Here is a 57,074-nt window from a genome sequence, read left to right on the forward strand (position 1 = left end):
GCACCCTCATCCGCGTCACCGCGTTCGCGAGCCTCAACCGGCTGCCCGTGACGATGGACCTCGCGCAGACGGTGCTGAAAGACCTCTTCTCCTTCGACGAGGAGGCGGTGGTGTCCCCGAGCGACATCATCAGCCACACCGCCGCGTACTTCCGGCTCAGCGTCGACGACCTGCACGGCTCCTCCCGCTCGCAGACCATCGCGCTCGCGCGCCAGATCGCCATGTACCTGTGCCGCGAGATGACGAGCATGTCGCTGCCGAAGATCGGGCAGCTGTTCGGCAACCGCGACCACACCACCGTGATGTACGCGAACAAGAAGATCGAGAAGCTCATGCAGGAGCGCCGCTCGGTCTACACGCAGGTGACGGAGCTCACCTCGCGGATCCGGCAACGGGCTGGCGCGTAGGGGGCTCTTCGGGGTCTGGGGCTCAACTCTGGGCTCATGAGACTGCTGCCTGTTGCAGCAGTGAGGTCTCGTGACGCGGGCGGCTTCGCCGCGCGCTCCTCGACCTTGCGGCCTCCGCGCGCAAGGCCCTCGGCCTTGTGCGCTGCGGCCGCAACCCTCAACGTGCACTTCATGTGATGCGGGTGTGGACGCGCTCGGCGCGCCTGTGGACAGATCGGCCCGGTCCTGTGGACGGCGCCCCTGGGCGCATCCGTCGTCGTCCACCGATCGCACATCGGCGCCCACAGCGGCTCAACATCTTGCACGGTTGTAGTTCCCGCCCATCGAGCCGCGAGGACGTGAAGGATCCACAGGTTGCACAGCGGTTATGAATGACAGGGTTCATGAGAAGAGGATCCGGCGAGTCGCCAACCATGAGCGGCCGGTGCCTGCAGACGACAGGAACCGCGATCTCGAGCCTGTGCCAGAATCGACAGCGCCGTGCGCTCCCTGCAGCTCGGACCGTCTCGCAGCGCCGCCGGCGCCCAAGGAGGACTCCCAGTGAAGTTCGTCATCAATCGCGATGTCTTCAGCGATGCCGTGTCGTTCGCCGTGAAGCTGCTCCCGCAGCGGCCCACGATGCCGATCCTCAGCGGCGTGCGCATCGAGTCCACCTCCGAGGGCGTCGTCTTCTCGTCGTTCGACTTCGAGTCCTCCGCTCGCACCACGGTGTCGGCGGATGTCGAGGGCGAGGGCGTCGTGCTCGTCTCCGGCCGGCTGCTGAGCGACATCGCCGCGAAGCTGCCGCAGCGCGAGGTGCGCGTCGAGGACGACGGCACCAAGGTGACGGTGCGCTGCGGCAACGCGCAGTTCTCGCTCGCCAAGATGCCGCTCGAGGAGTACCCGACCGTGCCGACGGTCGAGGGCCGCACGGGTGTCGTCGAGGGCAAGGCCTTCGCCGAGGCGATCTCGCAGGTCGCCATCTCGGCATCTCGCGAGGACGTCACGCCCGTCATCACGGGTGTGCAGCTCGAGGCGACCGACCACACGCTCACGCTCATCGCGACCGACCGCTACCGCGTCTCGGTGCGCTCGATCCAGTGGGACGCCGGCGACGCGACCGAGGCGATCACGTCGCTCGTCCCCGCCCGCACCCTCGTCGAGGTCGGCCGCACGTTCGGCGGCGCCGAGCGCATCGAGATCACCATGAGCGAGGCGGGGGAGCGGCAGCAGATCGCCTTCTCGACCGCCGACCGCACCGTGACGAGCCTGCTCATCAAGGGCAACTACCCGCCGGTGCGCCGCCTGTTCCCCGAGCAGACCGACCACCACGCCGTGGTCAGCACCTCCGAGCTCGTCGACGCCACGCGCCGCGTGCAGCTCGTGCTCGACGCCGAGGCGGCGATCCGCTACACGTTCAGCGAGGGCCAGGTGCAGCTCGAGGCGATCGGCTCCGAGCAGGCGCAGGCGACCGAGACGATCGACGCGGTGCTCGAGGGCGACGACATCGTGCTCTCGATCAAGCCGCAGCTGCTGATCGACGGCATCCAGGCGACGCACTCCGAGTTCGTGCGCGTCTCGTTCACGCACTCCGAGAACACCAACAAGCCCGGCCCCATGCTCATCCGCGGCCAGACGTCGCGCGACGACGCCGAGGCGACCGACTTCAAGTACCTGCTGCAGCCCAACCTGCTGCTGCGCTGACCGGCACCGCCGGACGAGGGAGCGTCATCATGCACATCGGCCTGATCGGACTCGGCAAGATGGGCGGCAACATGCGCACCCGCCTGCGCGCCGCCGGCATCGAGGTGACCGGCTACGACCGCAACCCCGAGGTCACCGACGTCACGACCGTCGACGAGCTGATCGCGGCGCTCCCGACCCCGCGCATCGTGTGGGCCATGGTGCCCGCGGGCGAGATCACGGATGCGGTGGTCACCGAGCTGGGCGAGAAGCTGTCGGCGGGCGACCTCGTCATCGACGGCGGCAACTCCCGCTTCACCGAGGACGAGCGGCATGCCGCGCAGCTCGCCGAGCGCGGCGTGCGCTTCGTCGACGTCGGCGTCTCGGGCGGCATCTGGGGGCTCGAGAACGGCTACGGCCTCATGGTCGGCGGCGAGCGGGCCGACGTCGAGGAGCTCATGCCGGTCTTCGACGCGCTGCGGCCCGAGGGCCCGCGCGAGGAGGGCTTCGTGCACGCCGGACCCACGGGCGCGGGCCACTACGTGAAGATGGTGCACAACGGCATCGAGTACGGCCTCATGCAGGCCTACGCCGAGGGCTTCGAGCTGCTCGAGCGCAAAGAGCTCGTGCACGACGTCGCCGGCAGCTTCAAGGCGTGGCAGCGCGGCACGGTCGTGCGGTCGTGGCTCCTCGACCTCATGGTGCGCGCGCTCGATGAGGACGACGACCTCTCCGAGATCGAGGGCTACGTCGACGACTCTGGCGAGGGCCGCTGGACGGTGGAGGAGGCGATCGCGAACGCGGTGCCGATGCCCGCCATCGCCGCGTCGCTCTTCGCGCGCTTCGAGTCCCGCCAGGACGACAGCCCCGCCATGAAGGCGGTCGCCGCGCTCCGCAACCAGTTCGGCGGCCACTCGGTCAAGAAGGCCTAGGTGCGCGTCAGCCGACTCGCGCTGACCGACTTCCGCAACTACGAGGCGGCGGATGTCGCCTTCGAGCCCGGCGCCAACCTGCTGGTCGGCCGCAACGGCCAGGGCAAGACCAACATGGTGGAGTCGCTGGTCTGGATCGCGACCGGCTCCAGCCACCGCGTCCCGACCGACGTGGCCCTCATCCGGGCCGGCGAGCAGCGCGCGATCGTGCGCTGCACGGTGACGAACGACGAGCGCAGCTTCCAGCTCGACGTCGAGCTCAACGCCCGAGGTGCCAACCGCGCGCAGGCCAACGGGCAGTCGGTGCGCATCCGCGACCTGCCCCGCTACCTGCAGGCGGTGCTCTTCAGCCCCGAGGATCTGCAGCTCGTGCGCGCCGATCCCGCCGGGCGCCGGCGCTTCCTCGACGAGCTCTCGGTCATGCGCGCGCCGCGCCTCGCCGGCGTGCACAGCGACCTCGACCGGGTGCTCAAGCAGCGCAACTCGCTGCTGAAGAGCGCTCGCGCCGCGCGGCTGCGGCCCGACGACCTCTCGACGCTCGAGGTGTGGGACGGCCGGCTCGTCGAGCTCGGCCTCGAGGTGCTGCGCACCCGGCAGGCGCTCGTCGCCGACCTCGCCCCGCACGTCGACGCCGCCTACCGGCTCGTCGCTGGGGACGAGCACGAGGCGCGCATCGCGCTCGTCACCAACGTGCCCGACTCGGCCGACGCGTTCCACGCGCTGCTCGCCGAGCGGCGCCGCGACGAGCTCGACCGCGGCGTGAGCCTCGTGGGGCCGCACCGCGACGACCTCGAGCTGCAGCTCAACGACCTGCTTGCCCGCCACTACGCGAGCCACGGCGAGTCGTGGTCGTTCGCCCTCGCGCTGCGCCTCGCGTCGGCCGAGCTGCTGCGCGACGGCTCGGGCGGCGACCCGGTGATGATCCTCGACGACGTCTTCGCCGAGCTCGACGCGGGCCGGCGGCAGCGCCTCGCCGAGGCGGCCGGCGGCTTCGAGCAGGTGCTCATCACCGCCGCCGTCGAGGACGACGTGCCCGAGGCGCTCCGCCACCACCGCATCCGCATCGACCGGGGCACGGTGGTCGAGGATGCGTGAGCTCGCGCAGAGCGAGCCGGAGCGCGTGTGGCTGCGGCTCAAGGCCAAGTTCGGCGACCCCGAGCTCGTCTCGCGCGACGGCCGCCGCCGCTCGCGCCGGGACCCGGATGCGTCGGTGCCGTTCGGCAAGGGCCGCGACCCGCACGCGCTCGGCGACGTGCTGGGCGGCTTCGCCGCCGACCGCGGCTGGACGGCGACGCTCGCGCGCGCCGACGTGATGGCCCACTGGCCGGAGCTCGTGGGGGAGGAGAACGCCGGCCGCACCGAGCCGGTCTCCTTCGACGACGGCGTGCTGACGGTGCGGTGCGCGTCGACCGCCTGGACCATGCAGATGCGGATCCTGCGCGCGGAGACGACCACCCGCATCCTCGCCCGCTTCCCCGAGTGCGGCCTCGAGTCGGTGCGCTTCATCGGGCCCGACCTGCCGAGCTTCTCGCGCGGCCGCCGGTCGGTGCCGGGGCGCGGCCCGCGCGACACCTGGGGGTAGCGGGCTCGCGGGATCCCCGGGGCCGTCGGGATACGCTGTCTGACACCTGATCCGGGGAAGGACTCGCATGCCACGGCCATCGCGCACCCACGACGCCGTCGACCAGCTGCTCGACGCGATCATCGCCGGCCGGCTCACCGCGGGCGAGCGGCTCCCGCCGGAGGGCCAGCTGGCGACCGAGTTCGGCGTCTCGCGGCTCACGATGCGCGAGGCCGTGCGGCTGCTGCAGGCGCAGGGCGTCATCGTGCAGGTGCCGGGCAGCCGGCACCGCATCGCGCCGGTGTCGGAGTGGACCGGCATGGATGCGGTGGTGCGGCACGCGCGCAGCGCAGGCCAGCGCCGCACGTCGTCGCTCGAGCTGCTCGAGGTGCGCATGATGATCGAGAGCGGCGCCGCGCAGCTCGCCGCCGAGCGCCGCACCGGTGCGCACCTGGCCGAGCTCGAGGACGCCCTCGCGCGCATGGAGCAGCACCACGAGGCGGGCGAGCTCGACGCCTTCGTCGCCGCCGACCTCGAGTTCCACGACGTCGTGCTGCACGCGGCCGACAACCGCATCCTCGTCGCGGCGCTCCTGCCGCTCACCTCGATGCTCACCGAGACGCGCGCCGAGACGAGCCAGGTGCCCGAGATCCGGCAGCACGCGATCGACGAGCACCGCAAGGTGCTCGAAGCCATCCGCGCCGGCGTGCCGTCGGCGGCGCGCGAGGCGATGGCGAGCCACATGGTGCAGACGCGCGACGACCTGCTCTCGCTCGTCCTCGACTGACCGACGGGCGGCCTCCGACACTCCGGGCCGGAGTTGACACGGCGCGCCGTCGTCCTCAAACATGTCTGATATCTGATCTGCGCACGCCGTCGCGCCGATCCCGCGGACGAGGGAGTTCACGTGCACATCGACGACCTGCTGGCCGAGCTGCCGGCCCCGCTCTCGATCCCGGCCGCCGACGTCGCGGCCGCCCGCAGCGATGACCTCGTGCTCGTCGTCCTCGACGACGACCCCACCGGCACCCAGTCGGTCGCCGGGCTGCCGGTGCTCACGCGCTGGGAGGCCGACGACCTCGACTGGGCGCTCGCGCAGGGCGCCCCGGCGGTCTACGTGCTGACGAACACGCGCTCGCTCAGCGAGCACGACGCCGCGCGCCGCAACCGCGAGGTCGTCGCCGTCGCGATCGCCGCCGCCGAGCGCGCGGGCCTGCGGGTCTCGTTCGTGAGCCGCAGCGACTCGACCCTGCGCGGCCACTTCCCGCTCGAGACCGATGTGCTGCGCGCCGCGGCCGCCGAGCACGGGGGAGCGGCGCCGCACCTGACCGTGCTCGTGCCGGCCTTCCCCGACTCCGGCCGCATCACGGTCGACGCCGTGCACTACTGGGTCGTCGACGGCGAGGCCACGCCGGTGGGCGAGACGCCGTTCGCGGCCGACGCCACCTTCGGCTACCGCTCCTCCGACCTGCGCGACTGGGTGGAGGAGAAGACCGACGGCCGCATCCGCCGCGACGACGTCGCCGCGCTCACGCTCGGCATCATCCGCGCCGGCACCGACGCGGTCGTGTCGTTCCTCCGCGCCCTGCCCGTCGGCGCGGTCGTCGTCGTCGACGCGGTCGACGAGCACGACATGCGCCAGGTCGCGCTCGCGCTCCACGCGCTCGACCGCGAGGGCGTCACGGCGCTGCTGCGCATCGGGCCGCCGTACCTCCGCGCGCACATCGGCCAGGAGATCGCCGAGCCCGTCACCGCCGACCGCATCGACTTCGCCCACGAGCGCGGCGGGCTCGTGGTCGTGGGCAGCCACGTGCCGCTCACCACCGCGCAGCTCGACGCGCTGCTCGCCGACCGCCCCGGCACCGCCACGGTCGAGCTCGACGTGCGCGCGCTCATCGACGACCGGCGCGAGCAGCACCTCGAGGAGCAGGCGGATGCGGTGGCCCGCGCCGTCGCGTCGGGCTCGGTCATCGTGCACACGAGCCGCGAGCTCGTCACCGGCCGCGACGGCGAGGAGAGCCTCGAGATCGCCCGCCGCGTCTCCTCCGGCCTCGTCGAGCTCGTCGCCCGCGTGCTCGAGCTCGCGCCGCCGCGCTTCGTCATCGCGAAGGGCGGCATCACCTCGAGCGACGTCGCATCCGAGGCGCTGCAGATCCGCCGGGCCCAGGTCGTCGGCCCGATGCTGCCCGGCATCGTCTCGCTCTGGCAGCCGCAGGTCGGCCCCGCCGTCGGCATCCCCTACGTCGTCTTCGCCGGCAACGTCGGCGAGACCGCATCGCTCGCGCGCGTGGTCCGCACGCTCGCCGACTGACCGACGCCCGGCCGCACTCCTCCTCCCGCACGCATCGCAGAACGGAACAGCAATGACCAGCACCAGCACCGTCGCCGTCATCGGCCTCGGCGCCATGGGCCTGCCCATGGCCGCGCGGCTCGCGCAGCGCTTCGACGTCCGAGGGTTCGACATCGCCGAGCAGCGCGTCGAGCTCGCCGCCGAGCAGGGCGTCGCGCCCGCATCGTCCGCCGCGGAGGCGGTCGCCGGCGCCCAGGTCGTGCTCGTCGCGGTGCGCACGGGCGAGCAGCTGCGCGAGCTGCTCTTCGGCGACTCGGGCCTCGCCGACCACCTCGCCGAGGGGGCGGCCGTCGTGCTCACGAGCACAGTGGGCACCGACGGCATCGCCGAGATCGCCGACCGGCTCGCGTCCTCCGGTGCGCACCTCGTGGACGCGCCGCTCTCCGGCGGACCCGTGCGGGCCGGCGACGGCGACCTGCTCATCGTCGTCGGCGCCGAGCCGGCAGCACTCGAGACCGCGCGCCCGGTGCTCGAGCAGCTGTCGTCGACGCTGTCGATCGTGGGAGACCGGCCCGGCGACGGCCAGGCGCTCAAGACCGTCAACCAGCTGCTGTGCGGCGTGCACATCGCGGCCGCCGCCGAGGCGCTCGCGCTCGCCGACGCGCTCGGCCTCGACCGCGAGCGCACCCTCGAGGCGCTCACCGCCGGCGCGGCAGGCTCGTTCATGCTCGGCAACCGCGGCCCGCGGGCGCTGCGGGCCTACGACGAGGGCGGCGCCGAGGTGCTGAGCCGCCTCGACATCTTCGTGAAGGACATGGGGATCGTGGGCGCGGCGGCCCGCGCGCACCACCTGGCGGCGCCCGTCGCCGCCGCCGCCGAGCAGCTGTTCCTGCTCGGCGAGGCGCAGGGCCTCGGCGAGCTCGACGACTCCGCGGTCATCCGCGTGGTGGCGCCCACGAGGCGCGGCGACGCGGCCTGACGGATGCGTCGCTCGGGTCCGGTGCCGGAGGGCGCCGGGCCCGTCGTCGTTCCGGCGGGGTATCCACCTCCGTGCCGAACCGGCCCGCGCAGGCCCGCGGACGCATCCTGGGCCTCAGAACGCGAGAACGCCGGTGTGTTCTGTCCTCAGACTGACGGATCGGCGCTCAGAGGCGCGTTCGGCACCGGCTCCACCGCCTCGCGGGGTAGAATCGGAGGGTTGCGCGGCCCCCGTGGCTGCGCGGAAGGCGGACGCGGAGAACGATGGCGAACGAGCACGGTGGACCGGCGCAGGACCTGACGTCCAAGGGGCGTGAGCAGGGCGACTACGGCGCCGACCAGATCCAGATCCTCGAGGGCCTCGAGGCGGTGCGGAAGCGCCCCGGCATGTACATCGGCTCGACCGGGCCGCGCGGCCTCCACCACCTGGTCTACGAGATCGTCGACAACGCGGTCGACGAGGCGCTCGCCGGCCACTGCGACAGCATCGACGTGACGATCCTCCCCGACGGCGGCGTGCGCGTCGCCGACAACGGCCGCGGCATCCCCGTCGACCCGCACTCCTCCGACCCGTCGAAGTCGACGGTCGAGGTCGTGCTCACCGTGCTGCACGCCGGCGGCAAGTTCGGCGGCGGCGGCTACGCGGTCTCCGGCGGCCTGCACGGCGTCGGCTCCTCGGTCGTGAACGCGCTCTCGTCGCGGCTCGAGGTCGAGATCAAGCGGCAGGGGCACGTGCACCGGCAGTCGTTCGCGGTCGGCGAGCCCGAGGGCCCGCTGCAGACCGGCGAGGCGACCGACGCGACGGGCACGACCGTCACCTTCTGGCCGAGCGCCGACATCTTCGAGACCGTCGAGTTCGACTACGAGACGCTCGCGAAGCGCTTCCAGCAGATGGCGTTCCTCAACAAGGGCCTGCGCATCGCGCTCGAGGACCTGCGCCCCGAGGCGCTCGAGCAGCCGGGCGGCGACGACAGCGCCGAGCCCGTGCAGCGCTCGGACGAGTACCTCTACGAGCAGGGCCTCAAGGACTACGTCGCCTACCTCAACGAGTCGAAGAAGTCGGAGCCGGTGCACCCGGAGATCATCGACTTCGAGGCCGAGGACACCGAGCGGCGCATCTCGGTCGAGATCGCCATGCAGTGGACGGGCTCCTACCAGGAGGCGGTCTACACCTACGCGAACACGATCAACACGCACGAGGGCGGCACCCACGAGGAGGGCTTCCGCGCGGCGCTCACCACGCTCGTCAACCGCTACGCGCGGCAGACGAACCAGCTCAAGGAGAAGGACGAGAACCTCTCGGGCGAGGATGTGCGCGAGGGCCTGACCGCGATCGTCTCGGTGAAGCTCGGCGAGCCGCAGTTCGAGGGCCAGACGAAGACCAAGCTCGGCAACACCGAGGCGAAGTCGTTCGTGCAGCGCGTCACCGGCGAGGAGCTCGGCCACTGGTTCGAGTCGAACCCGGCGTCGGCGAAGGAGATCGTGCGGAAGGCGATCCAGGCCTCGACCGCGCGCATCGCCGCGCGCAAGGCGCGCGAGCAGACCCGCCGCAAGGGCCTGCTCGAGTCGGGCGGCATGCCCGGCAAGCTGAAGGACTGCCAGTCGAAGGACCCGATCATCTCGGAGATCTTCCTCGTCGAGGGCAACTCGGCCGGCGGCTCGGCCGTGCAGGGTCGCGACCCCTACACGCAGGCGATCCTGCCGCTGCGCGGCAAGGTGCTCAACGTCGAGAAGGCGCGCCTCGACCGCGCGCTCGGCAACGCCGAGATCCAGTCGATGATCACCGCCTTCGGCGCGGGCCTCGGCGAGGACTTCGACCCCGGCAAGGCGAGGTACCACAAGATCGTGCTGATGGCCGATGCCGACGTCGACGGCCAGCACATCACCACGCTGCTGCTGACGCTGCTGTTCCGCTACATGCGGCCGCTCATCGACATGGGCTACGTGTACCTCGCCGCCCCGCCGCTCTACAAGCTGAAGTGGACGAACGCCGAGCACGAGTACGCCTACACCGACCGGGAGCGCGACGAGCTGCTCGCCGCCGGCTCGGCCTCTGGCAAGCGCATCCCCAAGGACAACGGCGTGCAGCGCTACAAGGGCCTCGGCGAGATGAACTACTCGGAGCTGTGGGAGACCACGATGGATCCGGCCACCCGCACGCTCAAGCAGGTGACGCTCGACGACGCCGCCGTGGCCGACGCGATCTTCTCGACCCTGATGGGCGAGGACGTCGAGGCCCGCCGCACCTTCATCCAGAAGAACGCGCGCGACGTGCGCTTCCTCGACATCTGAGCCTCGGAGACCGACGATGACTGACGAGACCCCCACCGCCGAGCCCTTCGACCGCGACGCCCCCAACCACGGCGCGATCGAGCAGGTCGACCTGCAGCTCGAGATGCAGCGGTCGTACCTCGACTACGCGATGAGCGTCATCGTCGGGCGCGCGCTGCCGGAGGTGCGCGACGGACTGAAGCCGGTGCACCGCCGCGTGCTCTACGCGATGTACGACGGCGGCTACCGCCCCGACAAGGCGTTCTCGAAGTGCTCGCGCGTCGTCGGCGACGTCATGGGGCAGTTCCACCCGCACGGCGACTCGGCCATCTACGACGCGCTCGTGCGCCTCGTGCAGCCCTGGAGCCTCCGCTACCCGCTCGCGCTCGGCCAGGGCAACTTCGGCTCCGCCGGCGACGACGAGGCGGCCGCCCCCCGGTACACCGAGACGAAGATGTCGCAGCTCGCCATGGAGATGGTGCGCGACATCGACGAGGACACCGTCGACTTCCAGGACAACTACGACGGCCGCACGCAGGAGCCGTCCGTCCTGCCCGCCCGGTTCCCCAACCTGCTCGTCAACGGCTCGGTCGGCATCGCCGTCGGCATGGCCACGAACATCCCGCCCCACAACCTCCGCGAGGTCGCCGACGGCGCGATCTGGCACCTCGAGCACCCGGATGCGTCGAGGGAGGAGCTGCAGGCGGCGCTCGTCGCGCGCATCCACGGCCCCGACTTCCCGACGGGCGCGCAGATCCTCGGCACCCGCGGCATCCAGGAGGCGTACCGCACCGGTCGCGGCTCGATCACGATGCGCGCGGTCGTCACGGTCGAGGAGGTCCAGGGCCGCACCGCGCTCGTCGTCACCGAGCTGCCGTACCAGGTGAACCCCGACCGCCTCGCGGTGCGCATCGCCGACCTCGTCAAGGACGGCAAGCTGCAGGGCATCGCGAACCTCGAGGACCAGACCTCGGGCCGCACCGGCCAGCGCCTCGTCATCACGCTCAAGCGCGACGCGGTCGCGAAGGTCGTGCTCAACAACCTCTACAAGCACACGCAGCTGCAGGAGAACTTCGGCGCGAACATGCTCGCGATCGTCGACGGCGTGCCGCGCACGCTGCCGATCGACGGCTTCATCACGCACTGGGCCGACCACCAGGTCGAGGTCATCGTGCGCCGCACGCAGTTCCGCCTCGCCAAGGCCGAGGACCGCATGCACATCCTGCGCGGCTACCTCAAGGCCCTCGACGCGCTCGACGACGTGATCGCGCTCATCCGCCGCTCGCCGACGCCCGACGAGGCGCGCACGGGCCTCATGGAGCTGCTCGAGATCGACAAGCGGCAGGCCGACGCCATCCTCGAGCTGCAGCTGCGCCGGCTCGCCGCGCTCGAGCGCCAGAAGATCCACGACGAGGCCGACGAGCTCGAGCGCCAGATCACCGACTTCCGCGACATCCTCGCCAAGCCGGAGCGCCAGCGCTCGATCATCGTCGACGAGCTCACCGAGATCGTCGCGAAGTTCGGCGACGACCGCCGCACCGAGATCATGCACGGCTACGACGGCGACGTGTCGATGGAGGACCTCATCCCCGAGGAGCAGGTCGTGGTGAGCCTCACGACCGGCGGCTACATCAAGCGCACCCGCATCGACCAGTACCGCGCCCAGCACCGCGGCGGCAAGGGCGTGCGCGGCGCGCAGCTGCGCAGCGACGACGTCGTCGAGCACTTCAGCGTCAACTCCACGCACGACTGGATGCTGTTCTTCACGAACCGCGGACGCGTGTACCGGATGAAGGCGTACGAGATCGCCGAGGCCGGCCGCGACGCGAAGGGGCAGCACGTCGCCAACCTGCTCGCGTTCCAGCCCGACGAGCAGGTGCAGACGGTGCTCACGCTGCGCGACTACCAGCAGGCCGAGTACCTGGTGCTCGCGACGCAGCAGGGGCAGGTCAAGAAGACGCGCCTCGAGCTGTACGACACGAACCGCACCGGCGGCATCATCGCGATCAACCTCGCCGACGACGACCGCCTCATCTCGGCGATGCTCGCGAACTCCGACGACGAGATCCTCGTGGTGACGACGCTCGGCCGCGCGGCCCGCTTCGCCGCCACCGACGAGGCGCTGCGGCCGATGGGTCGCGCCACCGGCGGCGTGCGCGGCATCCGCCTGCGCGACGACGACCAGGCGCTCGCCGCCATGGTGATCGGCGAGGAGGGCTACGTCTTCGTCGTCACCGAGCAGGGCTTCGGCAAGAAGACGAAGGTCGCCGACTACCCGACGAAGGGCCGCGGCACGCAGGGCGTGCTCACCTTCGCCTCCGGCGACCACGACCGCGGTGCGCTCGTCGGCGCGACGATCGTGCACGACGGCGACGAGCTGCTGCTCATCCGCACCTCCGGCAAGGTCATCCGCTCGAGCGTCGACGAGGTCGAGGCACGGGGCCGCACCACGATGGGTGTGCAGTTCGCCGAGAAGTCGGCCACCGACCTGGTGATCTCGATCGCCCGCAACGTCGAGCGCGACGTCGAGGAGGAGGTCGCCGAGGCCGCACCGACGGCCGCCGCCGACGCATCCGCCGCCGAGGCGCCGACCGCGGCCGCGGAGGCGGAGGGCGCTATCGTGGACGCCACGGACCCGGCAGACGCCGACCGCACGGACGACGTCACCGAGGAGACCGACGAATGAGCATCGCCGAGAAGCTGCAGAGCAAGTCGCCTCGCCGCAGCGGATCGAGCAAGCAGGTGCGCCTGCGGCTCGTGCACATCGACTTCTGGTCGGCGATGAAGGTGTCGGCCGTGCTGGGCCTCGTGCTCGGCATCGTGCAGCTCGTCGTCACCTTCGTGGTGTGGACGCTGCTGCAGATCGTCGGCCTGTTCGGCAAGGTCGACGAGGTGATGCGCGACATCCTCGCCGACCCCGACTTCGCGATCACGTCGCTGCTGTCGCTGCCGCAGGTGATGATGTTCACGCTGCTCGTCGCGGTGCTGAACTTCGTCGTCATCACGGTGCTGGGCGCGGTCATCGCCGTGCTCTACAACCTGTCGGTGCGCCTCACGGGCGGCCTGCAGGTCGGCTTCGCCAACCAGTAGGCCGGCTCGTCGCGGGCATCGACCCGACCGGGTCCTGCGGGCCCTGCGGGTCTGGTAGAGTCGATGCTTGTGCTCGGGGCTATAGCTCAGGCGGTTAGAGCGCTTCGCTGATAACGAAGAGGTCCATGGTTCGAGTCCATGTAGCCCCACCACGCACGACTCCCACGGCCGTCACGGCCACGGGGCCTTAGCTCAGTTGGTAGAGCGCCTGCTTTGCAAGCAGGATGTCGGGAGTTCGATTCTCCCAGGCTCCACGGTCAGCCCCGCTCCGGCGGGGCTCTCGTCGTCTCCGGCCGCTCGTTCCACTTGGTCGAGGAGCGCGCCGCCGCAGGCGGCACGCGTCACGAGACCACCCGCACCTCAGCGACTGTCCACAGGCGAGCGCTCCACACCATTACCGGCAGCACGCGCCATGCCATCGTGCCGCGATGCCCCACATGTACATCCTCGAGTGCTCCGACGGATCGTTCTACGTCGGCAGCACCTGGGACGCCGACTACCGCCTCGCCCAGCACCAGCGCGGGGAGGGATCCCAGTACACGAAGCGGCGGCTGCCCGTGAAGCTCGTGTACTGCGAGTACTTCGAGCGCCGGGATGAGGCGTACTGGGCGGAGAAGCAGGTGCAGGGATGGAGCCGGCGCAAGCGGCTCGCACTGATCGAGGGGCGGGCGGATGCGCTACCCGGTTCGACGGGGAGGCGCCGAGCGCGCGTGGGCGAGCCTGGGGACAGTCGCTGAGGTGCACCTGGTCTCGTGACGCGTGCCGCCTCCGGCGGCGCGCTCCTCGACCAGGCGGGGACGGCGGGTGGTCTCGTGACGCGAGCCGCCTGCGGCGGCGCGCTCCTCGACCAAGTGGGAGGGGGTGGTGCGCGGATGCGAGGATGGAGGCGATGGACGAGCGGCAGGACTGGCGGCAGCGCATCGCGCGCGCGATCCGCACCGACCCGGCATCGCGACCCATGACCGAGGCGCTCCTCACGATCGACGAGGTGCACGCGCGGAAGGTCATCGACCTCGCGATGCGGATCGCCGAGGCGCTCACGGCCGTCGGCGCATCCGCCAACGACGTCACGCTCGCCACCGCCCGCGTCGCCGCGGCGCTCGGCATCAAGCCGGTGCACGTCGACGTCACCTACAACTCGATCGGCGTCTCGTACCACCGCAACCACGACGACCTGCCGATCACGCTGCTGCGGGTCGTGCGCGCGCCGGTGCCCGACCACGCCAAGCTGCAGCGCCTGCAGGCGCTCGTCGTCGAGATCGAGCACGGGCTCGAGCTCGAGCAGGCCCGCTCCCGCTTCCACGCGATCCGTCGCACGCCCTTCATGTACCGGCCCACGTTCGTCGTGCTCGCGCAGGGGATGCTCGCGGTCGGCGTGTGCGTGCTGTTCGGCGCGTCGTGGCTCATCGCCGCGATCACCTTCCTCGCCTCGTGCGCCGCCGCGGTCGCGCAGCGCGGCATGGCGCGGCTCCGCGTGCCGTTCTTCTTCTCGCAGATCGTCGGCGCGCTGGTCGTCACGGCGGCGGCCGCCGCGACCGGGGCGCTGTCGGAGCTCGGCGTGCCGATGCTCGAGGGCGTGCGGCCGTCGATCATCGTCGCGGCCGGCATCGTCCTCATGCTCGCCGGGCTCTCGGTGGTCGGCGCCGCTCAGGACGCGATCGACGGCTTCGCGCTCACCGCCGGCGGGCGCATCCTCGAGCTCGTCATGGCCACGCTCGGCGTCGTGCTGGGCATCCTCGGCGGCCTGTCGCTCGCGAGCTCGCTCGGCGCGGGCTTCGTGCTCACGAGCGACGCCCCCGCGCTCGGCGCCCTGCCGCTGCAGTTCAGCGGCGCGGTGATCATCGCGATCGCGGTCGCGGTCATGAACGGCGCCGGCCTGCGCACGACGCTCGTGAGCGCCGTGCTCGGCACGATCGCCTGGCTCGGCTACTCGGCCGGCACGGCGGGCGGGCTCGACGTCGCCGTCGCGAGCGGCCTCGGCGCGCTCATCGCGAGCTTCGTCGGCATCCTCATCGCCCACCGCCTCCACGTGCCGTCGATCGCCGTCACCACCGCCGCGATCGTGCCGCTCGTGCCCGGGTACGCGGTCTTCCGCGGCCTGCTCGAGCTCGTCGAGACCGACGGCTCGCCCACGAGCCTCATCATCGGCTTCGCGACCCTCATCGGCGCCGGCGCGATCGGCATCGCCCTCGCCTCCGGCGCGTCGCTCGGGCTCTTCCTCGGCGCGCCCTTCCGCGACACGGTCGAGAGCGTGATGCGCGGCAGGGGCCGCGCCCGCTGATCCGGGCGCGCGCGCAGGCCCCCCGGCTACGGTGGGAGCGGCTGCTGCCGGCGCCTGCCGCAGCGGGGAGGTGACGATGCAGCGCGAGCCCGACGGCGGCACCGACGAGGTCGGCGCGCTGCCCCGCACCCGATCGATCAGCCGCTGGGACCGGCTGTGGCGCCCGTTCTGGGTGCTGCCGATGGTGATCGTGGTCGCCGCGGTGCTCGCCGGCTACCTCGTGCCCGAGCTCGACCGGCTCGCGGCGGACGAGCTGCCCTACGTCTTCCCGGGCGGACCGAACGGCGCGCGCGACATGCTCGGCACGATCGCCGGCGCCATGATCTCGGTCACCGGCCTCGTCTTCTCGATCACCATGGTGGTGGTGCAGCTCGCGAGCAGCCAGTACAGCCCCCGCATCCTCGGCGACTTCCTCGCGAGCCGCACGACGCAGGTGACGCTCGGCATCTTCGCCGCGAGCTTCACGTACGCGCTCACGGTGCTGCGCTCGGTGATCGGGGAGTCGGGCGAGGGCGGCGCGTTCGTGCCCCAGCTGGCGGTGACGCTCGGCTTCCTCCTGGTGCTCGCGAGCGTCGGCATGTTCCTCGCGTTCATCCACCACATCACGCGGTCGATCCAGGTCTCCTCGATCGTGTCGAGCCTGGGCGACGACACGCTCGACGTCGTGCGGCGGTACTTCCCGGAGCCCTCGTCGCCGGGCGCCCGGCTCGGCGCGGTCCGCTGGGACGGCGAGGAGGGCCTCGAGCCGCAGACCGTCGCGGCCGAGGAGCACGGCGCGGTGGTCGAGCTCGACCACCGCGGGCTCGTGGCGCACGCCGCGGAGCACGACCTCGTGCTCGAGGTGCTGCTGCAGGTCGGCGACGCCGTGCCCGAGGGCCTGCCCGCGCTGCGCGTCTGGCGACCCGTCGGCTCGCCGCCGCTCGACGACGAGCGCCTCGCGCCCATCCGCCGCCTCGTGGCCGTCGAGCAGGATCGCGTGCTCAACCAGGATCCGGCGCTCGGCATCCGCAAGCTCGTCGACATCGCCGAGCGCGCGCTCTCGCCCGGCATCAACGACCCGACGACCGCGGTGCAGGTGCTCGACGAGCTGCACCGCATCCTCCGCCTCACCGTCACGCGGGCAGAGCTGCCCGCCCTCGTGTCGCGCGACGGCAGGCTGCGCCTCGTGCACCGGCCGCAGCGCGTCGAGCAGCTCATCGACCTCGCCATCGCCGAGCCGCTCCACTACGGCGAGGGGTCGCTGCAGGTGCCGCGACGCATCGCGGCCATGGTCGACGACCTCCGGGCGGTCGCGCTCGCCGAGCACCGACCGGCGCTCGAGCGGTGGGCGAGGCGGGCGGATGCGGTGGTGCGGACGCAGGAAGCGCGGCACGCGGGCGACCCACAGGCGCAGCCGGGGGACACCCCTTAGGGTTCGCCGTTTCGCCTCCGGCTCGCATCCCGAGTACCGTTGTCGGGGCCTCCGTGCGTCGACATCGACGTTCCGGGGGCATTTGACAGCGATGCGTGAAGCGATTCGAGGCACATGAGCGAGCAGACGACACCCGGCACCGACACCAGCACCAGCGCTCCTCCTGCCGACGGCTTCACCCACCACCCGGCGCTCGACATCCCGCCGCTGCCGGTCGAGGACGCGGAGCGCAAGCCGCTCGACCGGATCGTCTTCGGGATCGCCGCCGCCGTCGCGCTCGCCTTCGTGCTCTGGGGAACCCTCGGCACCGCGTCGCTCGGCACGGCCGCCGGCGCGGGCGTCGACTGGGTCGTGCACAACACGGGCTGGCTCTTCGCGCTCGCCGCATCGGGCTTCGTCGTCTTCATCGTCTGGATCGCCGCGAGCCGCTTCGGCCGCATCCCGCTCGGCGACGACGGCGAGGACCCGGAGTTCTCGACGATGTCGTGGATCGCGATGATGTTCTCGGCGGGCATGGGCATCGGCCTCGTCTTCTACGGCGTCACCGAACCGGTGAGCCACCTCGTCACGCCGCCGCCCGGCACCGGCGGCGGCGACGACGCCGAGGCCGTGCGCACGGCCATGGCGACGACGATGTTCCACTGGTCGCTGCACCCGTGGGCGATCTACGCCGTCGTCGGCCTCGCGCTCGCCTACACCGGCTTCCGCAAGCGCCGGCCGCTGCTCATCTCGTCGGCGTTCACCGCGCTCGTCGGCAAGCGCACCGTCGAGGGACCGGTCGGCCGCGCGATCGACATCTTCGCCATCTTCGCGACCCTCTTCGGCTCGGCGACCTCGCTCGGCCTCGGCGCGCTGCAGATCGGCTCGGGCCTCGAGCTGGTCGCCGGCATCGGCGAGGTCGGCAACGGCGTGATCATCGCCATCATCGCGATCCTCACCGCCCTCTTCGTCGTCTCGGCCGTCTCGGGCATCTCGCGCGGCATCAAGTGGCTGTCGAACACCAACATGGTGCTCGCCGGCGTGCTCGCCCTGTTCGTGCTCGTCGTCGGCCCCACCGTCTTCATCCTCAACCTGCTGCCCACGACCATCGGCGCGTACTTCGAGCAGCTCGCCGTCATGTCGGCGCGCACCGAGGCGGCCGGCGGCGAGGCCGTCGCCGCGTGGCTGTCGGGCTGGACGATCTTCTACTGGGCCTGGTGGGTGAGCTGGACGCCGTTCGTCGGCATGTTCATCGCGCGCATCTCGCGCGGCCGCACCATCCGCCAGTTCGTCACCGGCGTGCTCGTCGTGCCGTCGCTCGTCTCGCTCGTGTGGTTCGCGATCTTCGGCGGGCTCGGCATCGACCTCGAGCGCGCGGGCATCGACCTCGGCAGCTCCGGCACGCCCGAGGCGACGCTCTTCATGGCGCTCGGCGAGCTGCCGCTCGCGCAGATCACGGCGATCGTCGTCATGGTGCTCGTCGCGATCTTCTTCGTGTCGGGCGCCGACGCGGCCTCGATCGTGATGGGCACCCTCTCGCACCGCGGCTCGCTGCGGCCGAGCCGCGCATCCGTCGTCTTCTGGGGCGTCGCGACCGGCGCCGTCGCCGCCATCATGCTGCTGCTCGGCGGCGAGGACGCGCTGGCCGGCCTGCAGCAGGTGACGATCATCGCGGCACTGCCGTTCGTCGTCATCATGGTCGGCCTCGCCGTCGCCCTCACGCGCGACCTCTCGCAGGACCCGGTCGTCGTGCGCCGCGCCTACGCGGTCGCGGCGGTCGAGCAGGCGGTCGTCGCGGGCGTCACCGAGCACGGCGACGACTTCCAGCTGACCGTCGAGCAGACCGCGCCCGGCGAGGGCGTCGGCGAGCTCGTGCCCACGCAGCCCGTCGACCCCGCCGCGCTCCCGTCGACCGAGGCGCCGAGCGCCCGCTCCGACGACGAGGCGGCGGATGCGTCGGGTGACGGGCCCGCGGACGGTCGCGCCGACGCAGTGGCCCGGCCCGAGGAGCCGCCCCGGCCGTAGGATGGCGCAATGCGCATGCGAGTGGCCGCCTACGCCCTCATCACGAGGGGCGAGGGCGACGACGCGCAGATCCTGCTGCCGCACTGGCGCGAGGGCGGCATGTCGGGCTGGACGCTGCCGGGCGGCGGCGTCGAGCCGGGGGAGCACCCGGCCGACGGCGCCGTGCGGGAGGTCAAGGAGGAGACCGGCTACGACGTGCGGCTCGTGAGCCTGCTCGGCGTCGACTCCGCCGTGCTCTCGAGCGCCGCGCGCGGCGACGAGCTGCAGGCGCTGCGCATCCTCTACCGCGCCGAGATCATCGGCGGCGAGCTCGCGGTCGAGGTGGGCGGCACGACCGACGACGTGGCGTGGCACGCGCTCGCGGGTGTGCCGGAGCTGCGGCACGTGCACGCCGTCGACTGGGCGCTGCGCCACCTCGGCGACGCCGGATCGCCGCTGCGCTGATGCCCGCCATGCCCCCGCTGGTCGTGCTCGGCCTCGCCCTCATGGCGGCGAGCGTCGTCATCAGCGGCATCGACATCGTGCGCACGATGCGCTCCGGGCGGGAGCCCGAGCGGCGGCTGCGCGCCTTCCTGCTCGCGGCCGGCGTGCTCATCGCCGGCGGCATCCTCGTGGTCGTCGGCTCGACCCTGGGCTGAGCCGGCGGAGCACGTCCGGGCGGCGGAGCGCTCCCGAGCCCGGCCAGCACGCAGCAGGGCCCCGCCTCGCGGCGGAGCCCCTGCTGTCGAGCGTCGGATCAGGCCTGCGGCGAGCCGGCCTCCGGGCCCTCGGCGAGGCCGCCGGAGGGCTGGTCGACCGGGCGCGGCGGCGCGTCGATCGCCGAGTCGGCGGCGTCGGGGATCCAGAGGTCGTCGTCGGCGCGGAGCGTCTGCCACGCGGCGTAGGCCGCGCTCGCGACCGCCACGGCGCCGGCGCCGATGAGGAGCCACTGCCAGGCGTTGGGACCGCTCTTCGCGGAGTGCGCGGGCGAGACCTCGGGCACCGTCGTGTAGCGGCGCACGCTGTCGATGGCGTCCTTCACGCGGTCGTCCTTGGCGATCTGCGCCATGGCCGCGAACGAGCCGAGGCCCGATGCGATGGCCGGCACGACCGACGAGTTCCAGCCCCGCGTGGCGCGGGAGAGGGTGTTGCGGCCGGCGTCGACGCCGCGGTGCACGTAGCGCTCGGCGGTCGGACGCAGCGACTCGTTGCCGTAGGCGCGAGCGGCCTCGCGGGCCTCGCGGGCGATCTCGGCGGCGTGGTGGTTCACCACGCGCTGCTCGGCCCAGAGCTTGTCGGCCTGCTTGCGGAGCTTCTTCACCTGCTTCGCGCGCTTGCGCGAGAGTTCGAGCGACATATCCGTCCTTCCGTGGGGAGAGCCTGCGGCTGATCATTGCAGGTTTTCCTGGACGCGTCACCCAGCGGACGAGCGGTTTCGCTGTCGTCGAACCTGCCCCCTCCGACGGGCTCCGCAGGCCCTCGCTGTGGGAGGATCGAGGCATGGCTCACCACACTGCTGTCGCGACGATCCGCACGAACCTCGGCGAGATCAAGGTCAACCTCCTCGGCGACCACGCCCCCAAGACGGTGCAGAACTTCGTCGAGCTCGCCACCGGTGCTCGCGAGTGGACGCACCCCGGCACCGGCAAGACCTCGACCGACCCGCTCTACGACGGCGTCGTCTTCCACCGCATCATCCCCGACTTCATGATCCAGGGCGGCGACCCGCTCGGTCAGGGCGTCGGCGGCCCCGGCTACCAGTTCGACGACGAGATCCACCCCGAGCTCGACTTCAACGCGCCGTACGTGCTCGCCATGGCGAACGCCGGCATCCAGGGCGGCCGCGGCACGAACGGCTCGCAGTTCTTCATCACGACCGTCGCGACCCCGTGGCTCAAGGGCAAGCACACGATCTTCGGCCTCGTCGAGGACGAGGCGTCGCGCAAGGTCGTCGACGCGATCCAGGCCGTGCCCACCGACGGCCGCGACCGTCCGCTCGAGGACGTCGTGATCGAGTCCGTCGAGATCCAGCAGGCCTGACCCCAGGTGTCCGCCGCCCCGCCTGCCGATCGCTGCTACCGGCATCCTGATCGGCAGAGCTGGGTGCTCTGCCAGCGCTGCGGCCGCACCATCTGCGGCGAGTGCCAGCAGCAGGCGCCGGTCGGCGTGCACTGCCCCGAGTGCGTGCGCGAGCTGCGCGACGAGCAGCGCGCGCGCCTGCGCGAGACGCGCGTCGCCCACGGCGGCCCGCGCACCGCGATCGGGCAGCGCACCCGGCAGTGGCTCGCGCAGCCCGCGCCGGTGACGATCGCCATCGTCGCGGTCACCGCGCTCGTCGGCGTGCTGCAGATCCTGCCCGGCAACCTGTCGGGGCAGCTGATGTACTTCCTGCCCTACTCGCTCGTCGAGCCGTGGCGCTTCCTCACCTACGCGCTCGTGCACGCGGGGGTGCTGCACTTCGCCTTCAACATGATGATCCTGTGGATGGTGGGGCCGGCGATCGAGGAGCGCATCGGACGGCTGCCGTACCTCGCCGCGTACGTCGTGAGCGCGGCGGGGGCCGCGGTGGCCGTCGCGTGGTTCACGCCGGCCTCCGCCGTGGTCGGCGCCTCGGGCGCGATCTACGCGCTGTTCGGCATGGCGATCGGCATGCAGCGGATGCTCGGGCGGGTGCAGCCGGCGCTGCTCGTGCTCGTCGGCATCAACCTCGTGATCACCTTCGCGTTCGGCGGCATCTCGTGGCCGGCGCACGTCGGCGGCCTCGCGATCGGGCTCGCGCTCGGCTTCGGCATCGGCGCGGTGCATGCGCGGATGCGCGGCGACCGCACCACGCGCGCGGCCTGGCTCGTCATCGGCGGTGTCGCGCTCGTGCTCGCGGCGCTCTTCGCGGCTCGCGTCGCCGTGCTGCTCTGAGCGCAGTCCGGACGCCCCGTTCTCCACAGTTTTCTCCACACCTGGGGAGAACTACACCGGTGTGATTCGGTCGGCTACTTCCAGCGCGTGGTCATGATGAAGCCGATGAACATCACGCCGAAGCCGATCACGATGTTCCAGGAGCCCAGCTGCGGCAGCGGCAGCGTCGTGCCCGAGATGTAGTACACGATCACCCAGAGGAAGCCGACGAGCATGAAGCCGAACATGACCGGCTTGAACCAGACCGGGTTCCGCTGGTCGTCGTGCGGGGAGCGCTCCTTGCCCTTCGCGGACCGGCTCTTGGCGGCCGACGCCTTCTCGATGGACTTGTCGCTGCTCATGGCACCCAATGGTAATGCAGGCGCCGCCTAGGATTGAGCGGTGGCCAGGCAGCAGCGCGCGGAGGGTCGCCGCCCCCGGCGGCGCGCCTCGCCAGCGAGCGTGCTGGGCGAGCTGCTCGTGACCGCGGGGGTGCTCGCGCTCGGCTACGCCGGCTGGCAGCTGTGGCTCTCGGACGCCGTGCTCGGCGGGCAGCAGCAGGAGGCGGCGCGCAGCTTCGCCTCGCAGCTGGGGCTCGTCCAGCCCGGATCGCCCGATGCATCCGCCCCCGATGCGGCGCTCCGCACCGACGAGCCGCCGGCCGAGCCTGCCTCCGCCGACCGCGAGTCGTTCGCGGTGATGTACATCCCTCGGCTCGGCGGCTTCGAGCGCGTGATCGGCGAGGGCACGAGCCGCGCGGTGCTCGACTCGCTCGAGCAGGGGCTCGCGCACTACAGCGACTCGGCGCAGCCGGGGGAGCTGGGCAACTTCGCGGTCGCCGGGCACCGCAACGGCCAGGGCGGGCCGTTCACGCACCTCGACGAGCTGCGCGTCGGCGACCGCATCTACGTGCAGACCGCCGGCGCGTGGCACGTCTACGAGTTCCGCAACCACGAGTACGTGCCGCCGACCGCCGTCGAGGTCGTCGCCCCGGTGCCGCAGCAGCCCGAGACGCCCGCCGACGGGCGCTACCTCACGCTCACGACGTGCAACCCCGAGTGGTCGGCCGAGGGCCGGCTCATCGCCTACGCCACCTGGCTCGGGTGGCAGGAGGCCGAGGCCGGCATGCCCGCCGAGCTCGCCGCCAGCCTCGGGAGGGCATGATGTATGCAGCACTCTGGCGTGCGCTGCCCGGGCCCTGGCCCGTGCGGCTGCTGCTCGTGGCCGCGCTGCTCGCGGCCGTCGCCTGGTTCCTCGTCCTCCACGGCTACCCGTGGGTGATGCAGACCTTCTTCCCGACCCCGGACCCCACCATCACATGACTCGCATCCTCGTCGTCGACAACTTCGACAGCTTCGTCTACACCCTCGCCGGCTACCTCCAGGAGCTCGGCGCGGAGGTCTCGGTCGTGCGCAACGACGAGGTCGACGCGTCGACCATCCGCGACTGGGATGCCGTGCTGCTCTCGCCGGGCCCCGGCGCTCCGGCCGACGCGGGCGTCTCCATCCCGATGGTGCACGCCGCGATCGAGACCGGCACGCCGCTGCTGGGCGTCTGCCTCGGCCACCAGGCGATCGCCGAGGCGCTCGGCGGCGTGGTCACGCACGCGCCGCAGCTCATGCACGGCAAGACGAGCCTCGTCGAGCACGACGGCACGACGGTCTTCGAGGGCCTCCCGAGCCCGCTCACCGCGACCCGCTACCACTCGCTCGCGATCGTCGACGGCACGGTGCCGGATGCGCTGCGCGTCACCGCGCGGACGGTCCCGGATGCGCAGGCCGGCGTGATCATGGCGGTCGAGCACCGCGGTGCCCCCGTCTGGGGCGTGCAGTTCCACCCGGAGTCGGTGCTCACCGAGGGCGGCTACCGGATGCTGGGCAACTGGCTCGAGGCCGCGGGGCTCACCGGCGCGGCGCAGCTCGCCGAGGGCCGCGCGCCCCTCGTGACGCTCGCACCGCCGCCCGACCACGTGGCGTAGTCGGGGCAGTCGGGGTCGACCCCCGGGCTCGCGAGAGCGTCAGCCCTCGTCGCCGCCGCCGCCACCGCCGCCGCCACCGCCGTTGCCGGGGTTGGTCGGCTCGGGCTCCGGCTCGGGCTCTGGCTCCGGCTCGGGCTCCGGCTCCGGTGCGGGGGCCGGAGCGGGATCGGGCGCCGGCTGGCCGTTGCAGTAGAGCAGCGTGATGGTGCTGCCCTGCGGGTGGTCGCCGGGCGTGAGCGACTGCTCGACGACCTCGCCGCCCAGGCAGCGCGTCGTGAAGCGGCGGTCGACCGTGAGGCCGAGGGCGCTCATCTGGTCGGCGGCGCTCGAGATCGCCTGCCCCGTGACGTCGGGCACGGTCACGAGCCCGCTCGCGAGGACGATGTTGACGGTCGCGCCGCGCGAGACGTCGGTGCCGGCGCTCGGGTCGGTGCGCACGACGAGGTCGGCGGCGACGGTCGGCGCGTTCTCGCGCGTCACGGTGCCGACGGTGTACCCGGCCGCCTCGAGCGCCTGCCGCGCCTGCGCCTCGGTGAGGTTCGCGACGCTCAGCAGCGGCGAGGGCGGCGGGCCGTTCGAGACCACGACGGTGATCGCGGCGCCGGGGGAGAGCACGATGCCCGCGTCGGGATCCGTGCGCAGCACCGTGCCGGCCTCGGCGTCGTCGATCACGCGCCGCACCTCGGGCACGAGGTCAGCGCCCTCGACGGCGGCGACCGCCTCCGCCTCCTGCATGCCGGCGACGGCGGGCACGGTGGTGGAGAGCCCGGCGATCGGGATGCTGCCGCCCAGGCTGACGGCCCACGCGACGGCGCTTACGACGAGCACGGCGATGAGCGCGACGGCGCCCCAGAGCCAGGCCACGGGCGGACGGCGGTCGCGCCGCACCGCCGCGAGCTCGGCGGTCGTCTCGGCCTCGGGCTGCGGGTCGTCGGCGGCGAGCGCGGCGAACATCGTCGTCGCGGCGCCGATCTCGACCGGCGCGGTGTCGGTGCGCTCGAAGGGCACGAGCACGCCGGCGAGCGCGTCGTCGAGCGCCTGCTTGAACTCGGTGGCCGTCTGGAAGCGGTGCTCGCGGCGCTTCTCGAGCGCCTTCGCGACGATGGAGTCCATCTCGGGCGTGATGCCCGGGGTGATCGACGAGGTGGTCGGCGGCTCCTCGGCGACGTGCTGGTAGGCGACGCCGACCGCGGTGTCGGACTCGAACGGCGCGCGGCCGGTCAGCAGCTCGAAGAGGATCACGCCGGTGGAGTACAGGTCGGTGCGGGCATCGACCGACTCGCCGCGCGCCTGCTCGGGGGAGAAGTACTGGGCGGTGCCGAGGATGGTGCCGGTCTGCGCCACGTTGGCGCTCGTCTCGCTCACCGCACGGGCGATGCCGAAGTCCATCACCTTGATCTGGCCGCCGGGCGTCACCATGACGTTGCCCGGCTTGATGTCGCGGTGCACGATGCCGGCGCGGTGCGAGTACTCGAGGGCGGTGAGGATGCCCTTGGTGATGCGCACGGCCTCGGCCTCGGTGAGCGGGCCCTCGGCGATGATGTCCTTCACCATGCGGCCGTCGACGTACTCCATGACGATGTACGGCACGGCGGCGGGCTCGCCCTGGGCGTCGACCGCCGGCTCCTCGCCGGCGTCGAAGACGCGCACGACGGTGGGGTGCGACATCCGCGCCGCGGACTGCGCCTCCTGACGGAAGCGCGTGCGGAACTCCGGGTCGAGCGAGAGCTCGGGCTTCAGCAGCTTGACGGCCACCTGCCGGTCGAGCCGGGTGTCGCGGGCCTTGTGCACCTGCGCCATGCCGCCCTGGCCGATGAGCTCGCCGATCTCGTAGCGGTCGCCGAGGGTCCGCAGGGAGGCGATGATGCTGTCGGTCATCGCGGCTCCTTCCCTCGTGCATGCGTCAGGACGTCGTCCCGGCGCGCGGCGGGATCGGTCGATTCTACGTCACGGGCGCGGGCGACCCCCGTGGTGCGGCCGATCAGGGCTCGACCGGCGGCTCCACCGGCAGGGTCTCGGTCGGCTCCGTGGGCGTCGGCGTGGGCGTCGGCTCGGGCTCCGGGGTCTCCTCCGGCGTCGCCGTCATCGTCAGCGCCGGGGACGAGCCGCTCGTGAGCGACTCGCCGCCGTCGACGTCGCACGTGTAGGTGTACGAGATCGTCGTGTCGCCGGCGGGGACCGAGCTGAAGTTCATCTGCGCGATGCCGGTCTCCTCGATCTGCTCCCGGCCGTCGGGCCAGGTGATCGTGGCCGTGTAGCCGCCGAGGCTGTAGCCGGCGGGGCAGCTCGCCTCGTCCCAGACGACGACGGGGCTGTCGCCGACCGTGAGGGCCGCCGGGTCGCCGCCGTCCTGCAGGCGCGGCACCGACGTGGGGTCGGCGATCGCGGCCACGGGGGCGTAGATCGTGCCCGTCACGGTCGAGCCCACCGGCACCGGGCCGGTCGGGTCGACGGCGTAGACCGTGCCCGCGTCGGCCTCGGCGGTGGCCGGGTTGCCGGTCTCGACGGCAGGCTCGAGCTCGAGCGCCTCGATCGCGGCGCGGAACTCGGCCTCGTCCATCCCCTCGAAGTCGCTCAGGTCGATGTCGACCGTCTCGAGGGTCTGGCTCGGCACCGGCGTGCCCGAGTCGACGGGCTGCTGCTGCTGCTGGTTGAGCAGCATCATCGCGATCGCGACGCCGGCCGCGACGAGCAGCACCGCGAGGATCACGACGGGCCAGATCCAGGGGTTGCGGCGCCGGTCGCGGTCGCGGTCCAGCGTCGTCGCGCGAGTCACCGGCAGCGCCGCCGTCGCGGGGCTCGACTGGGTCGTGATCACCCGGGTCGCGGCCTGGGTCGGCGAGTCGATCGTCGCGAACGAGTCGGTCGAGGCGATGCCCGGCACGATCGCCGCGGCACCGGCGATGTCGCCACGGCGCAGCATGGTCGCGGCGCGCGACAGGTGCGCCGCGGAGGTCGGGCGGTCGGCGGGGGTCTTCGCGATGCACGACAGCACGAGGTTGCGCACCGGCTCCGGCACGGTGCCGGGCAGGTCCGGCGGTGCGTCGTTGATGTGCGCCATCGCGATCGCGACCTGCGACTCGCCCGTGAACGGCCGCCGGCCGGCGAGCGCCTCGTAGGCGACGATGCCGAGCGAGTAGATGTCGGTCGACGGCGCCGCCTGCTGCCCCGAGGCCTGCTCGGGCGAGAGGTACTGCACCGTGCCCATGACCTGGCCGGTCGCGGTGAGCGGCACCTGGTCGGCGATGCGCGCGATGCCGAAGTCGGTGATCTTGACGCGGCCCTCGGGCGTGATGAGCAGGTTGCCGGGCTTGATGTCGCGGTGCACGAGCCCCGCCTGGTGCGCGGCGTGGAGCGCTGCGGAGGTCTGCGCGACGATGTCGAGCACCTTGTCGGCCGAGAGCGTGCGGTCGCGGTCGAGGATCGCGCTGAGCGGCTCGCCCGGCACGAGCTCCATCACGAGGAAGGCGCTGCCCTCCTCCTCGCCGTAGTCGAAGACGTTGGCGATGCCCTCGTGGTTGACGAGCGCGGCGTGGCGGGCCTCGGCGCGGAAGCGCTCGAGGAACCCGGGGTCGCCCATGTACTCGTCCTTGAGGATCTTGAGCGCCACCGTGCGGCCGATCACCTGATCGGTCGCCTGCCACACCTCGCCCATGCCGCCGATGGCGATCCGGCTGGTCAGCTGGTATCGCCCACCGAAGGTGAGTCCGCTGGATGGTCTCATGAGTTCAGCACCGCCTCGATCACTGCTCTCCCGATAGGTGCGGCGATCACGTTTGAAGTATCACCGACGATGTTCTCATCCGGCACGACCACGACGGCGACTGCCACGCTCCGGTCGTCCGTCTCGCCGTAGCCCGTGAACCACAGGTTGAACGGCTCGTTGTTCTCGCCCGTCTCCGCGGTGCCGGTCTTGCCGCCCACCGTCACGCCCGGGATCGCGGCGTTGGAGGCGAGCCCCTCGCTCACGCCGAGCTCCATCGCGCCGCGCAGCGCCGCCGCCGTCTCGGCCGAGATGGGGTTGCCCTGGATGGTCGGCTCCGGGTCGTCGAGCACGTCGAGGTTGGGCGCGAGCACGCGGTCGACCATGTTGGGCCGCATCATCGTGCCGTCGTTCGCGATCGCCGCGGTGGTCATCGCCACCTGCAGGGGCGTCACGCGCACGTCGTACTGGCCGAAGGCCGTCAGCATCGTCTGCGCCTCGTCGAGGCCCGTGGGGTAGGAGCTGGGGGTCACGGCGAGCGGGATGTCGAGCGGCTGGCCGTAGCCGAACGCCGCCGCCTGCTCGGCGAGCGCATCCTGGCCGAGCTCCTGCCCGAGCTGCGCGATGGGGATGTTGCACGAGAGCACGAGCGACGTCTCGAGCGTCGCCTGCTCGCCGGGGCCGCACGTCTCGCGGGAGGCGTTGCGCACCTCGCTCGTCGACTGCGGCAGCGTGAGCGTCTCGGGGTTGTCGAACTCCGACTGCAGGTCGAAGCGGCCCGACTCGAGCGCGGCGGCGACGGTCACGAGCTTGAAGACCGAGCCGGGGTAGTAGAGGTCGCCCGCGATCGCGCGGTTCTGCAGCGGCTGCTCGGGATCGGCGAGCAGCTGGTTGTACGTCTCGGTGACGGCCGCCGTGTTGTGGCTCGCGAAGGCGTTGGGGTCGAACGTGGGGCTCGAGTACATCGCGAGCACGTCGCCCGTCTCGGGGTCGAGCGCGACGACCGCGCCCTCCCGGCCGCCCAGCGCATCCGCCGCCGCCTGCTGCGCGTCGTGGTCGATCGTCAGCTCGACCGACGAGCCCGCCGGGTCCTGCCCGGTGAGCGTCGCGAGGATCTGGTCGAGGAACTGGCTGTTGGCGCTGCCGGTGAGCTCGGCGTTCATCGCGCCCTCGATGCCGGTGTTGCCCTGCCCGAGCGTGTTGTAGCCCGTGACGGGCGCGTAGAGCGGCCCCATCGGGTACTCGCGCTGCCACTCGAACTCGTCGTTCGACGGCGTCGACAGCGCCACCTGCACGCCGTCGACCACGATCGAGCCGCGCTCGACCGCGAAGGAGTCGTACAGCGTGCGCGTGTTGCGCGGATCGGCGTGCAGCGAGTCGGCCTGCACGGCCTGGATCATCGTCGACGAGCCGAAGAGCCCGAGGAACATCACCAGCAGCAGCGTGCTCACGCGGCGGATGGGCCTGCGCATGCTCTGCTCCCGTTCGACGCCCGTCATGCGATCCCCCTTCCGCGCACCGAGTCGCTCAGCCTCAGCAGCAGCGCGACGATGAGCCAGTTGGCCAGCAGCGAGGAGCCGCCGGCTGCCAGGAACGGCGTGGTGAGGCCCGTCAGCGGGATGAGCCTCGTGACGCCGCCCACGACGATGAACACCTGCAGGCCGATCGCGAAGGCGAGGCCCACGGCGAGGAGCTTCGTGAAGTCGTCCGGCCCCTGGAAGCCCACGCGCACGCCGCGCGAGACCAGGATCAGGTAGAGCCCGAGGATCGCGAAGATGCCGGCGAGGCCCAGCTCCTCGCCGAGCGACGGGATGATGTAGTCGCTGTTGGCGTACGGCGTGATGTCGGGCCGGCCGAGGCCGAGCCCGGTGCCGAGCAGGCCGCCGTGCGCCATGCCGAACACGCCCTGCACGATCTGGAACGAGCCGCCCTGCGCCTCGTAGACGCTCTGGTCGAAGGCGTGGATCCAGGCGTCGATGCGGCGCTGCACGTAGCCGAGCACGAAGTAGGCCGCGATGCCGCCGAGCGCGACGAGGCCGACGCCGATGAACATCCACGAGCGGCGGCCGGTGGCGACGTAGATCATCACGAGGAACAGGCCGAAGTAGAGCATCGACGTGCCGAGGTCGCGCTGGAACACCAGCACGAGCATGCACATGCCCCAGACGATGAGGATGGGCCCGAGGTCGCGCAGCCGCGGGAAGCGGATGCCGAGCACCTTCCTGCCCACGACCGACAGCGAGTCGCGCGCCGTCATGAGGTAGCCCGCGAAGAAGATCGCGAGGGCGATCTTGGCGAGCTCGCCCGGCTGCAGCGAGACGATGCTGCCGATGCCGATCCACACGGTCGCGCCGTTGATCGTGCGGCCGATGCCGGGCACGAGCGGCAGCACGAGCAGGATGATCGCGATCGCCATCGCGAGGAACCGGTAGCGCGCGAGCACGCGGTGGTTGCGCACGACGACGATCGCCGCGATCGCCACGACGAGCGCGATGCCCGTCCAGGTGATCTGGCGCATGGAGGCCGCCTCCCAGCCGGTGACGCCCTCGGCGATGTCGATGCGGTAGATCATCGCGATGCCGAGCCCGTTGAGCACCGTCGCGACCGGCAGGATGATCGCGTCGGCCTCGCGCGCGACGATGCGCAGCGCGATGTGGAGCGCGAGCGTGAGGATGCCGAGCCCGGCGGCGAGCTGCAGCGGGAACAGGTCGACGCGCTGCAGGGCGCCGAGCTGCACGAGCACCATCGCGCCGCCCGCGATCACCCAGGCGATCACGAGCAGGAACAGCTCGAGGTTGCGCAGCTTCGCGGGGTTGCGGATGCGCACGCGGATCGCCTCGGTCACATCGCGCAGCTGCACGATGCCCGTCTGGAGGGCGCTGGGAGCGGTGCGATCCGTCATGGCGTCGGCTCCAATCGCTCGACCACGGCCTGCGCGGCCTGGAGCGAGTCGGCGGAGATCGTCTGCTCGACGTTGCGCTGGTTGAAGGGGGTGAGGTCGTCGATCGCGATGTCGGTCTCCTGCACCTCCGTCGCGAGGACGATCGGCCCGATCTGCTGCTGGATGCCCTGGTAGATCGCGACGTTGCCGGCCTCGTTGACGCCGACGAAGTAGCGGTCCTGGGTCCAGCCGTAGAAGAGCACGCTCACGATCGCGACGAGGATCACCGTGAGCACCGCGCCGACGCCCCAGCTGATGCGCCGGTTGCGCCGCATGCGCCGCTGCTCGGCGAGCAGCTCCTGCAGGAACTCCTCGCTCTCGGGCTCGAAGTGCTCGAACGCGGGCTGCTGGCGCGACTGGCGCGGGTGCAGCAGCAGCTGGCCGAGGCTCACCGAGGTGCGCTCGGGCTCGACCGCCTCGTAGCTGATGGGGGCGGCGGCGGAGCCGACGGTGGTCGGCTCGATCGACGACGAGCGCTGCTCGTCGATGTCGCACAGCACCACGGTCACGTTGTCGGGCGCGCCGCGCGAGAGCGACTCGTTGACGAGCCGCTGCACGGTCGACGGGGTGTCGAGCCCCTGCTCGAGGATGGCGCGGATGCGCTCCTCGTCGACGTAGCTCGAGAGGCCGTCGGAGCACACGAGCCAGCGGTCGCCGGGCAGCGCCTGCTCGACGGCCGTATCGATCTCGGGATGCGTCTCGACGTTGCCGAGCACGCGCATCACGACGTTGCGGCGCGGGTGGTGCTCGGCCTCCTCGCGCGTGATGCGGCCGGCCTCGACGAGCTTCTGCACGAAGGTGTGGTCGGTCGAGAGCTGCTCGAGCGCGCCCACGCGGTAGCGGTAGATGCGGCTGTCGCCGATGTGGGCCATGGCGACGCGGTCGCCGACCCGGATGATGCCGGAGGCGGTCGTGCCCATGCCGCTGAGCTCGGGGTGCTCGACCATCGCCTGCTGGAGCGCGTCGTTGCCCTCTCGCAGCCGCTCGGCGAGCGCCTGCGCGGCCTCCTCGGCGCTGCCGTACTCGCGGTCGGCCTCGCGCGCCTTGCGGGTCACGATCGCGCTCGCGACGTCGCCGCCGGCGTGACCGCCCATGCCGTCGGCGACGAAGCACAGGTGGTTCCCGGCGTAGCCGGAGTCCTGGTTCTCCGTGCGGATCCGGCCGACGTGGCTGATCGCGGCGGCGAGGGGTGTGCTCAAGCTCAGCGCCTCAGCTCGAACGTCGTCGTGCCGATCCGCACGGCGCTGCCGACCTGCACGGGCGTCGCCTCGCTGATGCGCTTGCCGTCGACGTAGGTGCCGTTCGTCGAGCCGAGGTCCTGCACCATCCACTGGTCGCGCCAGCGCACGACCTTCGCGTGGTTGTTGGAGGTGTAGTCGTCCTTGATCTGGAGGCCCGCGCCGCTCGAGCGGCCGATCGTCAGGCCCGTCGCCGGCAGGTCGAGCTCGAGGCCCGCCCGGGGGCCCGACGTGATGACGACGCGGGTCGCGGCGCCCGGGGCGGATGCGGCGGCCGGCGCCGCGCGCTCGGTGACGGTAGTCGGCGCATCCGCTGCCGCCGCGGCGGCCGGCGCCGTCGTGGCCGCCTGCTCGCGGGAGCGCTGGTTCTGCACCGCCACGCGCTGCAGCGGCGTCAGGCGCGGCCCGAACAGGTCGCTGCGCAGCGAGTACAGCACGATGAAGATGAACAGCCAGAGCAGCGCGAGGAAGCCGATCCGGATGATGATGAGGGTCAGCTCGCTCACGGGCGCTGCTCCTTGGACTGCGCCAGCACGCGGTAGACGATGCGGGTGGCTCCGATGTCGATGATCGAGTCGGGCTCGAGCAGCGCGCTCTTGAGCGCCCGCCCGTTGAGGGTCGTGCCGTTCGTGGAGCCGAGGTCGCTCACCTGGGCGCGGGTGCCGTCCCAGACGATCTCGGCGTGCTTGCGCGAGGCGCCGGCGTCGTCGACCGTGATGTCGGCGTCCGAGCCGCGGCCGATGACGGTGCGGCCCTTGCGCAGCGTGTGCCGCTTGCCCTTGATGTCGACGACCGCCGTCCAGACGACCTCGCCGGCCTCGGTGTCGGAGGAGATCTCGAACATGCCGGTCGTCATCGCCTCGTCGGGCGTGAGGCCGAGGTCGATGGGGCCCGGGAACGAGTAGCCGGACTGCCGCGCGTGCGTCTGGAGCGTGCCGGTCAGCTCGTCGAGCAGGGCGTCGCCGAGGCGCCGCAGGCGCTGGAAGTCGGAGGGGGCGAGCCGCACGGTGAGGCGGTTCGGCACGAGGATGCGGTCGCGCGAGACGACGGAGGCGTTGGTGTCGAGCTCGCGCTTGAGCGCGCTCGCGAGCTCGACCGGCTCGACGCCGGCGCGGAAGGTCTTCGCGAAGGCGCCGTTGACGGCCTTCTCGAGCCCGCGCTCGATCGAATCGAGGAATCCCATGTCCGTCATCACCGTCCCTATGCCGCCGCAAGCGTACCCGGCGAGTCTAGGAACCTGATATTCTCGTGGGGTTGCCCTGGTTCTCCGGGGTGCGCGCGAGTGGCGGAATTGGCAGACGCGCTGGCTTCAGGTGCCAGTGTCCGCAAGGACGTGGGGGTTCAAGTCCCCCCTCGCGCACGAACGGCCCCGGGCTCCACCCCGGGGCCTTTCGCTTGCGGGGCTGGGTCTCGGTACGGCGGCCTCCGGCCGCCTGCTCGACCTTGACCCCTCCGGGCGCAACGCCGCTGTGCGGCATTGCGCCCTACGGCGTCAAGACCACCTTGATGCAGCCGTCCTGCTTCTTCTGGAAGAGCTCGTACATCTCGGGGGCGCGCTCGAGCGGCACGCGGTGCGTCACGAGGTCCTCGACGCCGAGCGGGTCGGACGGGTCCTCGACGAGCGGCAGGAGCGCATCCCGCCACGACTGCACGTTGCACTGGCCCATGCGGATCGCGACCTGCTTGTCGAACAGCGTCATCATCGGGATGGGGTCGGCCTGGCCGACGTACACGCCGCTCAGCGACACCGTGCCGCCCCGCCGCACCGCGTCGAACGCCGTGTAGAGGGCGGTCAGGCGGTCGAGGCCGGCGTTGCGCAGCATCGGCTTGGCCAGCAGGTCGGGCAGCGCGCCGACGACCGCCTGCGCCGCGGCGGTGCCGGGCGCGCCGTGCGCCTCCATGCCGACGGCGTCGACGATCGAGTCGGGCCCGCGGCCGTCGGTCGCGGCCCGCAGCACCTCGACCGCGTCGGTCATGTCGATCGTCTCGATGCCGTGCCGCTCGGCCATCGCGCGGCGCTCGGGCACCGGGTCGACGCCGATCACGCGGTGGCCGAGGTGCCGGCCGATGCGGGCGGCGAACTGCCCGACAGGCCCGAGCCCGAGCACGGCGAGCGTGCCGCCCTCGGGCACGTCGGCGTACTGCACGCCCTGCCACGCGGTGGGCAGGATGTCGCTGAGGAACAGGTAGCGGTCGTCGGGCAGCTCGTGCCCGACCTTCGTGGCGTTGAAGTCGGCGAGCGGCACGCGCAGCCGCTCGGCCTGGCCGCCGGGCACCGAGCCGTACAGCGACGTGTAGCCGTACAGCGACGCGCCGGTGCCCTGCTCGCGGTTCTGCGTCGTCTCGCACTGGGTGGTGAGGCCGCGGGCGCACATGAAGCAGCTGCCGCACGCGATGACGAAGGGGATCACCACGCGGTCGCCCGGCCGGAGCGTCGTGACCGCGGGCCCCACCTCCTCGACGATGCCCATCGTCTCGTGCCCCAGCACATCCCCCTCCTCGAGGAACGGCCCGAACAGCTCGTAGAGGTGGAGGTCCGACCCGCAGATGGCCGTCGACGTGACGCGGATCACCGCATCCGTCGACTCCTGCAGCCGCGGGTCGGGCACCTCCTCGACCGAGACCTTGCGCTTTCCCTGCCAGGTGAGTGCTCGCATGGCCTCGACGGTACGCCGATGGGGTACAGATCGCCTGGGGGAGGCTCCCAGGTTCAGCCGGCGCGGCCGGTGCCTCCCTGGCGCAGCTCGCCGTCGACGAGCTCGTGCTTCGGGTCGTGCACCTTGCCGATGAGCTCCTCGCCGATCGCGATGCGGTCGACGTCGTCCTCGCCCGGCACGACGTCGCCGCGGAGGCTGCGCCCGGCCGTCTCGTTGAACGTCCAGATGGCGATGAGGCCGATGATGCCCGCGACCGTCATGTAGAAGCCGGGCACGAGCGTCGAGCCGGTCTCGCCGATCAGCCACTCGTTGATGAGGCCCGCCGGGCCGCCGAGCAGCGAGGTGGCGACGTTGTAGCCGAGCGCGAAGCCCGCGTAGCGCACGGTCGTCGGGAAGAGCGCCGGCAGCGTCGCGGAGATGTTGCACAGCAGCATCACGAGGAACAGGCCGAAGATCGCCAGTCCCAGCACCTGGAGCACGACGTTGCCGGTGTTGAGCAGCAGGATCGCCGGCACCGAGAAGAGCGTGAAGCCGATCGCGGCGGTGAGCAGCACGGGCCGCCTGCCGATGCGGTCGGTGAGCGCGCCGAGCGGGATGATCACCGCCATCATCACGAGCTGCACGCCGACGAGCATGAGGCCCGACTGCGTCGCGTCCATGTCGAGGGAGGTGGTGAGGAACGTGGGCATGTAGGTCAGCACCAGGTAGAACGCGGTGTTGATGAGGATCGTGATGCCCATGATCTTCAGCAGCTGCTTCGGCTGCTGCACGACGACGTCGCGCAGCGTCTGCCAGGCGCTCGTGCGCGTGTCGCGCTCCTTCGCCTCGATGAACGTCTCGGAGTCGTGCAGGCGCGCGCGCATGAGCAGCGCGACGATGCCGAGCGGCAGCGTGAGCAGGAACGGCAGGCGCCACCAGCCCTCGGCCATGCCGTCGGTGCCGACGATGAGCTCGAGCGCCGTCACGAGGATCGCGGCGAGCGAGAAGCCGAGCAGCGTGCCGAACTCGAGGAAGGAGCCCCAGAAGCCGCGCCGGTCGTCGGGCGCGTGCTCGGCCATGTAGACCGCGGCGCCGGCGTACTCGCCGCCGGCCGAGAAGCCCTGCACGATGCGCAGCAGGAACAGCAGCGCGGGCGCGAGCCAGCCGACCTGCTCGAAGGTGGGCAGGATGCCGATCGCCGCGGTGGCGACCGAGATCATCATGATCGTGAAGACGAGCACCTTCTGGCGGCCGATGCGGTCGCCGAGCGGGCCGAGCACGGCGCCGCCGATGGGGCGGATCAGGAACGAGACGGCGAAGCCGAACAGCGTCCAGAGGATGGCGTCCTCGGAGCCGCCGAAGATCTGCGTCGACAGGTGCACGGCGAGGTAGCCGTAGATGCCGTAGTCGAACCACTCGATGGCGTTGCCCGCCATCGCGCCCAGCACCGACTTCTTGACGGTCTTGCGCTGGAGCGGGGAGAGGTCGAGCTCGCGCGTGATGGGCGGCGGCTCGGTGGGGTGTGCTGCGTGCTGCTCGGTCATGGCCGTGTCCCTCCTGGGCGGCGCCGCGCGTGCTGCCGGTGCCGGTCGTGGTGCGTCGGGGTCGTGCGGATGGGCTGTCAGGTGTGCAGGTGGATGAGCATGCGAGTGTACGCGCGGGCGGCGGCCGAGAGGTCGGCGATGCGCACGCGCTCGTCGGGCTGGTGCGCCTGGCCGGTGATGTCGCCCGGGCCCAGGATGATCGTCGGGCAGCCGTGGTGCTCGGCGATGAAGCCGCCCTCGCACGCCGCCGTCCAGGCCTCCACCGGCGCCGCCGCGCCCTCGGCGCGGAGCGCCTCGACGGCGGCGGCGACGAGCGGATGCGTCGGGGCGGTCTCGAAGCCGGGCATCTCCATGAGGAGCGACGCGTGGGCGTCGCAGCCGTCGTCGCCGAGCACGCCACCGATCCCGGCCTCGAGCTGCGCGAGCGCCTCGGCGCCGGTCTCGCCCGGCATCAGCCGGCGGTCGACGAGCAGGGTGCAGCGGTCGGGCACGATCGACGTGCCGTGCCCGCCCTCGATGCGGCCCACGCTCCACGTCGCCGAGCCGAGCAGGCCCGAGGCGCCCGCGCGCATCCGCTCGTGGTCGTCGGCGATCCACGTGGCGATGCGCGCGGCGGTCGTGATCGCGCTCGCGCCGTCCTCGGGGCGGCCCGCGTGGGCGGCGCGGCCGCGCACGTCGACCTGCAGGTTGGCGGCGCCGCGGCACGCGATCACGACCGCGAGGTCGGTGGGCTCGGCGACGATGCAGGCGCGGTAGGCGTCGCGCGGGCCGTCGTCGGCGCGCAGGTGCGCCTGGATGCCGGTCGCGAGATCCTCCTCGTCGACCGTCACGAGCAGCTCGAGCGGCAGCTCGGGGCGCACGCGGTGCACGGCGGCCATCGCCTGCAGCGCGGCGGCGAGCCCGCCCTTCATGTCGGTGGCGCCGCGGCCCGTCAGCCAGCCGTCGGCGACGCGCGGGTTGAACGGGTCGGCCGCCCAGCCCTCGCCCGCCGGCACGACGTCGGAGTGGCCGAGGATGAGCACGCCGGGCGCCTCGGGGGAGGGGTCGGGCCCGAAGCGGATCGACAGGTTGGGGCGCTCGGGGGCGACGAGCGAGCGCCGGCTGCGCCCTCCGAGGCGCGACGCGATCGACTCGAGCACGCGCACCGCCACGAGCTCGGTGCCGCCGGGGTTCTCGCTCGCGGCGAGGATGAGCGACGAGGTGTCGGCGACGATGGTCGCCTCGTCGATGAGCGCGAGCGCCCGCGCGACGTCGTCGACGTCGCCTGCGTCGCGCGCATCCGTCACGCGCCCTCCCGCACGATGAGCTCGCGCGGGGCGTCGGTGAGCAGCTCGACGCCGTCGGCGGTGATCGCGATCGACTCGCTCAGCTCGCAGCCGTAGCCCTCCATCCACATGCCGGCGATGATGTGCAGGCACATGCCCGGCTCGATGACCGTCAGGTCGTCGCCGCGGATCGAGACGGTGCGCTCGCCCCAGTCGGGCGGGTAGCCGATGCCGATCGAGTAGCCGAGCCGTGACGGCTTCTCGATCGAGTGCTGCGCGAGGTGCTCGCGCCAGATGCCGTGCACGTCGGCCACCACGGCGCCCGGGCGCATGCCCTCGAGCACCGCCTGCAGGCCCTCGGCGGTGATCTCGGCGAGGCCCGCGAGGCGGGCGTCGGGGCGGCCGAGCGAGACGGTGCGCGCGAGCGGCGCGTGGTAGCGGCGGTGGGCCCCCGCGAGCTCGATCGAGATCGCCTCGCCCCGGTCGAGCCGGCGGGCGCTGAAGGTCATGTGGGGCGTGTCGGCCGACTCGCCGGTCGGCAGCATCGGCACGATCGCCGGGTAGTCGCCCTCGACGCCCTCGACGCCGGTGGCCTGCGCGAACTGGATCGCGGCCGCGATGTCGTTGAGGCGCGCGCCGTCGGCGATCGCGTCGATGCCCGCACGCATGGCGGCGGAGGCGACGCGGCCGGCTCCCCGCATGAGGTCCAGCTCGTAGGGGCTCTTCACGAGCCGCACCCAGTTGACGAGGTCGTGGCTGTCGACGAGCTGCCACTCGGGCAGGCCGCGCTCGAGGGCGTGGAAGGAGCGCACGGTGAGGAAGTGCGCCTCGGGCTCGTAGCCGATGCGTCCTCGGTGCGCGAAGCCGTGCTCGCGCAGCTGCTCGGCCGCCCAGTCGAAGGGGTGCGCGTCGCGCTGGTGCACGAGCGACTCGGGGTAGCCGAGGATGCGCTCGCGCGGCAGGAGCGCCGTGCGGTGCGCGCCGCCGGCGTCCATCGCGCGCATGATGAGCAGCGGCTCGCCGGTGAGCGGCACGAACAGCAGCTGCGGCATGTAGAACGACCAGGCGTCGTAGCCGGTCAGGTAGTGCAGGTTGGCGGGGTCGACGACCACGAGCCCGTCGAGGCCCGAGCGCTGCATGCGCGCGCGGGTGCGGGCGAGCCGGTCGGCGAGCTCCTCGGTGCTGGGCGGCATGCGAGCAAGCATAGGGCCCGGTCCCGGCGGCGAGCCCGGCCTCGCCGAGCGCCCTGGCATCGGCTGCGGGCAGGAAGAAGCGGTGCGGACTGGCACATCGGGCGCTTGCGCTCTCGCAAGTTCTGGTGAAGGCGCCTGGTCGGTCCGCACCGCTTGACTTGCCCAGGACTGTACGCCTGCCCGCCGCCGGCGCGCAACGATCCGCGGCGCGTCTGTGGAGGACGGGCCGTCGCGGTCAGCGCTCGTTCGTGCGCCACCCGCGCGGGCCCGCGGAGCCGGCCCGGTACTCCTGCATCGGCACGGCATCCGCCTTCCACGCCGCGAGCACCGGCTCGATGATGCGCCAGCACTCCTCGGCCGCGTCGCCGCGCACGGCGAGCCGCGGGTCGGCGTCGAGGATGGCGCCGAGCACCTCGCCGTAGGGCAGCAGGGCGCCGCCGCCGAGCTCGCCGCGCAGCACCGTCTGCTCGAGCGTGAAGGGGTCGCCCTTGCCGTTCGTGGTGAGGTGCAGCTCGAAGCCGTCGGGCTTGAAGTCGATCACGAGGCGGTCGGCGGTGTCGCGGCCCGCGAGGCCCTTCGGCACGTGCGCGGGCGCCTTCCAGTGCACGATGGCGCGCTTGCGCACCCCCGCGAGCGACTTGCCCGAGCGGAGCACGAACGGCACCCCGGCCCAGCGCGGGTTGGCGATCTCGACCTGCACCTCGGCGAGCGTCTCGGTGCCGAGCCCCGGGTCGACGCCCTCCTCGGCGACGTAGTCGGGCACCTCGCGCCCGTCGATGTCGCCCGCGGTGTAGCGCGCGCGGCGCGAGTGCTCGACCGGGTCGACGACGCTCGCGGCGCGCAGCACCTGGCCGATCGCGTCGCGCAGGTCGCGCTCGCCGACGCTCGCGAGCGGCTCGATGGCGATGAGCGCCATGATCTGCAGCAGGTGCGACTGGATCATGTCGCGCAGCGCCCCGTTGCGGTCGTAGTAGCCGGCCCTGCCCTCGAGCGTGACCGTCTCGTCGTAGAGGATCTCGACCCGCTCGATGCTGTCGCGATCCCACGTCGGCTCGAGCAGCCGGTTGGTGAACCGGAGCCCGAGCAGGTTGAGCACGGTGTGCAGCCCGAGGAAGTGGTCGATGCGGAAGATGCGCTCCTCGGGCACGATGCGCGTGACGAGGGCGTTGAGTCGCCTCGCCGACTCGAGGCTGTCGCCGAAGGGCTTCTCGATCGCGAGGATCGTGCCCTCGGGCACGCCGATCCGCTCGAGCGTGCCGCAGACGCGCTCGCTCACGTGCGGCGGCAGCGCGAAGTAGATGACGAGCCGGTCGCACGCGATCGAGTCGAGCAGCGCCTGCAGCGCCACGGGGTCGGTGGCGTCCGAGGCCACGTAGCGCGTCGTCGCGAGGAGCGCCTTCGCCGCCGCGCCCTGCGTCTCGCCCACCTCGAGCGCGGTGCGCACGCGGTCGTGCCAGTCGTCGGCGGTGAGCTCGCGCAGGTCGGCGCCCACGATCTCGACGCGGCGGGACGGCTGCGCGCGCAGCAGCGTGGCGATGCCCGGCAGCAGCAGGCGGCCCGTGAGGTCGCCGGAGGCGCCGAGGATGAGCAAGGTGGTCGACGGCTGAGGTGCCATGCCCCCGATCCTCGCACTCCCGAGGTGCGCGGCGCCTGCGGGCGTACGGTGGAGGCATGCTCGCCCGCACCGCCCGCCTCGTGCTGCCGGCCGTGTGGCTCGGCCTCATCGTCGGCATCTCGCTCATCGAGGCGCCGCTGAAGTTCCAGGCGCCGGGCATCACGATCCCGCTGGGCCTCGGCATCGGCCGGCTCGTCTTCGCCGCCATGAACGCGGTCGAGGCGGTGCTGGCAGGCCTGCTGCTGCTCGCCGTGCTGCGCTCGCCCGCGCCCCGGCCCGAGCGCATCCTGGTGGTCGCGCTCGCGGCCGTGCTCGCGCTGAAGGCGCTCGTCGTGCGGCCGCTCATGCAGGCGACGACGGATGCGGTGGTCGCCGGCGCCGATGAGGGCGGGTCGGGCATGCACCTGGCCTACATCGCCGCGGACGGGCTGCTGCTCGTGGGCCTCGTCGCGCTGCTCGCGATGGCGGCGCGGTCGCTGCTCGGCACGCCCGCCCCGGAACGCGGAGGGCGCCCCAGCCGCAGCTGAGGCGCCCCTCGCGTCAGGCGGCGGCGGTCACCAGATGACGCCGCCGCCGATCGAGATGCCGCCGTAGGTCAGGAGCACGAAGACGCCGGCGATGATCGCCGGCGCGATGCCGCGGCCGCCGGCGTGCCGGGACTTGAAGAGGGCGATGACGGCGAGGATCGCCGCGATCGCCGCGAGTCCGCCGCCGAGGATGAGGCCGATGAAGAGCGGGATCGGCATCAGGACGAGGCCGAGCAGCCCGATCCAGAACGCCCACCACGCCCAGGGGTTGGAGCGCTTGGTCTGCATGCCCCCATCGTCCCATCGGGATGCTCGGAGCCGCCCGAGAGCCCGGCGGCCGCCGTTGAGCGCGCACCGGCGCTCTTCTTGAGGAATGCTCCGTCCGCCTGAGATTCCCTCAGGATGCCCGCAGGGGATCGAACCACGTTCTGGAACGTTGTCGCAGTTTTGCGGTCGAGGCATTGAACGCCCCCCGGGCACGCCATTTGCTGGCCCCACGATGCGCATCACAGCGCGGTGGTCCGACACCGAGCGGCGCATCGAGCCGCCTCGCGCGGCGCTTGCACCACGAGGAGCTCCCGATGGTGGGTCACGGCAAGCAGACGGCATCGCAGCAGGTGCCGACGATCCGACGGATCGCGGCGGCAGCCGCTGCGCTCGCGCTCGGCCTGTTCGCGCCGCTGGTCGCGGCGCCCTCCGCCGACGCCGCATCGCTCGGCGCGATCTCGACCGCGTTCGAGATCGACGGCGACATGGCGGGCTCGGCCGACTGGAGCGGCGGCTACGGGCCCGGCGGTGCCAGCACGGGGCTGCTCTACCGCAGCGACCGCACCGAGCGCTGCATCGGCGACGGCGGCACCGCCGCCGACCCGTCCCTCACCACCGGCAGCCAGAACATCCACCAGGCCTCCTGGGCCTGGGCGCCTGGCGAGCTCGCCAAGACCGCGATGACGAAGGCCGACCTGTGCAGCGCCGGCGTGACGTACGAGCTCGTCACGGTCGGCGGCGAGCAGCACGTCGTGCTCTACCACTACTGGACCCGCTCGCCCGGCGGCACCGGCGACCTCTCGGTCTACTTCGAGCTCGAGGGCGGCCCGGACGGCCGCGCCGGGGACCGCCTGCTGGAGTTCGACCTCGGCAACGGCGTGCCCACCGTGCGCCAGTGGGTCTGGACGGGACGGGGCTTCGAGCCGGGCGGCGGCGGGATCGTCTACGCCGCGGCGACCGGCCCCTCGCAGGCCGGCGCCGAGCCCCACACCTTCGGCGAGTTCGCCGTCGACCTGACCGCGTCGAGCCTGCTGCCCACGAGCGAGTGCCGCTCGTACCGCACCGGCGACATCGTCACCCAGACGGGCAACTCGCAGGGCGGCAACAGCCAGCTCGTCGACATCATCCCCGGCTCCACCGAGTCGCTCGCGATCGGCAACTGCGGCTCGGTCACCGTGCAGAAGGTCGTCGACGGCGCGCAGCTGCCCGGCCAGTCGTTCGGCTACACCGTCGACCAGGCCGACGGCCAGGCGGTCTCCGGCGCGACCGGCGGCACCGCCGTCACGGGCACCATCGCCGCCGGCGGCTCCGAGGTCGTCACGGGCCTGCTCGCCGCGCCCGACTACCGGCTCGCCGAGCACCTCGACCTGCCGACCGGCGTCGACCTGCGCTCCATCGTCTGCACCTACGTGGACTGGGCCTCGCCCGACCGGCGGCCGCGGACCGCCATCATCTGGGAGCAGGGCGCGGCCACCGGCCAGACGTTCCCGATCTTCCCCAGCAGCATCGGCGCATCCGCCCCCACGTGCGTGATCACGAACGAGGTCACCTCGATCACGCTCGACGGCGTCGTCGTCAACGACCACGGCGGTGCGGCCACCGGCGCCGACTTCACCCTCACGGCGACACCCATCGGCGCCGGCGGCGCCGTGAGCGGCATCGACGAGCAGGCCGCCGCGGGGAGCACGCTCGTGGGCACCGCGGAGGCGGGCCAGTACGCCCTGGCCAGCACGACGCATCCGGACTACGCGGCCAGCGCGTGGAGCTGCACCGGCGGCGACCTCGTCGACGGCGTGCTCACCGTCGCCACCGGCGCCGACGTCGTCTGCACCATCACGCACGACGACGTGCCCGCGCACCTGACGCTCGTCAAGGAGGTCATCCGCGACGACGGCGGCACGGCGGTCGACACCGACTTCACGCTCACCGCGGCGCTCGCGGGCACGGCGACCGCGATCGCCGGCGCCGAGGGCGACGCCGCCGTGACCGACGCCGCCGTCTCGGCGGGCACCTGGACGATCGGCGAGCAGGCGCACTCCGGCTACGAGATCGAGGGCATCGCCTGCTTCACCGACACGAGCCGCTCGACGTCGCTGACCATGCCGGGCGGCGCGCTCGCCCTCGGGCACGGCGACAGCGCCGTCTGCGTCATCACGAACGACGACCTTCCCGGCACGCTCACGCTCGTCAAGGAGGTCATCGGCCTCGACGGCGGCGACGCCCAGCCCGAGGACTGGACGCTGCGGGCCGTCGGCCCGACGCTCGGCGTGCCCGGCGACGGCGCCGCGATCGAGGGCGACGGCGGCTTCGGCCCCATCACGGTCGACGCCGGCCAGTACGAGCTCTCGGAGCACAGCGGGCCGAGCGGCTACGAGGCGGGGGCGTGGGCCTGCACCGGCGGCGCCGTCGACGCCGCGACCGGCACGGTGACCGTGCCGTCGGGCGCCGACGTGCGCTGCACGATCGTCAACGACGACATCGCGCCGCGGCTGACGCTGCAGAACGAGGTGATCGGCGACGACCTCGGCCCGGCCGTCGCCCGCGACTGGACGCTCGTCGCGACCGGCGACACCGCGACCGCCTCCGGCCTGCACGGCGACGCCTCGATCACCGACGCGCCCGTCATCGCGGGCACGTACGACCTGGCCGCGATCGACGGCCCGTCGGGCTACACCGCGGGCGATTGGAGCTGCACGGGCGACTTCGCCGCGAGCGACGCGGGCTCCGTCACCCTCGACGTCGGCCAGAGCGCCGTCTGCACGATCGTGCACGACGACGTCGCGCCGCTGCTCACGCTCGAGCACGAGGTCGTCAACGACGCCGGCGGGACCGCGAGCCGCTTCGACTGGACCCTCGGGGCCGACGGCCCCACCCCGATCTCGGGCCGCATGAGCGACCCCTCGGTGACCGCGGCCCCCGTCGGCGCCGGCGCGTACGAGCTCTCGGCGCTCGGCGGCCCGGCCGGCTACGCGTCCGAGGGCTGGCGCTGCACCGGCGGCAGCCTCGACGGCTCGACGCTCGCGCTCGCTGTCGGCGAGACGGCCGTCTGCACCGCCGTGCACGACGACATCGCCCCCACCCTCACGCTCGTGAAGCGCGTCGTGAACGACGACGGCGGCCCCTTCGCGGCCGACGAGTGGACGCTCGTCGCCGACGGCCCGGGCGGCGCCGACCTCCGCGGCGCCACCGCGACCGCGGCCGTGACCGGCGCCGAGGTCGTCGTCGGCAGCTACGACCTCTCGGAGCAGGGGCCCGGCGGCTACCTGTCGAGCGGCTGGAGCTGCGACGGCGAGCCGGTCGGCTCGACGGTCGAGCTCGCGCTCGCCGAGGACGTCGTCTGCGAGATCGTGAACGACGACATCCCGCCCACCATCACGCTCGTCAAGCAGGTCGTGCGCGACGACGGCGGCACCGCCATCGGCACCGAGTGGACGCTGACGGCCGACGGCACGGGCGGCCACGTCGCGGGCACCTCCGGCTCGCCCGAGGCCACTGCGCAGATCGTCGACGCCGGCACCTACGCGCTCGCGGAGGCGGGCGGCCCCGCCGGCTACGCGCCGAGCGCCTGGTCGTGCACGGTCGGCGCCGTCGACGGCGACGCGCTCACGCTGCTGCCCGGCGACGACGCCGTCTGCACCATCGTCAACGACGACCTCCCCGCGACGCTCACGCTGCGCAAGGTGGTCGACAACGACGCCAACGGCTCGGCGGCCGTCGCCGACTTCGCGCTCACGGCCGACGGCCCCGTCACCGTGACGGGCGCCACCGACGACGCCGCGGTGACGGATGCGCCGGTGCCGGCGGGGCAGTACGCGCTCAGCGAGGCGGGCCCCGGCGGCTACGCCGCCTCCCAGTGGGTCTGCGACGGGGCGGCCGTCACGGCCGACGGCGTCGTCACGATCGACAACGGCGCCGACGTCACCTGCACGATCGTGAACGAGGACATCGCCCCCGTGCTGACGCTCGTGAAGGAGGTCGTCGCCGACGACGGCGGCACGCAGCCCGCGACCGCCTGGACGCTCGTCGCCGACGGCCCCGCCGACATCGCCGGCGCGACCGGCACCGCCGAGGTCACCGGCGCCGTGCTGCTCGCCGGCACCTACGAGCTCTCGGAGACCGGGCCCGGCGGCTACGCGGCCGGCGACTGGAGCTGCGACGGCGGCACGCTCGACGGCGCGACGCTCACGCTCGAGGTCGGCGACGACGTCCGGTGCACGATCGTCAACGACGACATCGCGCCGCGGCTGACCCTCGTCAAGGAGCTCGTGCTCGACGACGGCGGCACCGCGGCCGCGACCGACTGGACCCTCGTCGCCGACGGGCCCACGCCCATCCGCGGCGCCGTCGGCGATGACGAGGTGACGGATGCGCCGGTCGAGGCGGGCGAGTACGCCCTGACGGAGCTCGGCGGCCCGGCGGGCTACGCGGCGCTCGGCTGGCACTGCGACGGCGGCGACCTCGAGGGCTCGACGCTGACGCTCGAGGTCGGCGGCGAGGCCCGGTGCACGATCGTCAACGACGACATCGCGCCGACGCTCACGCTCGCGAAGGACGTCGTCCGCGACGACGGCGGCGACGCCCCCGACACCGCCTGGCTGCTGTCGGCGACCGGCCCCACGCCGATCTCGGGCCACGAGGGCGACGACGCCGTGACGGCGGCGCCGGTCGCGGCGGGCACATACGCGCTCGCGGAGGCCGAGGGCGTCGACGGCTACGAGCAGGTCGGCTGGAGCTGCACCGGCGGCACGCCGAGCGCGTCGCTGCAGGGCACGGGCTCCGGCGGCGCGACGGTCACCCTCACCGAGGGCCAGCAGGTCGTCTGCACCGTCGTCAACGACGACATCGCGCCCCGGCTCACGCTCGTGAAGGAGGTCGTCAACGACGACGGCGGCACGCGCGCCGCGACCGACTGGCGGCTGAGCGCCACGGGTGACGTGACCGTCTCGGGCGTCACCGGCTCGGCGCTCGTCACCGACGTGGCCGTGCGCGCCGGCGACACCGTGCTCGCCGAGGCCGGTCCCGAGGGCTACCGCACCGACGGCTGGCGCTGCACCGACGGCGACATCGCCGGCGCCACGCTGCACCTCGACGCCGGCGACGTCGCCGTCTGCACGATCGTGAACGACGACATCGGCGCGACGCTCACGCTGCAGCAGCACGTGATCACCGACGACGGCGGCACCGCGGTCGCGGGCGACTGGAGCCTCGGCGCCGACGGCCCGACCCCGATCGCCGGCGCGTCCGGCGCGCTCGCGGTCACCGCGGCACCGGTCAGCAGCGGCGTCTACGAGCTGCGCGCCACCGGCGGCCCCGACGGCTACGCGGCCGGCGCCTGGGCGTGCGACGGCGGCTCGCTCGTCGGCTCGACGCTCACGCTCGCGCTCCACGAGGCGGCCACCTGCACGATCGTGCAGGACGACATCGCCCCGCGCCTCACGCTCGTGAAGCAGGTCGTGAACGACGACGGCGGCACCGTGCCGGCCGGCGCCTGGACGCTGCACGCCGACGGACCGACGCCCATCGCGGGCGCGGTCGGCGACGGCGCGGTGACGGATGCCCCGGTCGACGCCGGCGCGTACGCGCTGTCGGAGTCGGACGGCGCCGCCGGCTACGCGGCCGGCGACTGGGCCTGCGACGGCGGCGAGCTCGACGGCGCGACCCTCGCGCTCGCGCTCGGCGAGGTCGCGACGTGCACGATCGTCAACGACGACGTCGCCCCGCGCCTGACGCTCGTCAAGGAGGTCGTCCACGACGACGGCGGCTCCGAGCCGGCCACGGCGTGGACGCTGACCGCCGACGGCCCGACCCCGCTCGCAGGCGCGACCGCCGACCCGGCGGTCACCGGCGCCGCGGTCGACGCGGGCGTGTACGCGCTCGCCGAGGCCGACGGCCCCGACGGCTACGACGCATCCGCGTGGTCCTGCACCGACGGGCTGCTCGAGGGCGCGAGCCTCACGCTGCTGCCGGGCGACGACGCCGTCTGCACCATCGTCAACGACGACGTCGCCCCGACGCTCACGCTCGTCGCGCAGGTCGTCAACGACGACGGCGGCACCCGCGTCGCGACCGACTGGACGCTGACGGCCGACGGCCCGACCGCGATCGCCGGCCTCACGGGATCGCAGCAGCTCGCCGGCGCCACGGTCGCGGCCGGCGCCTACGCCCTCGCGCAGAGCGGGCCCGCCGGCTACGCGGCCGGCGCCTGGAGCTGCACGGCCGGCGCGCTCGACGGTGCGAGCCTCGCGCTGCCGCCCGGCGTCGACGCCGTCTGCACGATCGTGCTCGACGACCTGCCCGGGCAGCTGACGCTGCGCAAGCTCGTCGTCAACGACGCGGGCGGCATCGCCGTCGACACCGACTGGACGCTCACGGCGACGGGTGCCGCCACCATCGCCGGCGCGACCGGCGACCCGGCCGTGACGGCCGCGGAGGTGCCCGCGGGCGAGTACGCGCTCGCCGAGACCGGTCCCGGCGGCTACGCGGCCGACCTCTGGATGTGCGACGGCGCCGCGATGCCCGGCGAGGCGACGGTCGTCGTGCCGAACGGCGAGCACGTCACGTGCACGATCGTGAACGACGACATCGCGCCGCGGCTGACGCTCGTGAAGGAGGTCGTCGCCGACGACGGCGGCGACGCGCTCGCGACCGACTGGACGCTCGCCGCCGACGGGCCGACCCCCGTCTCGGGTGCGACCGGCGACGCCGCGGTGACGGATGCGGTGGTGCACGCGGGCGCCTACGCCCTGTCGGAGGCAGGGCCCGGCGGCTACGCCGCCTCGGCCTGGAGCTGCACCGGCGGCGCGCTCGACGGCGCCTCGCTGACGCTCGCGGTGGGCGACGAGGCGGTCTGCACGATCGTCAACGACGACCTGCCGGTCGACCTGCGCCTCACGAAGGAGGACGGCGACCCGGTCGTCTTCCCCGGCGACGAGGTGGCGTACGCGCTGACCGTGCACAACGCGGGCGGTCGCGACGCCGACGCCGGCGAGCCCGTGACGGTCGTCGACGTGCTGCCCGACGGGCTCACGCTCGTCGACGCGCCCGCGGGCTGCGCCGCCGACAGCCAGCGCGTCACCTGCGCCGTCGACCCGGCGGCGCTCGTCGCCGGCGGCTCGGTCGAGCTCGTGCTCACCGTCGCGATCGCCGACGACCTCGCCGCGGCACCGCTCGTGAACCTCGCGTGGGCATCGACCGCCGACGACCCGGCGCCGGACTCGCCCGACTGCGGCAGCGACAGCGACAACGTCGACTGCGAGGAGACCGCCATCGACGGCCGGCACGTCACCGCGACGAAGTCGGTGTGGGAGCAGGCGGATGGCTCGTGGGCGCCGTCCGACGGCGAGGTCGCGTTCGGCGACGCGGTCGAGTACCGCATCGACGTGACGGCGAGCGGCACCGTCGCGAGCACCGGCGTGGTCGTGGTCGACGCGCTGCAGGACGGGCTGCTCGCCGCGGGTCCCGCGACGTGCTCGGCCGACTGCACCGCGACGCTCGACGCGGCGACCGGCACCCACACCGTCGAGCTCGACGTCGTCGAGCCCGGCGAGACGGTGACGATCACCATCCCCGCGGCGATCCCCGCGGCACCGCCGCTCGAGCCCGGCGCCACCGCCGACGCCGAGTTCCGCAACGTCGCGACCGTCTACGCCGAGGGCACCGACGCGCACGAGTCGAACGCGGTGACGGTGGCGGCGAGCCGCACCGAGCCCGTGCCGGCCGAGACGCCGGCGCCCACGCCGACGCCCACTCCCGCGCCGACCGCTCCCGCCCCGACGCCGGCGCCCGGCGCGGCGCAGGGCGACGGCCCGGCGGCCCTGCCCCGCACGGGCGGAGAGATCCCGACCGGCATGATCGCCGTCGCGATCGCGCTGCTGGTCGGCGGCGGCCTGCTGCTCCTGCGCCGGAGGCGCGACGAGCAGGAGGCCTGACACAGGCACCCGCGCCCCCGCTCGTCGTGACCGGGCGGGGGCGCGGGCTCGTGGCGCCAGGCTAGGCGCTCGCGCCGGGCTGCACCAGGGGCGTCCTCCGCGACGAGCCAATCCGCCCACCGAGCAGTGGCGCCGCAAGCCGTAACGGTGTCATAATTCCATCGGCGGCGCCCCTCGCCTGTCGTGACCAGGTGGGGGGCGCCACCCTGTGCGGGCCTCGTCCGTGCCAGGCTGGGAGCATGACCCGTGAGCTGCACCTGACCGGCGACGACGCCGCCGACCGCCTCCTCTCCGACGACGACTTCGCGCTGCTCACGGGCATGCTGCTCGACCAGCAGGTGCCGATGGAGACCGCCTTCGCCGGGCCCGCGAAGCTGCGCGACCGGCTCGGCCGCCTCGACGCATCCGAGATCGCCTCGATGCACCCCGAGGCCTTCCAGGCGGCGTTCGCCGAGAAGCCCGCCGTGCACCGGTTCCCCGGCTCGATGGCGAAGCGCGTGCAGCAGCTCGCGGCAGCGGTGGTCGAGGAGTGGGGCGGCGACGCCGGCGCGATCTGGCGTCGCGGCGAGCCCGACGGCCCCGAGGTGCTGCGCCGGCTGCAGGCGCTGCCCGGCTTCGGCGAGCAGAAGGCGAGGATCTTCCTCGCGCTGCTCGGCAAGCGCGCCGGCTTCGACGGCGCGGGGTGGGTGGATGCGTCGGCCCCGTATGGCGAGGAGGGCTCGAAGCGCTCGGTCGCCGACATCGTCGACGCCGCGTCGCTCGCCGAGGTGCGCGCCGCGAAGCAGGCGGCGAAGCGGGCCGCGAAGGGCTGACGCCCGCGCGTCTCCGCCCCGGGGACCCGTTCCACCGAACCGGACCCGGTCCACCGGGTCCCGTTCGGTGGAAGGGGTCCCGTTCGAGGCGGAGGCGGCGCTACAGCGCGCCGAGCGAGCGCAGGAACGCGGCGACCGCGGCCTCGGCGTGGGCCCGGCGCTCGGCGGCGCCCGGGATCGCGTCGTCGCCGAGCAGCATCGCGTCGTTCAGCGGCCCGCCCATGACGAGCCAGTTCCAGTGGCGAGCGGCGGCCGCCGTGTCGTGCTCGGGCAGCAGCCCGGCATCCACCCACGCGCGCAGGCGCCGCTCGACGCCCGCGATCGCACGGGCCGGTCCGTGCGCGTGCAGCGCTCGGCCCAGCTCGGGGAAGCGGTTGGCCTCGCCGATGACGAGGCGGCGCAGCCGCAGGATGCGCGGGGTCAGCACGCCGTCGAGCATCGCCGACGCGAGGCCCACGAGCACCGCCTCGACCTCGCCCGACGCATCCGCCTCGTGCCCGGCCGCATCGCCCGCCGCATCCGTCATCGACGAGACGAGCTCGACGAAGAGGCGCTCCTTGCTGCCGAAGTGCCGGTAGACCGTCTGCTTCGACGCGCCCGCGAGCCGCGCGACCTCGTCCATGCTCGCGCCGACGTAGCCGTCGCGCAGGAACACGTCCTCCGCTGCGGCCAGGATCGCCGCGTGGATGCGCGCGCTGCGGGGCTGCTCGGCGACCGTTGACATGCAAGAACTGTACCGTCTAGTCTCGCACCACAACGGAACTGGTCAGTCCAGTTCTCACGCGAGGAGGCCGCGATGACCACGCAGGCGGGCACGATCGAGACCGAGGCGACCATCGTGGTCGACGAGCACGAGGGCGGGTGGACGTACGTGCTGCTGCCCGGCTCGAAGGAGGCGATGGGCGTCGGCGGTGCCGTGCGCGTCGCGGGGACGGTCGACGCGGTGCCGATCGAGGCGACGCTCCTGCCGTTCGGCGGCGGCACCCACATGCTGCCGCTGAAGCGCGCCGTCGTCGCGGCGCTGGGCAAGGCCGCGGGCGACGAGATCGTGGTGCGGATCGCGCGGCGCGAGCGCGAGGCGGCCCGATGAGCGCGATCGCGATGACGCGCTCGGGCGACCGGATCGCGTTCGACCGGCTCGGCGAGGGCCCGGGCGTCGCGTTCGTCGCGGGGGCCGGCCCGTTCCGCGCGACCGACCCCACGACGACGCGCACGGCCGAGCTCGCCGCCCGGCAGGGGGTGCAGACCCTCGTCTTCGACCGGCTCGGCCGCGGCGAGAGCGCTGCCGAGGGCCACCTCACCCTCGAGCGGGAGCTCGACGCGATCGCCGCCGCGATCGACGCGGTGGGCGGCGCCGCCGTGCTCGTCGGCCATTCCTCCGGCTGCTCGATCGCCCTCGCCGCCGCCGACGCGGGGCTGCCCGTCACTGGGCTCGCGCTCTGGGAGGCGCCGATCGGGCAGTTCCGCGGGGGCGCGGCGCAGTTCGAGGCCGACTTCCTCGTGCACCTCGACGCCGGCGACCTCGAGGCCGCGCAGGTCGAGTACATGCGCGACATGCCGCCGGAGTTCCTCGAGCATGCGCGCGCCATGCCCGAGTGGCCGCAGATCGCCGCAGGCAGCCGCACCTACCGCGCCGACGCGCGCTCGCTCGCGTGGGCCGAGGAGGTGCCGCTCGCGGAGCGCCTGGCCGGCGTCGCGGTGCCGGCGCTCGTCATGGTCGGCGCGCAGACCTTCCCCGGCATGCGCGAGACCGCCGACCGCCTCGCCGAGGCGCTGCCGCGCGCGACCTTCCGCGAGATGCCCGGCGCCATGCACGACTGGGCGCCGGCGCCCATGGCCGACGCGATCGTGCGGCTCGCGCTCGAGGCCGCGAAGGCCTGACGGCCGCGGGTCTCCGCCCCGGCGACCCGTTCCACCGAGCGCGACCCGGTGCACCGGGTCCTGTTCGGTGCAACGGGTCGCGTTCGCGGGCGGCGGCCGTCGACGCGTGGGCCGCGGCCGGCGACGCGCGAGCCGCGCCGCGCTCAGCGCCGCCGCTTCGCCCGCCCGCGCGGCAGCAGCTCGACCGTCGGCAGGCGCGGGCTCGGCAGCGTCGCGCCCGAGCCGTCGTCGACGAGGCCGAAGCGCCCGCGCTCGCCCTCCGGCGCATCCCGCTCCGCCATCCACGCCTCGCGCGCCCGCTCGACCTCGGCGTGGTCGCGGCCGATGAAGTTCCAGAACATCACGAACTCCTCCTCGTGCGGCACGCCGCCGAGCAGGATCGCGATGCCCTCGCCGTCGCCCGCCGAGACGACGGCGGATGCGCGGCCCGGCTCGAGCACGCCGATCTCGCCGACGCCGATGGGCACGTCGTCGAGCGCGATCCCGGGCGTGAGCGCGAGCACCCCGTGCTCGAACGCGCCCTCGAGGGCGAGCGCCGCCTCGCCGCCGCCGGGGATGCGCAGCTCGGCGCCGAGCAGCGGCGAGTAGACGGGCGCGGCGCTCGCGGCGCCGGCGTAGCGGCCCGCGAAGACGCGCGCGACGGCGCCGCCCTCGAGCGGCACCTCCGGCACGGCGTCGAGGCCGGCGAACGACGGGTCGACGCCCTGGTCGGCGAGCGGCAGCGCCGTCCACAGCTGCACCCCGTGCAGCACGGTCGTGTCGGGCGTCGAGTACTCGCTGTGCGCGATGCCGCGGCCCGCGGTCATGACGTTCACGCCGCCGGGCCGCACCGTGTGCTCTGCGCCCGTCGAGTCGGTGTGCGCGACGGCGCCGGAGACGAGCCACGAGACCGTCTGGAGCCCCGTGTGGGGGTGCGGCGGCACATCCATCCCCGGTCCGTCGGTCAGGTCGGCCGGGCCGAAGGAGTCGGCGAAGCACCACGCGCCGATCATGTGCCGGTGCTTGTTGGGCAGGCTGCGCAGCACCGGCAGCGCGCGGGGGCCGCCGAGCGGCACCTCGCGCGGCAGCAGCAGCTCGACGCCCGCCTCGCGCGCCTCGTCGATGCAGGACTGCTCGGCATTCTCGACCAGCAGCGCCTCGTCGTTGCTCATGGCTCCACGCTAGCCCCGGCCGCCGTCGGGCGACCCGCCAGCGCCTACGATCGAGGCATGACGACGCAGCCGCCAGGGTGGTACCCCGACCCCTACGCCGCCGCCCCCGGCGTGGAGCGCTGGTGGGACGGCGCGCAGTGGATCGCGCAGACGCGCGAGCCCGCCCCGGCGCCCACGTGGTCGCCCGCGCCGTGGCCGCAGCAGCCGGAGCAGCCGGCCGCCGCAGCAGCGCCGGCCGCCGCCACCTGGGGCGCGCGCCTCGCCGCCTACGTGATCGACGGCATCCCCTTCGTCGTCCTCGCCTTCGTGCTGCTCGGCATGTTCGGCTACTTCGACATCATCGGCAGGCTGGCGGCCGGCGACGAGTCGGCGATGGCCGACCTCGAGGCGATGACGGCCCCCTTCAGCGCCGCCACGACCACGACCCTCGTCGTCGGCGCGATCGCGCACTTCCTCTACAACGTCGGCTTCCACATGCGGAAGGGCCAGACGCCCGGCAAGATGCTCGTCGGCATCCGCGTGCGCATGGCCGATCAGGACCGGCTGCCGGACGGCCGCGCGGCGAGCCTCCGCTGGGTCGTGCAGCAGGGCGGCCCGCAGCTGCTGAGCGGCGTGCCGGTGCTCGGTCTCCTCGCGGGCATGTTCAGCATCGCCGACCACCTGTGGCCGCTGTGGGACGGCCGCAGCCAGGCGCTGCACGACAAGGCCGCGCGCACGATCGTGGTGCGCGCCCGCTGACGGCGCGCACCCGCGGGCGCTACGGGCGGGTCATCCCCAGCCAGTAGAACGACTGCGTGCCGAACGTGAGCGAGAAGCGGCCGTCCTCGGCGATCGTCGGGAACGCGCCGCCGCCGAACAGGTCGTTGAGGCGCGAGCCGGCGAACTGCGGGGCGTCGACGGTGACGTGCACCGGGTTGTGGCTGAACGAGAACACGCACAGCACCTGCTCGGCGCGCGCGCCGGCGTAGGTGCCGTCGCCCTCGTACGTGCGCACGAACGCGAGCACGGCCTCGTTGTCGGTGTCGAGCACGGTGATGTCGCCCAGCCCGAAGACGGGGTGCGCGCGCCGCACGTGCAGCACCGAGCGCATCCAGTTGAGCAGGCTCGACGCCTGCGCCATCTGCGCCTCGACGTTGACCGACGAGTAGTGGTAGACGAGCGACTGCACGACCGGCAGGAAGAGCTTGCCCGGGTCGGCGTTCGAGAAGCCGGCATTGCGGTCGGGCGTCCACTGCATGGGGGTGCGGGATGCGTCGCGGTCGTCGAGCCAGATGTTGTCGCCCATGCCGATCTCGTCGCCGTAGTACAGGAACGGCGAGCCCGGCAGCGACAGCAGCAGGGCGTTGGCGAGCTCGAGCTCGGCGCGCGAGTTGTCGAGCAGCGACGCGAGGCGGCGGCGCACGCCGACGTTCGAGCGCATGCGCGGGTCGTAGGCGTACCAGCCGTACATCGCCTGGCGGTACTCCTCGCTCACCATCTCGAGCGTGAGCTCGTCGTGATTGCGCAGGAAGACGCCCCAGGCGGAGCCCGGCGGCACGTCGACCTGCTCGGCGAGGATGCGCTTCAGCTCGACCGCGTTCTGCGCGCGCAGCGAGTAGAAGATGCGCGGCATGGTCGGGAAGTCGAACGCCATGTGGCACTCGGGCTCCTCGGCGGTGCCGAAGTACGCCGCGGTCTCGGCCGGCCACTGGTTGGCCTCGGCGATGAGCACGCGGCCGGGGTACTCGTCGTCGACGATGCGGCGCAGCTTCTTGACGTACTCGTGGGTCGCGGGCTCCGACTCGCCGTTGCCGTCCTCCGACTCGTAGAGGTAGGGGATCGCGTCGAGCCGGATGCCGTCGACGCCCAGGTCGAGCCAGAACCGCAGCGTGTCCTCGATCGCCTCGTGCACGGCCGGGTTCTCGAAGTTCAGGTCGGGCTGGTGCGAGAAGAATCGGTGCCAGTAGAACTGCCGGCGCACCGAGTCGAACGCCCAGTTCGACTCCTCGGTGTCGACGAAGATGATGCGCACGTTCGGGTAGCCCTCGTCGGTGTCGCGCCACACGTAGAAGTCGCCGTAGGGGCCCTCGGGGTCCTCGCGGGAGGCGAGGAACCACGGGTGCTGGTCGGAGGTGTGGTTGATCGGCAGGTCGATCATCACGCGCATGTTGCGGGCGTGCGCCTCGGCGACGAAGTGGCCGAAGTCGTCGATGGTGCCGTACTCGGGCAACACGGCCTTGTAGTCGCTCACGTCGTAGCCGCCGTCCTTGAGCGGCGACTGGAAGAACGGGGGCACCCAGATGCCGTCGACCCCGAGCCACTGCAGGTAGTCGAGCTTCGACGTCAGCCCCTGGAAGTCGCCGAAGCCGTCGCCGTTCGAGTCGACGAACGAGCGCACCATCACCTCGTAGAAGACGCTCTTGCGGTGCCAGTCGCGGTCGAGCGCGAGGCCGGGGGCGTTTCCGCCGATGATGGGCATCGGCGACGTGAAGGTGTTCGAGAAGCTCACGGACGCTCCTTGGGTGCGGCGGATGCGGTGGGTCGTACGGGCGATCGGAGACCACGCTACCGAGATCGCGCTCCCTGGGTCGATCAGGGAGGCGGCGCCGTGGATCCGCGCACCACCAGCACGGGCGCGTAGTTGGTGTGGCTGCGGTCGGGCTCGGCCTCCGGCTCGCCGAGCGCCGAGATGATCCAGGCGACGACGTCCTCGCCGTGCTGGGCCGGGTCCTGCCGGATGGTGGTGAGCCCGAAGGCGGTCGCCGCGGGCACGTCGTCGACGCCGATGACGCTCAGCTCCTCCGGCACGCGTACGCCCAGCTGCTGCGCGGCCAGCAGCACGCCGAACGCGACCTCGTCGGTGCCGGCGACGATCCCCGTGGGGCGGTCGGCGCGCGCGAGGATGCCGCGCGCGGCGGCGTGGGCGGCCTCGAGCGTCGTCGGCACGGTCTGCACCGGGCGCATCCGCAGGCCGTGGCGGGCCGACACGAGCTCGAACGCGCGCTTGCGGCGGTCGGAGGAGGAGGCGTCGAACGGCTGCACCTCGGTCTCGCTCGCGAGGTGCAGCAGGTCGGAGTGGCCGAGCCGCACGAGGTGCTCGGCCGCCTGCTCGCCGGCGGCGTCGTCGTCGAGGCTGAAGGAGCGGGAGTGGGGCGTGGGCTCGCCGACCGTCGCGACGGGGATGCCGAGCTCGGCCAGGCGCGTGAGGTCGCCGCCGACGAGGCTCCAGGTGATGGTGACGAGCCCGTCGACCTCGCCGCGCAGCATGAAGCGCTCGAACTTCTCGTGCCCGCCGCGCCCGAAGGCGCCGAGGTCGTAGAGCAGCACGTCGTGCTCGTGCCGGTCGGCGGCGTGCGCGATGCCGTGCAGCACGCTGCCGAAGTACCAGCGGTCGACGGATGGCGTGAGCACGCCGATCGTGCGGGTCACGCCCGTCGCGAGGCGGCGGGCGGCGCCGCTCGCGCGGAAGCCGAGGTCGGCGGCGGTGCGCTGCACCTTCTCGCGCGTGGCGGTGGAGACCCCGTCGGCGCCGGAGAGGGCGCGGGACGCGGTGGCCTTCGAGACCCCGGCGGCGCGGGCGACGTCGTCGAGCCGGGGCATCGCGCCTCCTCGCGCCGGGGCGGCGGGCCGCCTCCTCCATCGAACGGAACCGGTTCCGAGCGTAGCGCCGAGATCGGCGGGCGTCCACGTGTCCCCCAGGTCGATCGTTGCCGAATCGCAACATTGTTCTCCATGGCGGGCGGGGGTGCCGTGCGCTAGCGTCACTTGCAATGGAACCGGTTCCGGTTCCGCACGGCGCCGTGCTCCGTTCGCGGCTCGTGTCCCAGGCACTTGAACCGAACGAAGGAGTTCACGTGAAGCACGCACGCAGGTTGGCGCTGCCGCTCGGCATCGTCGGCGTCGCCGCACTCGCCCTGACGGGCTGCGTCGGCGACGCAGAGCCCGGCGCATCCGAGGAGCCCGGCGGCACGGCAGCGCCTGCTGAGGGCTGCGAGGACTACGCCGACTACGGCACCTTCGAGGGCGCCGAGGTCAACATCTACGGCACGATCCTCGACGAGGAGGCCAACCGCCTCAACGAGTCGTGGGCCGACTTCTCGGAGTGCACCGGCATCGAGGTCGTCTACGAGGGCTCCGCCGAGTTCGAGGCGCAGATCAACGTGCGCGTCCAGGGCGGCAACCCGCCCGACCTCGCGATCTTCCCGCAGCCGGGCCTGCTGGCCTCGGTCGCCGGCACCGGCAGCGTGCTGCCCGCGCCGGAGAGCGTGGTCGCGAACGCGCAGGAGTTCTGGACCGAGGACTGGCAGAACTACGGCACCGTCGACGGCACGTTCTACGCCGCGCCGCTGATGGCGAGCGTCAAGGGCTTCGTCTGGTACTCGCCGTCGGTCTGGGAGGAGAACGGCTGGGAGGTGCCGACGACGCTCGACGAGCTCGACGAGCTGACCGCCACGATCGCCGAGTCCGAGGTCACCCCCTGGTGCGTCGGCTTCGGCTCGGGCGAGGCCACGGGCTGGCCGGGCACCGACTGGATCGAGGACTACGTGCTCCGCACCGCGGGACCGGATGTCTACGACCAGTGGATCACGCACGAGATCCCGTTCGACTCGCCTGAGATCGTTGAGGCGATGGACCGCGTCGGCGACCTCATCAAGAAC

At 72.8% G+C, this 57,074-nt stretch carries 48 protein-coding genes and 3 tRNA genes (2 of these 51 running past the window's edge); 32 read left to right on the top strand and 19 right to left on the bottom strand.

Features of this window, described 5'->3' with window-relative positions:
* From dnaA to AC1RNL_RS06335, 19 genes are all read left to right on the top strand, one after another.
* Window positions 1-407 carry the end of a chromosomal replication initiator protein DnaA gene (gene dnaA / locus AC1RNL_RS06245; protein WP_146354607.1) on the top strand. It extends 1,003 nt beyond the left edge of the window, so 407 of the gene's 1,410 nt are visible here — the last part of the coding sequence; its start codon lies off the left edge, out of view; its stop codon occupies window positions 405-407.
* A 540-nt stretch (window positions 408-947) separates the two neighbouring features.
* Window positions 948-2,090, top strand: a complete 1,143-nt coding sequence (dnaN, locus tag AC1RNL_RS06250; protein ID WP_128189637.1) for a DNA polymerase III subunit beta — start codon at window positions 948-950, stop codon at window positions 2,088-2,090.
* A gap of 29 nt (window positions 2,091-2,119) precedes the next feature.
* Entirely contained in the window at window positions 2,120-3,001 is an 882-nt protein-coding gene (gene gnd, locus AC1RNL_RS06255) for a phosphogluconate dehydrogenase (NAD(+)-dependent, decarboxylating) (RefSeq protein WP_146354609.1), read from the top strand.
* Window positions 3,002-4,096, top strand: a complete 1,095-nt coding sequence (gene recF, locus AC1RNL_RS06260) for a DNA replication/repair protein RecF (protein ID WP_310123198.1) — start codon at window positions 3,002-3,004, stop codon at window positions 4,094-4,096.
* Window positions 4,089-4,583, top strand: a complete 495-nt coding sequence (locus AC1RNL_RS06265; protein ID WP_146354611.1) for a DciA family protein — start codon at window positions 4,089-4,091, stop codon at window positions 4,581-4,583. Before recF ends, AC1RNL_RS06265 begins: the two co-directional genes overlap by 8 nt.
* A 67-nt stretch (window positions 4,584-4,650) precedes the next feature.
* On the top strand, window positions 4,651-5,349 hold the full coding sequence (locus tag AC1RNL_RS06270) for a FadR/GntR family transcriptional regulator (RefSeq protein WP_128189633.1): 699 nt from the start codon (window positions 4,651-4,653) through the stop codon (window positions 5,347-5,349).
* Between the two features lie 120 nt (window positions 5,350-5,469).
* Entirely contained in the window at window positions 5,470-6,873 is a 1,404-nt protein-coding gene (locus AC1RNL_RS06275; RefSeq protein ID WP_492934737.1) for a four-carbon acid sugar kinase family protein, read from the top strand.
* Between the two features lie 52 nt (window positions 6,874-6,925).
* Window positions 6,926-7,831 carry an NAD(P)-dependent oxidoreductase gene (locus AC1RNL_RS06280; RefSeq protein WP_492934738.1) on the top strand — a complete coding sequence of 302 codons (906 nt, stop codon included), beginning with the start codon at window positions 6,926-6,928 and terminating at the stop codon, window positions 7,829-7,831.
* Window positions 7,832-8,094: 263 nt separating this feature from the next.
* Entirely contained in the window at window positions 8,095-10,122 is a 2,028-nt protein-coding gene (gyrB, locus tag AC1RNL_RS06285; RefSeq protein WP_492934739.1) for a DNA topoisomerase (ATP-hydrolyzing) subunit B, read from the top strand.
* Between the two features lie 16 nt (window positions 10,123-10,138).
* On the top strand, window positions 10,139-12,787 hold the full coding sequence (gyrA, locus tag AC1RNL_RS06290) for a DNA gyrase subunit A (protein WP_492934740.1): 2,649 nt from the start codon (window positions 10,139-10,141) through the stop codon (window positions 12,785-12,787).
* Window positions 12,784-13,191, top strand: coding sequence for a DUF3566 domain-containing protein (locus AC1RNL_RS06295; RefSeq protein WP_128190578.1), 408 nt, complete (start codon window positions 12,784-12,786; stop codon window positions 13,189-13,191). Before gyrA ends, AC1RNL_RS06295 begins: the two co-directional genes overlap by 4 nt.
* Before the next feature lie 75 nt (window positions 13,192-13,266).
* A tRNA-Ile gene (locus AC1RNL_RS06300) sits at window positions 13,267-13,343 on the top strand.
* Between the two features lie 29 nt (window positions 13,344-13,372).
* Window positions 13,373-13,445: transfer RNA gene (locus AC1RNL_RS06305), tRNA-Ala, on the top strand.
* A gap of 174 nt (window positions 13,446-13,619) precedes the next feature.
* Window positions 13,620-13,928 (top strand): GIY-YIG nuclease family protein, encoded by a 309-nt coding sequence (locus AC1RNL_RS06310; RefSeq protein ID WP_146354641.1) that lies wholly within the window; start codon window positions 13,620-13,622, stop codon window positions 13,926-13,928.
* Window positions 13,929-14,080: 152 nt separating this feature from the next.
* A complete protein-coding gene (locus AC1RNL_RS06315; RefSeq protein WP_225792635.1) occupies window positions 14,081-15,472 on the top strand; it encodes a threonine/serine exporter family protein in 1,392 nt (463 codons plus the stop codon).
* Between the two features lie 76 nt (window positions 15,473-15,548).
* Entirely contained in the window at window positions 15,549-16,883 is a 1,335-nt protein-coding gene (locus AC1RNL_RS06320) for a DUF2254 domain-containing protein (RefSeq protein ID WP_146354643.1), read from the top strand.
* A 114-nt stretch (window positions 16,884-16,997) separates the two neighbouring features.
* Window positions 16,998-18,887, top strand: coding sequence for a BCCT family transporter (locus tag AC1RNL_RS06325; protein WP_492934741.1), 1,890 nt, complete (start codon window positions 16,998-17,000; stop codon window positions 18,885-18,887).
* Between the two features lie 9 nt (window positions 18,888-18,896).
* Window positions 18,897-19,331: an NUDIX hydrolase gene (locus AC1RNL_RS06330; RefSeq protein ID WP_492934742.1), complete on the top strand. Its 435-nt coding sequence runs from the start codon at window positions 18,897-18,899 to the stop codon at window positions 19,329-19,331.
* Entirely contained in the window at window positions 19,331-19,525 is a 195-nt protein-coding gene (locus AC1RNL_RS06335; protein ID WP_128190395.1) for a hypothetical protein, read from the top strand. The genes AC1RNL_RS06330 and AC1RNL_RS06335 overlap by 1 nt, the downstream gene beginning before the upstream one ends.
* 98 nt (window positions 19,526-19,623) lie before the next feature.
* Here AC1RNL_RS06335 and AC1RNL_RS06340 read toward each other — a convergent pair whose 3' ends face one another.
* Window positions 19,624-20,223: a hypothetical protein gene (locus AC1RNL_RS06340; RefSeq protein ID WP_492934743.1), complete on the bottom strand. Its 600-nt coding sequence runs from the start codon at window positions 20,221-20,223 to the stop codon at window positions 19,624-19,626.
* Window positions 20,224-20,366: 143 nt separating this feature from the next.
* On the opposite strand from AC1RNL_RS06340, the gene AC1RNL_RS06345 reads away from it, so the two are divergent.
* Both AC1RNL_RS06345 and AC1RNL_RS06350 read left to right on the top strand, forming a co-directional pair.
* A complete protein-coding gene (locus AC1RNL_RS06345) occupies window positions 20,367-20,906 on the top strand; it encodes a peptidylprolyl isomerase (protein ID WP_128190397.1) in 540 nt (179 codons plus the stop codon).
* A 63-nt stretch (window positions 20,907-20,969) separates the two neighbouring features.
* Entirely contained in the window at window positions 20,970-21,779 is an 810-nt protein-coding gene (locus AC1RNL_RS06350) for a rhomboid family intramembrane serine protease (RefSeq protein WP_364193352.1), read from the top strand.
* A gap of 74 nt (window positions 21,780-21,853) precedes the next feature.
* Here the strand turns inward: AC1RNL_RS06350 and AC1RNL_RS06355 are convergent, their stop codons facing one another.
* Window positions 21,854-22,120, bottom strand: a complete 267-nt coding sequence (locus AC1RNL_RS06355) for a cell division protein CrgA (protein WP_128190400.1) — start codon at window positions 22,118-22,120, stop codon at window positions 21,854-21,856.
* Between the two features lie 40 nt (window positions 22,121-22,160).
* On the opposite strand from AC1RNL_RS06355, the gene AC1RNL_RS06360 reads away from it, so the two are divergent.
* Genes AC1RNL_RS06360 through AC1RNL_RS06370 form a run of 3 tightly spaced genes read left to right on the top strand, consistent with a single transcriptional unit; the run spans window position 22,161 to window position 23,736 of the window.
* The gene (locus tag AC1RNL_RS06360; RefSeq protein ID WP_492934744.1) at window positions 22,161-22,922 is read left to right on the top strand and encodes a class E sortase; all 762 of its coding nucleotides are present in this window, start codon (window positions 22,161-22,163) and stop codon (window positions 22,920-22,922) included.
* Complete coding sequence (locus AC1RNL_RS06365) at window positions 22,919-23,080, top strand: hypothetical protein (RefSeq protein ID WP_164877232.1); 162 nt, start codon at window positions 22,919-22,921, stop codon at window positions 23,078-23,080. Before AC1RNL_RS06360 ends, AC1RNL_RS06365 begins: the two co-directional genes overlap by 4 nt.
* On the top strand, window positions 23,077-23,736 hold the full coding sequence (locus tag AC1RNL_RS06370; protein WP_128190710.1) for an anthranilate synthase component II: 660 nt from the start codon (window positions 23,077-23,079) through the stop codon (window positions 23,734-23,736). Before AC1RNL_RS06365 ends, AC1RNL_RS06370 begins: the two co-directional genes overlap by 4 nt.
* A gap of 39 nt (window positions 23,737-23,775) precedes the next feature.
* Here AC1RNL_RS06370 and pknB read toward each other — a convergent pair whose 3' ends face one another.
* The 7 genes from pknB to AC1RNL_RS06405 all read right to left on the bottom strand — a co-directional run bounded on the left by pknB (window position 23,776) and on the right by AC1RNL_RS06405 (window position 32,801).
* A complete protein-coding gene (pknB, locus tag AC1RNL_RS06375) occupies window positions 23,776-25,614 on the bottom strand; it encodes a Stk1 family PASTA domain-containing Ser/Thr kinase (RefSeq protein ID WP_492934745.1) in 1,839 nt (612 codons plus the stop codon).
* Between the two features lie 103 nt (window positions 25,615-25,717).
* Window positions 25,718-27,460: a protein kinase domain-containing protein gene (locus AC1RNL_RS06380; protein WP_492934746.1), complete on the bottom strand. Its 1,743-nt coding sequence runs from the start codon at window positions 27,458-27,460 to the stop codon at window positions 25,718-25,720.
* The gene (locus tag AC1RNL_RS06385; protein ID WP_310123244.1) at window positions 27,457-28,938 is read right to left on the bottom strand and encodes a peptidoglycan D,D-transpeptidase FtsI family protein; all 1,482 of its coding nucleotides are present in this window, start codon (window positions 28,936-28,938) and stop codon (window positions 27,457-27,459) included. The genes AC1RNL_RS06380 and AC1RNL_RS06385 overlap by 4 nt, the downstream gene beginning before the upstream one ends.
* Window positions 28,935-30,341, bottom strand: coding sequence for an FtsW/RodA/SpoVE family cell cycle protein (locus AC1RNL_RS06390; RefSeq protein ID WP_364193369.1), 1,407 nt, complete (start codon window positions 30,339-30,341; stop codon window positions 28,935-28,937). The genes AC1RNL_RS06385 and AC1RNL_RS06390 overlap by 4 nt, the downstream gene beginning before the upstream one ends.
* Complete coding sequence (locus tag AC1RNL_RS06395) at window positions 30,338-31,579, bottom strand: PP2C family protein-serine/threonine phosphatase (RefSeq protein ID WP_128189833.1); 1,242 nt, start codon at window positions 31,577-31,579, stop codon at window positions 30,338-30,340. The genes AC1RNL_RS06390 and AC1RNL_RS06395 overlap by 4 nt, the downstream gene beginning before the upstream one ends.
* 2 nt (window positions 31,580-31,581) lie before the next feature.
* The gene (locus AC1RNL_RS06400) at window positions 31,582-32,124 is read right to left on the bottom strand and encodes an FHA domain-containing protein FhaB/FipA (RefSeq protein ID WP_128189832.1); all 543 of its coding nucleotides are present in this window, start codon (window positions 32,122-32,124) and stop codon (window positions 31,582-31,584) included.
* Entirely contained in the window at window positions 32,121-32,801 is a 681-nt protein-coding gene (locus AC1RNL_RS06405) for an FHA domain-containing protein (protein ID WP_435869477.1), read from the bottom strand. Before AC1RNL_RS06405 ends, AC1RNL_RS06400 begins: the two co-directional genes overlap by 4 nt.
* Window positions 32,802-32,894: 93 nt before the next feature.
* Here AC1RNL_RS06405 and AC1RNL_RS06410 point away from each other — a divergent pair.
* Window positions 32,895-32,978, top strand: a tRNA-Leu gene (locus tag AC1RNL_RS06410).
* Window positions 32,979-33,102: 124 nt separating this feature from the next.
* On the opposite strand, the gene AC1RNL_RS06415 is transcribed toward AC1RNL_RS06410, so the two are convergent.
* The 5 genes from AC1RNL_RS06415 to AC1RNL_RS06435 form a co-directional block, all read right to left on the bottom strand.
* Complete coding sequence (locus tag AC1RNL_RS06415) at window positions 33,103-34,275, bottom strand: zinc-dependent alcohol dehydrogenase (RefSeq protein WP_492934747.1); 1,173 nt, start codon at window positions 34,273-34,275, stop codon at window positions 33,103-33,105.
* 53 nt (window positions 34,276-34,328) lie between these two features.
* Complete coding sequence (locus tag AC1RNL_RS06420; protein ID WP_492934748.1) at window positions 34,329-35,798, bottom strand: MFS transporter; 1,470 nt, start codon at window positions 35,796-35,798, stop codon at window positions 34,329-34,331.
* Window positions 35,799-35,875: 77 nt separating this feature from the next.
* Window positions 35,876-37,084 (bottom strand): M20 family metallopeptidase, encoded by a 1,209-nt coding sequence (locus AC1RNL_RS06425; protein ID WP_492934749.1) that lies wholly within the window; start codon window positions 37,082-37,084, stop codon window positions 35,876-35,878.
* Window positions 37,081-38,256 carry a M24 family metallopeptidase gene (locus AC1RNL_RS06430; protein ID WP_128189828.1) on the bottom strand — a complete coding sequence of 392 codons (1,176 nt, stop codon included), beginning with the start codon at window positions 38,254-38,256 and terminating at the stop codon, window positions 37,081-37,083. The genes AC1RNL_RS06425 and AC1RNL_RS06430 overlap by 4 nt, the downstream gene beginning before the upstream one ends.
* Window positions 38,257-38,491: 235 nt before the next feature.
* Window positions 38,492-39,871, bottom strand: coding sequence for a glucose-6-phosphate dehydrogenase (locus AC1RNL_RS06435; protein ID WP_492934750.1), 1,380 nt, complete (start codon window positions 39,869-39,871; stop codon window positions 38,492-38,494).
* A gap of 56 nt (window positions 39,872-39,927) precedes the next feature.
* On the opposite strand from AC1RNL_RS06435, the gene AC1RNL_RS06440 reads away from it, so the two are divergent.
* Window positions 39,928-40,398, top strand: coding sequence for a hypothetical protein (locus tag AC1RNL_RS06440; RefSeq protein WP_146354671.1), 471 nt, complete (start codon window positions 39,928-39,930; stop codon window positions 40,396-40,398).
* A gap of 27 nt (window positions 40,399-40,425) precedes the next feature.
* Here the strand turns inward: AC1RNL_RS06440 and AC1RNL_RS06445 are convergent, their stop codons facing one another.
* Window positions 40,426-40,686, bottom strand: a complete 261-nt coding sequence (locus AC1RNL_RS06445) for a hypothetical protein (protein WP_128189825.1) — start codon at window positions 40,684-40,686, stop codon at window positions 40,426-40,428.
* A 293-nt stretch (window positions 40,687-40,979) separates the two neighbouring features.
* Between AC1RNL_RS06445 and AC1RNL_RS06450 the strand changes: the two genes are divergently transcribed.
* Together AC1RNL_RS06450 and AC1RNL_RS06455 are read left to right on the top strand one after the other, a co-directional pair.
* Window positions 40,980-48,593, top strand: coding sequence for an LAVTG motif-containing sortase-dependent surface protein (locus AC1RNL_RS06450; protein ID WP_492934751.1), 7,614 nt, complete (start codon window positions 40,980-40,982; stop codon window positions 48,591-48,593).
* 239 nt (window positions 48,594-48,832) lie between these two features.
* Window positions 48,833-49,405 (top strand): HhH-GPD-type base excision DNA repair protein, encoded by a 573-nt coding sequence (locus AC1RNL_RS06455; RefSeq protein ID WP_492934752.1) that lies wholly within the window; start codon window positions 48,833-48,835, stop codon window positions 49,403-49,405.
* A 100-nt stretch (window positions 49,406-49,505) separates the two neighbouring features.
* On the opposite strand, the gene AC1RNL_RS06460 is transcribed toward AC1RNL_RS06455, so the two are convergent.
* Window positions 49,506-50,129, bottom strand: a complete 624-nt coding sequence (locus AC1RNL_RS06460) for a TetR/AcrR family transcriptional regulator (protein WP_492934753.1) — start codon at window positions 50,127-50,129, stop codon at window positions 49,506-49,508.
* Between the two features lie 72 nt (window positions 50,130-50,201).
* On the opposite strand from AC1RNL_RS06460, the gene AC1RNL_RS06465 reads away from it, so the two are divergent.
* Together AC1RNL_RS06465 and AC1RNL_RS06470 are read left to right on the top strand one after the other, a co-directional pair.
* A complete protein-coding gene (locus AC1RNL_RS06465) occupies window positions 50,202-50,495 on the top strand; it encodes a DUF1905 domain-containing protein (protein ID WP_492934754.1) in 294 nt (97 codons plus the stop codon).
* The gene (locus AC1RNL_RS06470; RefSeq protein ID WP_492934755.1) at window positions 50,492-51,286 is read left to right on the top strand and encodes an alpha/beta fold hydrolase; all 795 of its coding nucleotides are present in this window, start codon (window positions 50,492-50,494) and stop codon (window positions 51,284-51,286) included. The genes AC1RNL_RS06465 and AC1RNL_RS06470 overlap by 4 nt, the downstream gene beginning before the upstream one ends.
* 143 nt (window positions 51,287-51,429) lie before the next feature.
* Here the strand turns inward: AC1RNL_RS06470 and AC1RNL_RS06475 are convergent, their stop codons facing one another.
* Window positions 51,430-52,437, bottom strand: coding sequence for a pirin family protein (locus AC1RNL_RS06475; RefSeq protein ID WP_364193403.1), 1,008 nt, complete (start codon window positions 52,435-52,437; stop codon window positions 51,430-51,432).
* A 57-nt stretch (window positions 52,438-52,494) separates the two neighbouring features.
* Here AC1RNL_RS06475 and AC1RNL_RS06480 point away from each other — a divergent pair, with 57 nt between their 5' ends.
* Window positions 52,495-53,175, top strand: a complete 681-nt coding sequence (locus AC1RNL_RS06480) for an RDD family protein (protein ID WP_400531063.1) — start codon at window positions 52,495-52,497, stop codon at window positions 53,173-53,175.
* 19 nt (window positions 53,176-53,194) lie between these two features.
* Here AC1RNL_RS06480 and treS read toward each other — a convergent pair whose 3' ends face one another.
* Window positions 53,195-54,895, bottom strand: a complete 1,701-nt coding sequence (treS, locus tag AC1RNL_RS06485; RefSeq protein ID WP_128189546.1) for a maltose alpha-D-glucosyltransferase — start codon at window positions 54,893-54,895, stop codon at window positions 53,195-53,197.
* A 113-nt stretch (window positions 54,896-55,008) separates the two neighbouring features.
* Complete coding sequence (locus AC1RNL_RS06490; RefSeq protein WP_364193409.1) at window positions 55,009-56,016, bottom strand: LacI family DNA-binding transcriptional regulator; 1,008 nt, start codon at window positions 56,014-56,016, stop codon at window positions 55,009-55,011.
* Between the two features lie 254 nt (window positions 56,017-56,270).
* On the opposite strand from AC1RNL_RS06490, the gene AC1RNL_RS06495 reads away from it, so the two are divergent.
* On the top strand, window positions 56,271-57,074 hold the 5' portion of the coding sequence (locus AC1RNL_RS06495) for an ABC transporter substrate-binding protein (protein ID WP_364193412.1). It continues 549 nt past the right edge of the window; the window shows 804 of its 1,353 coding nt (coding positions 1-804); it begins with the start codon at window positions 56,271-56,273; its stop codon lies beyond the right edge, outside the window.

Source organism: Agrococcus sp. GW821-FHT14H11 (assembly GCF_058803545.1).

Bases quoted from the DNA above. Each gene is read 5' to 3' on its own strand.
- AC1RNL_RS06390 (WP_364193369.1), bottom strand. From the start codon at position 30,341: ATGACGGATCGCACCGCTCCCAGCGCCCTCCAGACGGGCATCGTGCAG.
- AC1RNL_RS06405 (WP_435869477.1), bottom strand. From the start codon at position 32,801: ATGGGATTCCTCGATTCGATCGAGCGCGGGCTCGAGAAGGCCGTCAAC.
- treS (WP_128189546.1), bottom strand. From the start codon at position 54,895: ATGCCCATCATCGGCGGAAACGCCCCCGGCCTCGCGCTCGACCGCGAC.
- AC1RNL_RS06435 (WP_492934750.1), bottom strand. From the start codon at position 39,871: ATGGCACCTCAGCCGTCGACCACCTTGCTCATCCTCGGCGCCTCCGGC.
- AC1RNL_RS06330 (WP_492934742.1), top strand. From the start codon at position 18,897: ATGCGCATGCGAGTGGCCGCCTACGCCCTCATCACGAGGGGCGAGGGC.
- AC1RNL_RS06310 (WP_146354641.1), top strand. From the start codon at position 13,620: ATGCCCCACATGTACATCCTCGAGTGCTCCGACGGATCGTTCTACGTC.
- AC1RNL_RS06335 (WP_128190395.1), top strand. From the start codon at position 19,331: ATGCCCGCCATGCCCCCGCTGGTCGTGCTCGGCCTCGCCCTCATGGCG.
- AC1RNL_RS06270 (WP_128189633.1), top strand. From the start codon at position 4,651: ATGCCACGGCCATCGCGCACCCACGACGCCGTCGACCAGCTGCTCGAC.
- AC1RNL_RS06325 (WP_492934741.1), top strand. From the start codon at position 16,998: ATGAGCGAGCAGACGACACCCGGCACCGACACCAGCACCAGCGCTCCT.
- AC1RNL_RS06480 (WP_400531063.1), top strand. From the start codon at position 52,495: ATGACGACGCAGCCGCCAGGGTGGTACCCCGACCCCTACGCCGCCGCC.
- AC1RNL_RS06465 (WP_492934754.1), top strand. From the start codon at position 50,202: ATGACCACGCAGGCGGGCACGATCGAGACCGAGGCGACCATCGTGGTC.
- AC1RNL_RS06475 (WP_364193403.1), bottom strand. From the start codon at position 52,437: ATGAGCAACGACGAGGCGCTGCTGGTCGAGAATGCCGAGCAGTCCTGC.
- gyrA (WP_492934740.1), top strand. From the start codon at position 10,139: ATGACTGACGAGACCCCCACCGCCGAGCCCTTCGACCGCGACGCCCCC.
- AC1RNL_RS06320 (WP_146354643.1), top strand. From the start codon at position 15,549: ATGCAGCGCGAGCCCGACGGCGGCACCGACGAGGTCGGCGCGCTGCCC.
- AC1RNL_RS06445 (WP_128189825.1), bottom strand. From the start codon at position 40,686: ATGCAGACCAAGCGCTCCAACCCCTGGGCGTGGTGGGCGTTCTGGATC.
- AC1RNL_RS06345 (WP_128190397.1), top strand. From the start codon at position 20,367: ATGGCTCACCACACTGCTGTCGCGACGATCCGCACGAACCTCGGCGAG.
- AC1RNL_RS06380 (WP_492934746.1), bottom strand. From the start codon at position 27,460: ATGAGACCATCCAGCGGACTCACCTTCGGTGGGCGATACCAGCTGACC.
- AC1RNL_RS06280 (WP_492934738.1), top strand. From the start codon at position 6,926: ATGACCAGCACCAGCACCGTCGCCGTCATCGGCCTCGGCGCCATGGGC.
- AC1RNL_RS06455 (WP_492934752.1), top strand. From the start codon at position 48,833: ATGACCCGTGAGCTGCACCTGACCGGCGACGACGCCGCCGACCGCCTC.
- AC1RNL_RS06355 (WP_128190400.1), bottom strand. From the start codon at position 22,120: ATGAGCAGCGACAAGTCCATCGAGAAGGCGTCGGCCGCCAAGAGCCGG.
- pknB (WP_492934745.1), bottom strand. From the start codon at position 25,614: ATGACCGACAGCATCATCGCCTCCCTGCGGACCCTCGGCGACCGCTAC.
- AC1RNL_RS06340 (WP_492934743.1), bottom strand. From the start codon at position 20,223: ATGTCGCTCGAACTCTCGCGCAAGCGCGCGAAGCAGGTGAAGAAGCTC.
- AC1RNL_RS06450 (WP_492934751.1), top strand. From the start codon at position 40,980: ATGGTGGGTCACGGCAAGCAGACGGCATCGCAGCAGGTGCCGACGATC.
- AC1RNL_RS06385 (WP_310123244.1), bottom strand. From the start codon at position 28,938: ATGACGGGCGTCGAACGGGAGCAGAGCATGCGCAGGCCCATCCGCCGC.
- gyrB (WP_492934739.1), top strand. From the start codon at position 8,095: ATGGCGAACGAGCACGGTGGACCGGCGCAGGACCTGACGTCCAAGGGG.
- AC1RNL_RS06430 (WP_128189828.1), bottom strand. From the start codon at position 38,256: ATGCCGCCCAGCACCGAGGAGCTCGCCGACCGGCTCGCCCGCACCCGC.
- AC1RNL_RS06370 (WP_128190710.1), top strand. From the start codon at position 23,077: ATGACTCGCATCCTCGTCGTCGACAACTTCGACAGCTTCGTCTACACC.
- AC1RNL_RS06265 (WP_146354611.1), top strand. From the start codon at position 4,089: ATGCGTGAGCTCGCGCAGAGCGAGCCGGAGCGCGTGTGGCTGCGGCTC.
- AC1RNL_RS06420 (WP_492934748.1), bottom strand. From the start codon at position 35,798: ATGACCGAGCAGCACGCAGCACACCCCACCGAGCCGCCGCCCATCACG.
- AC1RNL_RS06295 (WP_128190578.1), top strand. From the start codon at position 12,784: ATGAGCATCGCCGAGAAGCTGCAGAGCAAGTCGCCTCGCCGCAGCGGA.
- AC1RNL_RS06440 (WP_146354671.1), top strand. From the start codon at position 39,928: ATGCTCGCCCGCACCGCCCGCCTCGTGCTGCCGGCCGTGTGGCTCGGC.
- AC1RNL_RS06365 (WP_164877232.1), top strand. From the start codon at position 22,919: ATGATGTATGCAGCACTCTGGCGTGCGCTGCCCGGGCCCTGGCCCGTG.
- AC1RNL_RS06490 (WP_364193409.1), bottom strand. From the start codon at position 56,016: ATGCCCCGGCTCGACGACGTCGCCCGCGCCGCCGGGGTCTCGAAGGCC.
- AC1RNL_RS06460 (WP_492934753.1), bottom strand. From the start codon at position 50,129: ATGTCAACGGTCGCCGAGCAGCCCCGCAGCGCGCGCATCCACGCGGCG.
- AC1RNL_RS06470 (WP_492934755.1), top strand. From the start codon at position 50,492: ATGAGCGCGATCGCGATGACGCGCTCGGGCGACCGGATCGCGTTCGAC.
- gnd (WP_146354609.1), top strand. From the start codon at position 2,120: ATGCACATCGGCCTGATCGGACTCGGCAAGATGGGCGGCAACATGCGC.
- AC1RNL_RS06415 (WP_492934747.1), bottom strand. From the start codon at position 34,275: ATGCGAGCACTCACCTGGCAGGGAAAGCGCAAGGTCTCGGTCGAGGAG.
- AC1RNL_RS06315 (WP_225792635.1), top strand. From the start codon at position 14,081: ATGGACGAGCGGCAGGACTGGCGGCAGCGCATCGCGCGCGCGATCCGC.